At 63.2% G+C, this 56642-nt stretch carries 49 protein-coding genes, 1 tRNA gene and 1 riboswitch (2 of these 51 only partly in view); of the genes, 30 read left to right on the forward strand and 20 right to left on the reverse strand.

What is annotated here, in order from left to right:
* Together ilvN and AC0CMF_RS12255 are read right to left on the reverse strand one after the other, a co-directional pair.
* Positions 1-205 carry the 5' end (the start) of an acetolactate synthase small subunit gene (gene ilvN, locus AC0CMF_RS12250; protein ID WP_019964478.1) on the reverse strand. The gene continues 368 nt to the left of window position 1, outside the view, so the window shows 205 of its 573 coding nt (coding positions 1-205); its start codon is at positions 203-205; the stop codon falls past the left edge of the window.
* 14 nt (positions 206-219) lie between these two features.
* The gene (locus AC0CMF_RS12255) at positions 220-1995 is read right to left on the reverse strand and encodes an acetolactate synthase 3 large subunit (protein WP_374629013.1); all 1776 of its coding nucleotides are present in this window, start codon (positions 1993-1995) and stop codon (positions 220-222) included.
* A gap of 558 nt (positions 1996-2553) precedes the next feature.
* Here AC0CMF_RS12255 and AC0CMF_RS12260 point away from each other — a divergent pair.
* The 13 genes from AC0CMF_RS12260 to trhO all read left to right on the forward strand — a co-directional run bounded on the left by AC0CMF_RS12260 (position 2554) and on the right by trhO (position 11549).
* Positions 2554-2629: transfer RNA gene (locus tag AC0CMF_RS12260), tRNA-Lys, on the forward strand.
* 180 nt (positions 2630-2809) lie between these two features.
* Positions 2810-3793 (forward strand): hypothetical protein, encoded by a 984-nt coding sequence (locus tag AC0CMF_RS12265; protein ID WP_374629012.1) that lies wholly within the window; start codon positions 2810-2812, stop codon positions 3791-3793.
* Between the two features lie 137 nt (positions 3794-3930).
* A complete protein-coding gene (locus AC0CMF_RS12270) occupies positions 3931-4914 on the forward strand; it encodes a hypothetical protein (RefSeq protein WP_374629011.1) in 984 nt (327 codons plus the stop codon).
* A gap of 445 nt (positions 4915-5359) precedes the next feature.
* Positions 5360-5971 carry an RNA polymerase sigma factor gene (locus AC0CMF_RS12275; protein ID WP_208975481.1) on the forward strand — a complete coding sequence of 204 codons (612 nt, stop codon included), beginning with the start codon at positions 5360-5362 and terminating at the stop codon, positions 5969-5971.
* Positions 5972-6019: 48 nt separating this feature from the next.
* Positions 6020-6247, forward strand: a complete 228-nt coding sequence (locus tag AC0CMF_RS12280) for a RebB family R body protein (RefSeq protein WP_019964483.1) — start codon at positions 6020-6022, stop codon at positions 6245-6247.
* A gap of 631 nt (positions 6248-6878) precedes the next feature.
* Complete coding sequence (locus AC0CMF_RS12285; RefSeq protein WP_055453924.1) at positions 6879-7283, forward strand: hypothetical protein; 405 nt, start codon at positions 6879-6881, stop codon at positions 7281-7283.
* An 89-nt stretch (positions 7284-7372) separates the two neighbouring features.
* Positions 7373-7801 carry a hypothetical protein gene (locus AC0CMF_RS12290; RefSeq protein ID WP_058899389.1) on the forward strand — a complete coding sequence of 143 codons (429 nt, stop codon included), beginning with the start codon at positions 7373-7375 and terminating at the stop codon, positions 7799-7801.
* A complete protein-coding gene (locus tag AC0CMF_RS12295) occupies positions 7770-8615 on the forward strand; it encodes a hypothetical protein (RefSeq protein WP_058899390.1) in 846 nt (281 codons plus the stop codon). The genes AC0CMF_RS12290 and AC0CMF_RS12295 overlap by 32 nt, the downstream gene beginning before the upstream one ends.
* A 180-nt stretch (positions 8616-8795) precedes the next feature.
* Positions 8796-9116, forward strand: a complete 321-nt coding sequence (locus tag AC0CMF_RS12300) for a RebB family R body protein (protein WP_050474281.1) — start codon at positions 8796-8798, stop codon at positions 9114-9116.
* Positions 9117-9294: 178 nt separating this feature from the next.
* On the forward strand, positions 9295-9627 hold the full coding sequence (locus AC0CMF_RS12305) for a RebB family R body protein (protein WP_050474187.1): 333 nt from the start codon (positions 9295-9297) through the stop codon (positions 9625-9627).
* A 166-nt stretch (positions 9628-9793) separates the two neighbouring features.
* Positions 9794-10123, forward strand: a complete 330-nt coding sequence (locus AC0CMF_RS12310; protein WP_058899391.1) for a hypothetical protein — start codon at positions 9794-9796, stop codon at positions 10121-10123.
* Positions 10124-10267: 144 nt separating this feature from the next.
* Positions 10268-10597, forward strand: coding sequence for a RebB family R body protein (locus AC0CMF_RS12315; RefSeq protein WP_050474185.1), 330 nt, complete (start codon positions 10268-10270; stop codon positions 10595-10597).
* A 160-nt stretch (positions 10598-10757) separates the two neighbouring features.
* The gene (gene trhO, locus AC0CMF_RS12320) at positions 10758-11549 is read left to right on the forward strand and encodes an oxygen-dependent tRNA uridine(34) hydroxylase TrhO (protein WP_058899392.1); all 792 of its coding nucleotides are present in this window, start codon (positions 10758-10760) and stop codon (positions 11547-11549) included.
* 503 nt (positions 11550-12052) lie between these two features.
* On the opposite strand, the gene AC0CMF_RS12325 is transcribed toward trhO, so the two are convergent.
* Positions 12053-12934 (reverse strand): SMP-30/gluconolactonase/LRE family protein, encoded by an 882-nt coding sequence (locus tag AC0CMF_RS12325; RefSeq protein ID WP_058900739.1) that lies wholly within the window; start codon positions 12932-12934, stop codon positions 12053-12055.
* 78 nt (positions 12935-13012) lie between these two features.
* Positions 13013-13495: an Lrp/AsnC family transcriptional regulator gene (locus AC0CMF_RS12330; protein WP_058899393.1), complete on the reverse strand. Its 483-nt coding sequence runs from the start codon at positions 13493-13495 to the stop codon at positions 13013-13015.
* Between the two features lie 144 nt (positions 13496-13639).
* Here AC0CMF_RS12330 and ald point away from each other — a divergent pair, with 144 nt between their 5' ends.
* Positions 13640-14758, forward strand: a complete 1119-nt coding sequence (gene ald / locus AC0CMF_RS12335) for an alanine dehydrogenase (protein WP_058899394.1) — start codon at positions 13640-13642, stop codon at positions 14756-14758.
* A gap of 79 nt (positions 14759-14837) precedes the next feature.
* Here the strand turns inward: ald and AC0CMF_RS12340 are convergent, their stop codons facing one another.
* The 3 genes from AC0CMF_RS12340 to pgi all read right to left on the reverse strand — a co-directional run bounded on the left by AC0CMF_RS12340 (position 14838) and on the right by pgi (position 17266).
* A complete protein-coding gene (locus AC0CMF_RS12340; protein ID WP_050474181.1) occupies positions 14838-15122 on the reverse strand; it encodes a hypothetical protein in 285 nt (94 codons plus the stop codon).
* Between the two features lie 76 nt (positions 15123-15198).
* Positions 15199-15468, reverse strand: coding sequence for a glycine zipper domain-containing protein (locus AC0CMF_RS12345; protein ID WP_019964496.1), 270 nt, complete (start codon positions 15466-15468; stop codon positions 15199-15201).
* A 172-nt stretch (positions 15469-15640) separates the two neighbouring features.
* Positions 15641-17266 (reverse strand): glucose-6-phosphate isomerase, encoded by a 1626-nt coding sequence (pgi, locus tag AC0CMF_RS12350; RefSeq protein ID WP_099052106.1) that lies wholly within the window; start codon positions 17264-17266, stop codon positions 15641-15643.
* Positions 17267-17472: 206 nt separating this feature from the next.
* Here pgi and AC0CMF_RS12355 point away from each other — a divergent pair, with 206 nt between their 5' ends.
* Positions 17473-17880, forward strand: a complete 408-nt coding sequence (locus AC0CMF_RS12355) for a rhodanese-like domain-containing protein (RefSeq protein ID WP_050474278.1) — start codon at positions 17473-17475, stop codon at positions 17878-17880.
* Between the two features lie 33 nt (positions 17881-17913).
* Here the strand turns inward: AC0CMF_RS12355 and AC0CMF_RS12360 are convergent, their stop codons facing one another.
* The 8 genes from AC0CMF_RS12360 to AC0CMF_RS12395 form a co-directional block, all read right to left on the reverse strand.
* Positions 17914-18861 (reverse strand): calcium/sodium antiporter, encoded by a 948-nt coding sequence (locus AC0CMF_RS12360; RefSeq protein ID WP_050474180.1) that lies wholly within the window; start codon positions 18859-18861, stop codon positions 17914-17916.
* A 190-nt stretch (positions 18862-19051) separates the two neighbouring features.
* Positions 19052-19690 (reverse strand): 2-dehydro-3-deoxy-phosphogluconate aldolase, encoded by a 639-nt coding sequence (locus AC0CMF_RS12365; RefSeq protein ID WP_472481748.1) that lies wholly within the window; start codon positions 19688-19690, stop codon positions 19052-19054.
* Between the two features lie 27 nt (positions 19691-19717).
* Entirely contained in the window at positions 19718-21538 is a 1821-nt protein-coding gene (gene edd / locus AC0CMF_RS12370) for a phosphogluconate dehydratase (protein ID WP_058899395.1), read from the reverse strand.
* A 191-nt stretch (positions 21539-21729) separates the two neighbouring features.
* Positions 21730-23202: a glucose-6-phosphate dehydrogenase gene (gene zwf / locus AC0CMF_RS12375; protein ID WP_058899396.1), complete on the reverse strand. Its 1473-nt coding sequence runs from the start codon at positions 23200-23202 to the stop codon at positions 21730-21732.
* 163 nt (positions 23203-23365) lie between these two features.
* Positions 23366-24142: an ATP-binding cassette domain-containing protein gene (locus AC0CMF_RS12380; RefSeq protein ID WP_050474176.1), complete on the reverse strand. Its 777-nt coding sequence runs from the start codon at positions 24140-24142 to the stop codon at positions 23366-23368.
* Positions 24139-25209 (reverse strand): ABC transporter permease, encoded by a 1071-nt coding sequence (locus AC0CMF_RS12385; protein ID WP_050474277.1) that lies wholly within the window; start codon positions 25207-25209, stop codon positions 24139-24141. Before AC0CMF_RS12385 ends, AC0CMF_RS12380 begins: the two co-directional genes overlap by 4 nt.
* A 132-nt stretch (positions 25210-25341) precedes the next feature.
* Positions 25342-26361, reverse strand: coding sequence for a sugar ABC transporter substrate-binding protein (locus AC0CMF_RS12390; protein WP_050474175.1), 1020 nt, complete (start codon positions 26359-26361; stop codon positions 25342-25344).
* 73 nt (positions 26362-26434) lie between these two features.
* The gene (locus tag AC0CMF_RS12395; RefSeq protein ID WP_094463275.1) at positions 26435-27706 is read right to left on the reverse strand and encodes an ROK family transcriptional regulator; all 1272 of its coding nucleotides are present in this window, start codon (positions 27704-27706) and stop codon (positions 26435-26437) included.
* A gap of 486 nt (positions 27707-28192) precedes the next feature.
* Here AC0CMF_RS12395 and AC0CMF_RS12400 point away from each other — a divergent pair, with 486 nt between their 5' ends.
* From AC0CMF_RS12400 to AC0CMF_RS12410, 3 genes are all read left to right on the forward strand, one after another.
* Positions 28193-29866 carry a long-chain-fatty-acid--CoA ligase gene (locus AC0CMF_RS12400; protein ID WP_374629006.1) on the forward strand — a complete coding sequence of 558 codons (1674 nt, stop codon included), beginning with the start codon at positions 28193-28195 and terminating at the stop codon, positions 29864-29866.
* Between the two features lie 219 nt (positions 29867-30085).
* Positions 30086-32389: a xanthine dehydrogenase family protein molybdopterin-binding subunit gene (locus tag AC0CMF_RS12405; RefSeq protein ID WP_122520436.1), complete on the forward strand. Its 2304-nt coding sequence runs from the start codon at positions 30086-30088 to the stop codon at positions 32387-32389.
* A 270-nt stretch (positions 32390-32659) separates the two neighbouring features.
* Positions 32660-33706 (forward strand): DMT family transporter, encoded by a 1047-nt coding sequence (locus AC0CMF_RS12410; RefSeq protein WP_058899399.1) that lies wholly within the window; start codon positions 32660-32662, stop codon positions 33704-33706.
* Positions 33707-34037: 331 nt separating this feature from the next.
* On the opposite strand, the gene AC0CMF_RS12415 is transcribed toward AC0CMF_RS12410, so the two are convergent.
* On the reverse strand, positions 34038-34274 hold the full coding sequence (locus AC0CMF_RS12415; protein ID WP_019964510.1) for an Lrp/AsnC ligand binding domain-containing protein: 237 nt from the start codon (positions 34272-34274) through the stop codon (positions 34038-34040).
* Positions 34275-34398: 124 nt separating this feature from the next.
* Positions 34399-34508: riboswitch (TPP riboswitch) on the forward strand.
* Between AC0CMF_RS12415 and thiM the strand changes: the two genes are divergently transcribed.
* The 7 genes from thiM (at position 34500) to AC0CMF_RS12450 (ending at position 42183) form a co-directional block, all read left to right on the forward strand.
* Positions 34500-35303, forward strand: a complete 804-nt coding sequence (gene thiM, locus AC0CMF_RS12420; protein WP_122521412.1) for a hydroxyethylthiazole kinase — start codon at positions 34500-34502, stop codon at positions 35301-35303. Its footprint overlaps the riboswitch before it by 9 nt.
* A 30-nt stretch (positions 35304-35333) precedes the next feature.
* On the forward strand, positions 35334-36152 hold the full coding sequence (thiD, locus tag AC0CMF_RS12425; protein ID WP_122520435.1) for a bifunctional hydroxymethylpyrimidine kinase/phosphomethylpyrimidine kinase: 819 nt from the start codon (positions 35334-35336) through the stop codon (positions 36150-36152).
* Positions 36142-37251: a TRAP transporter substrate-binding protein gene (locus AC0CMF_RS12430; RefSeq protein ID WP_122520434.1), complete on the forward strand. Its 1110-nt coding sequence runs from the start codon at positions 36142-36144 to the stop codon at positions 37249-37251. The genes thiD and AC0CMF_RS12430 overlap by 11 nt, the downstream gene beginning before the upstream one ends.
* 514 nt (positions 37252-37765) lie before the next feature.
* Entirely contained in the window at positions 37766-39019 is a 1254-nt protein-coding gene (locus AC0CMF_RS12435; RefSeq protein ID WP_058899403.1) for an OmpP1/FadL family transporter, read from the forward strand.
* A 237-nt stretch (positions 39020-39256) separates the two neighbouring features.
* Positions 39257-40060: a UDP-2,3-diacylglucosamine diphosphatase gene (locus tag AC0CMF_RS12440; protein WP_058899404.1), complete on the forward strand. Its 804-nt coding sequence runs from the start codon at positions 39257-39259 to the stop codon at positions 40058-40060.
* Positions 40057-41106 (forward strand): glycosyltransferase family 4 protein, encoded by a 1050-nt coding sequence (locus tag AC0CMF_RS12445; protein ID WP_050474166.1) that lies wholly within the window; start codon positions 40057-40059, stop codon positions 41104-41106. The genes AC0CMF_RS12440 and AC0CMF_RS12445 overlap by 4 nt, the downstream gene beginning before the upstream one ends.
* Before the next feature lie 99 nt (positions 41107-41205).
* Positions 41206-42183 (forward strand): threonine ammonia-lyase, encoded by a 978-nt coding sequence (locus AC0CMF_RS12450; protein ID WP_374629003.1) that lies wholly within the window; start codon positions 41206-41208, stop codon positions 42181-42183.
* 79 nt (positions 42184-42262) lie between these two features.
* Here the strand turns inward: AC0CMF_RS12450 and AC0CMF_RS12455 are convergent, their stop codons facing one another.
* The gene (locus tag AC0CMF_RS12455; protein ID WP_050474164.1) at positions 42263-43390 is read right to left on the reverse strand and encodes a protein phosphatase CheZ; all 1128 of its coding nucleotides are present in this window, start codon (positions 43388-43390) and stop codon (positions 42263-42265) included.
* Between the two features lie 127 nt (positions 43391-43517).
* Here AC0CMF_RS12455 and AC0CMF_RS12460 point away from each other — a divergent pair, with 127 nt between their 5' ends.
* On the forward strand, positions 43518-44699 hold the full coding sequence (locus tag AC0CMF_RS12460) for an MFS transporter (protein ID WP_094463298.1): 1182 nt from the start codon (positions 43518-43520) through the stop codon (positions 44697-44699).
* Between the two features lie 124 nt (positions 44700-44823).
* Here the strand turns inward: AC0CMF_RS12460 and dgcA are convergent, their stop codons facing one another.
* Positions 44824-45813, reverse strand: coding sequence for an N-acetyl-D-Glu racemase DgcA (gene dgcA / locus AC0CMF_RS12465; RefSeq protein ID WP_374629002.1), 990 nt, complete (start codon positions 45811-45813; stop codon positions 44824-44826).
* Between the two features lie 3 nt (positions 45814-45816).
* Entirely contained in the window at positions 45817-46830 is a 1014-nt protein-coding gene (gene dgcN / locus AC0CMF_RS12470; RefSeq protein ID WP_374629001.1) for an N-acetyltransferase DgcN, read from the reverse strand.
* Positions 46831-46940: 110 nt separating this feature from the next.
* On the opposite strand from dgcN, the gene AC0CMF_RS12475 reads away from it, so the two are divergent.
* The 4 genes from AC0CMF_RS12475 to AC0CMF_RS12490 all read left to right on the forward strand — a co-directional run bounded on the left by AC0CMF_RS12475 (position 46941) and on the right by AC0CMF_RS12490 (position 51291).
* The gene (locus AC0CMF_RS12475; protein ID WP_058899409.1) at positions 46941-48089 is read left to right on the forward strand and encodes an ABC transporter permease; all 1149 of its coding nucleotides are present in this window, start codon (positions 46941-46943) and stop codon (positions 48087-48089) included.
* A gap of 8 nt (positions 48090-48097) precedes the next feature.
* Positions 48098-48898, forward strand: a complete 801-nt coding sequence (locus tag AC0CMF_RS12480; protein WP_208977185.1) for an ABC transporter ATP-binding protein — start codon at positions 48098-48100, stop codon at positions 48896-48898.
* Positions 48899-48908: 10 nt separating this feature from the next.
* Positions 48909-50561: an MCE family protein gene (locus AC0CMF_RS12485; protein ID WP_374629000.1), complete on the forward strand. Its 1653-nt coding sequence runs from the start codon at positions 48909-48911 to the stop codon at positions 50559-50561.
* Positions 50562-50676: 115 nt separating this feature from the next.
* Positions 50677-51291 (forward strand): ABC-type transport auxiliary lipoprotein family protein, encoded by a 615-nt coding sequence (locus AC0CMF_RS12490; protein WP_123194677.1) that lies wholly within the window; start codon positions 50677-50679, stop codon positions 51289-51291.
* 610 nt (positions 51292-51901) lie between these two features.
* Here the strand turns inward: AC0CMF_RS12490 and AC0CMF_RS12495 are convergent.
* On the reverse strand, positions 51902-56642 hold the 3' portion of the coding sequence (locus AC0CMF_RS12495; protein WP_472481757.1) for an apolipoprotein A-IV repeat region-like domain-containing protein. The gene runs 947 nt beyond the window's last position; 4741 of the gene's 5688 nt are visible here — the last part of the coding sequence; its start codon lies off the right edge, out of view; it ends in the stop codon at positions 51902-51904.

Consider the following 56642-nt stretch of genomic DNA (forward strand, 5'->3'; position numbering starts at 1 on the left):
TGATGCGCGACAGATGCGCCTCATGCTCGGTTTCCGAAACGGTGAGGCTGTCGATGTTGTATCCACGGCCCGAGAACAGGCCGATGACGCGGGCCAGCACACCCGGCTCGTTGTCCACCAGGATCGATAGGGTGTGGGATTCGATCTTGTCGCTGACTTCGGCCATGAAATAGGCGGAAGGGGCGTTGACGTTCTGTGCGTTCATGACGGTTCCTTGCCTCAGACCAGTGCCTTGCCTGCCGAACCGATGGCATTGGCCACCGCCTCGTCATTGGCTTCATCGGGAAGCAGCATTTCGTTGTGGGCCTTGCCCGAGGGAATCATCGGGAAGCAGTTGGCAAGGTTTGCCACACGGCAGTCGAAGAGCACCGGCCTGTCGACGGCGATCATCTCGCGGATGGCATCATCCAGCTCGCCCGGCTTCTCGACGCGGAAGCCAACGCCGCCATAGGCCTCGGCCAGCTTCACGAAGTCCGGCAGGCTTTCCATGTAGGAATGGGACATGCGGTTGCCATGCAGCAGCTGCTGCCACTGGCGCACCATGCCCATGTACTGGTTGTTGAGGATGAAGATCTTGACCGGCAGGTTGAACTGCACCGCCGTGGACATTTCCTGCATGTTCATCAGCACGGAGGCATCGCCCGCCACGCAGATGCTGAGCGCATCGCGGTGGGCAACCTGTGCGCCGATGCAGGCGGGAAGGCCATAGCCCATGGTGCCGAGGCCGCCGGAGGTGAGCCAGTGGTTGGGCGATTCAAAGCCGATGTACTGCGCCGCCCACATCTGGTGCTGGCCGACTTCGGTGGAGACATAGGTCTCGCGGCCCTTGGTCAGTTCGGCAAGGCGCTGCAGCGCATACTGCGGCATGATGATGTCGTTGTTGGGCGTGTAGGCAAGGCAGTTGCGCGCGCGCCACTGGTTGATCTGGGCCCACCAGGCCTTGAGCGCGGCCGGATCGGCCTTGGCCCCGGACGAACGCCACAGGCGGACCATGTCTTCCAGCACGTGGCCGACATCGCCGATGACCGGAACATCCACCTTGACGACCTTGTTGATGGAGGAGGGGTCGATGTCGATGTGGATTTTGCGGGCGTTGGGGGCGAAGGCGTCGATGCGGCCGGTGATGCGGTCATCGAAGCGCGCGCCGATGCAGACCATGACGTCGCAGTCATGCATCGTCATGTTGGCTTCGTAGGTGCCGTGCATGCCCAGCATGCCGAGCCAGTTCGCGCCGGACGCCGGATAGGCGCCAAGGCCCATGAGCGTCGAGGTGATCGGGAAGCCGGTGAGCTGGACCAGCTCGCGCAGAAGCTGGCTGGCATGCGGGCCGGAGTTGATGACGCCGCCGCCGGTATAGAAGACCGGCTTCTTCGCGCCGGCCATCAGCTCGATGGCCTGGCGCACGGCATTGAGGTCGCCCTTGATTTGCGGGCGGTAGCTCTTGTGCGCCGCTGCCGGGTTGGCCGTCGGGCCCTGATAGGTGCCGGTGGCGAACTGGACGTCCTTGGGAATGTCGATCACGACCGGGCCGGGGCGGCCGGAGGTGGCAACATAGAAGGCCTCATGGATGATGCGCGGCAGGTCGTTGACATCGCGGACCAGCCAGTTGTGCTTGGTGCAGTTGCGGGTGATGCCGACCGTGTCGCATTCCTGGAAGGCGTCCGTGCCGATGAGATGGGTCGGAACCTGGCCGGTGATGCAGACAAGCGGAATGGAATCGAGCATCGCATCCGTCAGCGCCGTGACCATGTTGGTCGCGCCGGGGCCGGAGGTGACCAGAACGACGCCGGGACGGCCGGTGGAACGGGCATAGCCCTCCGCCGCATGGCCCGCGCCCTGCTCGTGGCGCACGAGGATGTGCTCGATGTCGTCCTGCTGGATGATCTCGTCATAGATCGGCAGTACCGCGCCGCCGGGATAGCCGAAGATATGTTTCACACCCTGGTCTTTAAGCGCCTGGAGCACCATGCCGGCTCCGGTCATCTCCCGTGTCATCGTCTGCTTCCTTGCCTTGGCTTCTTGATCCGAAATCTCTTGATCTTGCCGTGTTTGAAGTGTGTCCGGAGGGCTGGAACGAAAAAGGGCTCCCGAGGAGCCCTTGCTGCGCGCCAGCCTGTTCCGAACGGGTCTACCGTTCAGGCCGCGCGCGTTCCTACTACCAGAAGCAGCTGAGAAGCTGCGAAAATCTGCTTCGCCATCGGGCGTCCCGCTTCCTGACTGCCGGTCTTGCTGTAAAGGCCGGTCATGACAAGTTCAAATCCCGCAGGCCACCTTCGGCAGCTGCTGCAGTTGCGCTGCACACTAGTATTGGTGCCGAGGGTTGGTCAAGCGGAAATTCTGATTATTTCGCAAAAGCCCGTTTGCGTTGCCGAAAGTTGCGGAAGGGCGCGCGTGGCTTCCCGGAGGGGCTGATTTCTGCGGATTTTCACGGCCTCTGAAAAGTTTTACACAGGCGCCACAAAAACTTCATCGAACCCTCTTGCATGTCCGGGAGGTGCTGGGTATAAGCCGCTCATCCGAAGCGGACAGGCGCTGACGCCGCCGCGACGAGATGGGTGTATAGCTCAGTTGGTAGAGCATCTGACTCTTAATCAGACGGTCCAAGGTTCGAATCCTTGTGCACCCACCATCTCCTTCCGTTGAAAATCTGAAGCAAGCTCCGCGCAAGCCCCGGCACTTATCAGGCCATGACTTAAGGGTTGCATGGCCTCTTTGATGCAGCCTTGAATGGATCGCCGGAGCGTGTGCTTGCATCTTCCTGCTTGTGACTATCGCGCTCGTTCCGGCCATGGTTTCGCGCGGAGTCCCTATGAAATCCTCTCTTGCAGCCGCTGCTCTGATTGTTCTGGGCAGCCTTTCTGCTGCCGCTGACACGCTGGCCGAAAAGCCGGATTGTGCGGCCGATCTCGCCTATGCTGTGACACTGCTCAACGGGCAGCAGTTCTGGCCCAGGGTTGAACTGCGTCCGGGCGCGGTTCCCGTTGAGGAAGACGGGCGTTGCGTGCTGCGTGGGGGTGTCTTTTCGTTTAAATCCGACAGCATGCCCTATCTGCAGTTAATGGAAGAAGTAAGCTGGACAGCGGTGTGGGGTGAGGATGGGCGTGAATCTATACCGCTGAAGGTCATGCTGGATGTACCTAAAGGCCAGCGCAGGCCGGATCTAGGAGGGTTCGGCATCAAAGGGTTCAAACCTCGTCAGGATCCGAAAAAAGGCTTCTGGAGCCTTTCTGTTGATTTTGAGTTTGATCAAGACCGGCTTGTACTTCTGATGAACCGCTATGATTTCACCAGTAGCAATGGCGCCCATATATTGTCATCATGGCGGCTGCAATTCGTCGAACCTGCTGATGAACAGTTGAATGCAGAGGACGTTGCCCCTCGGGACCTTTTGGGAATCAAGGAGTTCGAGCTGCGGCTTCAGGACGAAGGATATCTGCAACAGTGGATCGACGAAAATACTGCCATTCTGAAGTTGGCTTTCCAATCGAGTTCGGATGCAATGTTGGACTGGCTAAAAGGCGAATTAACTGCAGAGGTGAAGGAGCTGCCGGATAATGTGATCGATGAGGATAGCCTGTCGGCTTTGCTGTCGATGATTAGTATGATTCCGGCTCCCGAAGGTGTCATGCATCTGAAAATTGGTTTCAAAAAGGGTTTCTTTTTCAGCGATGCTTTGAACGAAAGCCGTGCGATCAATGCGTACACGGATGATGCGAAAGTTGAACCCTTAGCATCTATATTGCAGAGGTTTGGCGCGACGATCTCCGCAAGGCATGAACCCGTTCTTCCCTGACCAGTCGCCGGTCTTCGTCCTCGCCATCCGTAAAAATGCGATGCAGATCACGGATCTGCAGGGCGGGGATGTGCATTGTCAGGACAGGCCGGAGCTTTCCGGCATTCTGGTTCTGATGACACGCATGTGGAGCTCCCATGAAATCGCTGTTCGCCACTGGCGCCCTGATCCTTGCGGGCTGCGTTTCTGCTGCCGGCAGTGCGCAGGCTGCGGAAACTGACTGCGCTGCCGATGTGGCCTATGCCGCTTCCGTTCTCGAAAAGGCCGCGACTGAGCGCGCCGGTGCGGCGCTTTCGGCGATGACGCCGGTGGAGGAGAATGGCCGCTGCATTCTGCGGGATGTTTCCCTGCCTTTGACCGAAGGGATGGTCAGCTACACGATCGAGGCGGACGAGGTGGCCTGGACCGCGCAATGGGGCGAGGGCGGCCGGGAGAGCGCGCCGCAGAAGCTCGTGCTGAAGATGACCGGCGCGCGCAACATCCCGATGTTCGAGGGCATGCAGGAGTCGATCTATCAGATGCGGCTGATTGGGGAGAGGAACCCCGGCAGCGTTCATCTCGACTACGAGCTGGACCCGGAGCGCAAGCAGCTGGCGCTGAACCGGCTGGAAATCGACATGGGCGGCGGCACCCGGATGCGAACGGCGGCGCGGCTTGAGGCGTTTGATCTTCCGGCGCTGCTGGCCGAGCCGGCGCTGCTGGCCGAGCCGGCGCAGATCCGGCTGCATGAACTGGACTTCAAGATCGAGAACGGCGGCTTCTTTGAATCCATGTCGGCGGTCTGGATCGCATTCCTTTATCCCGCCTACGGCGATACGCCCGAAAGCGCGGTGGAGGCCGCAAAGCAGATGCTGACCAGACAGGCTGAGGGGCTGCCGGATCAGCTGGTGGATCAGGACAGCCGCAAGGCATTGGCCTCCATCATTGCATCCGTTCCCCATCCCGCCGGTCTGATGCATGTGAATGTCAGCTCGGCGAAGGGGATTTCGACGCTGGATTTCGCGCCTCTGGCCGCGCTGGGGCCAGTCACCCTTGAGGTCCTGCTGCCCCATCTGGACGGCGTGAAGATCACCGTGCGCCATGATGACGTGCCTTCCTGCGTCTGCGAGAGCCGCTGGTAAGCCTGCGCAGTGTGATCAATGACTTTTCTTGCGCCCGGTCAGGCCCGCCTGTCCGGGCGTAATTTTTGCCCGCAGCTGTGAATTAAATCCTCGGTTGTATCTGGTTGCAAAGATCTGGCGCATGCGGAGGGTGCCCATGCCCTCCGCAGCTTTGCGTATTCAAGGTTGCATGCGCGGTGTGCTCTGTCACTTCATCTTATGCGTGCAAGGCGTTCAGACTGATTCCGTTTTCCGGCCTGCCCGAAGACGTTTTTCTGAATTCAAGATTAAAGCCTTAATACGCAAAAATATCGTGGTTAATGAAGTATTAAATTATTAATTTGTGGCTATAAAAAATCCCGCTAAGGTTGTCACGAAGGAATTTCTTCTGCGTCTATCCAGACAAGCCCATGGGGTGAGAGGGTCTGCGTCGAAGACTTTCATGGTTGAAACCGGGAATCGCGCAATGACGAGTGTTTTGCCTGCAAACGGATTATGGACCAGCTGGATCGATGACGCGCCCGTGCTGCGGCGCCGGGCGCTGCGCCTGACGAAAGGGGACAGGGAGGAGGCGGAGGATCTGCTGTCATCCACCCTGATCAAGGCGATTTCACACGTGGAGCGTGCAGAGACGCATATCCGTGAACCGCGTGCCTTCCTGCTCTTTGCGCTCAAGAACGAGTACATCAGCAGGTTGCGCCGCAAGAACTCGGAACGTCAGGTGCGGGATTTCTCGGCTGACATCTATGAGGACAACGACACGGGTTTTGCGGATGTGCGCCCCTCGCAGGAGCACCTGCTCTGGCAGCAGGAAATCCTGCGCCGGGTGATGGCGGTCATGAATTCCCTGTCCGCAGAGCACCGGCGGATCTTCGAGCTGCGCTTCTGCGAGGAGCAGAGCTACCGGGACATCGCCGATGTGCTGGGCATTTCCGAGGCGCTGGCGCGCAAGCGCGTGCAGACCCTGCGCCAGACGCTGAGGGCGGCCCTGGGTGAAACCGGGCAGGAGCACTGGAACCAGCCGCAAGAGCGGGCCACAAAAACCGCCCCCTCGCGGCCCTCACGGACGAAAGCCTGACGCGTCCAGATTTATGTCGGGTCATCGCAAACCGAACAGGAACAGGAAATGGCCGATCAGCTTGTAAATTCCCAGATCACCGATGCGGTCACCCAGACCAATGTGAAGGTGGTGGCCGAAGCGCCGTCCCAGGCCATCGCGAGCCTCTATCAGGTCAGCAGCCATGCGACGGGCCTGTCGATCCAGAATGCGGTTCACAGCCAGCAGGCGCTCAACCAGGTCATGACGGCGGTCGTCTCCAAGGCGGTGCAGCTGATCATGGAAGTGGGCCAGTAACATCAGGGCGGCGGGTTTTCTTTCCAGTCCGTCCTGACGTGCTCAGGGACGCTCCGGTCCGGCCGGAGTGCGATGAGGGAGTGGTGCCATGGCCACGAAAACGTTTCTGGACCGCCTGCGCCAGTCTGCCACCGCTGCGGTGAGCGGGGCGGAGGGGACGGGTAAGCAAAGAGCCTGGCGGGATGGCTGGCTGTCCGACTGGATCCACGGCGGAAAGCCGGTGGCAGGCGGGAAGGGGCAGCCGGATACGCGGGAGGTCAGCCTGCAAGGCAGAGCGGCGCCCATTGAGGCGAAGCCTTCGGTGACCGGACATGCGCCAGCCACAGCTCCGGCCACGGCGAAACCGGCTTCCCGCCTGTCCGCAAGGACGTCTGAGCCGGCGCCTGAGCCGGGGGCTCCGGGTGTTTCACGGTCTGCTCCGGCAGGGGGCCGGGCGGCCGGAAATGCCGGTGAAGGTTCGCCGGGCTCCGTTAACGTTAACACGAGCCCGTCCGGGCGGGCAGGGGGCTTGCCTCAGTCCTCGCCCCAGACCTTGCGTCCGGTGAACGGGCCCCCCGTCAACGGCAGGCCGGTAAACCTTGAGGCGGCCTTTGCCCCGCAGCTTGAGAAAGACCTGTCAAAGGAGAAGAGAATGCCTGGAGATCCGACTGCCCCGGTGGGCGCGACACCGCCTGACACTTCGGCGCTGAACAAGCAGATCGTGCAGGCGGTGAACTTCACCAACTATCAGAATCTGGCGAATGCGCCCGCCATGGTCATCACGCCGCCGGAGATGAGCGTCGGCCAGACGACCGCCATCGCGGTGCAGGATGCCGAGAGCTACATGAACGCCATCATGCAGATCGCAGTGGCCGGGCAGGCGGTGGCCATCAAGAAGGCGGCGCAGGGGCCTGCGGGCGAGTTGATCGCCGTGCCGCTGATGGCGGAAATCCAGGCCATGGTGCAGGCCGCCGTCGCTGTCTATGGCAGTGTCAGCACCACCGCCGGAACCTCGGCCTCCACGGTGATCGGTGATCTGAAGACGGCCGTGTCCTGAGGGGCCGCGGGCTGATGAAATCCTGAAGAACAGGCACGGCAAGCGTGCCGCAGAGGCTGGATCAGCTCCGGCCGTTGGGAAGGTGTGTCATGGAACTGAGTACGGATGGCTTGTGCCGCGATCTGGATGTACTGATCCAGTGCTTTCTTGAAAACTGGGCCGAGGAAATCGGCCAGACCTGTGGCGCGCCGGGAGAGAGCAGGCTCTTCAACGTCTATCCTCAGGTCATCACGCAGCTGTCCTGGGCGCGCACCGCGCTGGGGCAGGCGGGTGAGTTGCTGCAGCTGTCCAGCACCGGAGAGGTGACAGCCGTCACCACCTGCGAGATGGCGGCCGTGTTCGAAGCGGATGGGGCAGGGGCAGCTTCATGCTGTCCTCCGGTCCCGGACAGCAGTTCCGACAGCCTGATGCGCGATGCGCTTGCCTTCATCAGCCAGTCCATGCGCAGCACCAGCCGTTCGGCCAAGACCCGTAAGGAGAGCGAAAATGACGGACGTAGAGACCGGTACCGGAGTTGAGCCCAAGGCTGAAACGGCGTCCGCGCAGGCCGCCGCCCAGCCCCCGGCGCAGAGTGCTGGAGAGATTCCGGCTGTTCCGGCGCCGCAGGTTGATGTGCCGAAGGTGCCTGTGCCCGAAGTGCCTGTGCCTGAAGTCGCGGTTCCGGTGATGACGGCACCGGCGGCTCAACCCTCTTCTGCCGCTGCTGCCAGCGCCGGGAGTGTTCGGGGGGAAGGGCGTGACGCCGGGCGGGGCGAAGGCCGTGGTGCGGGGCGCGGAGAGGATGAGGCCGGTGCGGCGGATCAGTCGTCCGCTGCCGCCACCGGCGAGTTCGTCCGCGATCTTGCCGGCAGCGGTGGAGGTGGCAAGGACGCCGGCGCCGGAGGGGCCGCCACAGGGGCGCAGCTGCTGCGCCAGCTGCTCATCGAGCATCTGAAGGTCGCAGCCCTGCAGTCGGGCTATGCCCAGGTGACCCAGGCCCTGCCGAAAGTGCTGGCGGCCGGCATTGAGGCGGGGCAGCGCAAGAAAGCCGCAGATCAGGCCTATGAAGAGGGGCTTGCTGTTGCCGTCAAGGTGCTGAGCAGTGCCCGCGACGCGGCGAAAAACCTTTCCAGTTCGATCCAGGGTGAGCAGGAGACGCTGGCCAAGCTGCTCGCCAACAACGAGGAACTGGTGAAGCTGCCGCAGGATGCGGTGAAGGCCCTGAGCGTCATGGAGCAGATCGGCCACAATCTGGCGACCCAGAAGGCCGGACTGTCGAACCCGACCGTGCGGCAGGGGCTTCAGTATCAGATCGAACAGATGAAGCAGCATCTCACCGGCTCATCGCGCTGATTGATGCTGAACATCATGAAGAACTTGCGCCTTCGCGATGAAATCGCGGAGGCTTTGCGCTTTATATTTCGCGTATGTTCTTTAATTTCATGAAATCTGTCACGCGGGGTGGTGGTTGGCGTCTTTTCTTGTGCAGGTGATTGGCTGATCCCGGCCACGCCGCAGATCAAGGAGATGAATATGGCCGCACCCACTACCGTGAGCCCGATGATCACTGATGCCGTGACCCAGTCCAACGTCAAGGTTGTTGCCGAGTCGCCGGCGATCGCGCTGAGCACGCTCTATCAGTCCATGTCCCACTCGACCGGCATCATGTTCCAGAATGCGGTCGCCGCCCAGCAGCAGCAGAACTCGCTGGCCCAGGCCGCAACCAACCAGGGGATCATGCAGATCTATTCCGTCGACACGACGGCCGCTGCCGGTGCTTCCGAGAAGGTGGCCCAGACGGGCGTGTCCGACAATCTGACCAGCCTTCTGACGGTGCTGCAGTCCTTCAGCTGACCGCAGACCGCAGGGACGCACAGACCAGACCAGATTGGGGCCGGCTTCATGCCGGCCCTTTTGTCATGTGCGGACCTGCGAAATGCCGGCACGCTCCCTCACGGGCGTCTGGGATTGACGTCCTATGAGATGTGAAGGGCCGCATGCGGTGCTGGCCCGCCTCAAGGAGTAAAAAGAGATGGCCGATCCCACCACCGTGAGCCCGATGATCACCGATGCGGTAACCCAGTCCAATGTGCAGGTCGTTGGCGATGCACCTGCCGTGGCGCTCAGCACGCTGTACCAGTCGCAGGCCCATTCGCTCGGCATCCTGTTCGAGAATGCGGTTGCCGCCCAGCAGCAGCAGTACACCCTGTCCCAGGCGGCAGCCAACCAGGGCATCATGCAGATCTATTCCGTTAACTCCACGGCTGCGGCAAGCGCGACGGAAAAGGTGGCGCAGACGGGCGTATCCGACAATCTCACCAGCCTCTTGACCATTCTCGGCGCGCTGGGCGGGACCGGCCGCTGATAGGGCAGCCTCCCGCTGGCGCTGTTGCCGGCGTCTGCCAAAACTGGGGCCGGCTTCATGCCGGCCCTTGCTTTGCATCCCGGCTGCACGCAGCCGTCGCTTGAAACGCGGTGGAGCGGGGATACTCTAAACCTCTGTTGGCCGTGAGGTTATCGGGGAGAGGCAGATGGAAGGTGCTGAAGCGGATGGGCCGGACATTTCCGCCTGGGAGGCAGTCAACACCGCCCAGCCCGTGCCCGAGCATCCTGCTTCCCTGCGCAATCTGCTCCATATATCCACCTATCACTCGACCGGCGTGCTTTTTGAGAACGCCCACAGCGCGCAAGAGAACTTGAGGGCTCTGGAACGGGCTGCCAGATCGGGAACAGACGCTTCCGGAAGCCTCTATCAGGTACCGATCGGCTTCAGCCCTGAACTGATCGCGCCGCAGAGCGGCGTGCCGGACCCGCTGCTCAACCTGCTGACAGTGCTCCAAAGCTTCAAAGGCGGATCTTGAGAGCGACGCCGGGAGAAAATGCTCACGGCATCCACAGTCTCTGATTGAAAAGAACCCGGTCTGCCTCACACTGGCGGCGGGATGGCGTCCTAAGGGGTGTAACGGGCCTGAAGCTTCGAAGGCCTGCTTGAAGGAGTGAATTACATGGCTGATCCTACCACCGTGAATCCGATGATCACCGATGCCGTCACGCAGTCGAACGTGAAGGTTGTCGGCGAAGCTCCGGCTGTCGCCATCAGCACCCTCTATCAGTCGATGGTGCATTCGACCGGCATCCTGTTCGAGAATGCCGTTGCCGCCCAGCAGCAGCAGAACTCGCTGGCGCAGGCCGCCGCGAACCAGGGCATCATGCAGATCTACACGCTGGACACGACGGCGGCGGCCGGTGCGACCGAAAAGGTGGCCCAGACCGGCGTTGCCGACAACCTGACCAGCCTGCTGACCGTGCTGAACGCTTTCAGCGGCGGCCGCTGAGCCCTTTCCCGGACCTGAGGAGCCGGGATCACTGGAGCGCTGTCCTTCTCTTGCGGGAAGGGCTGCGCTCCCTTTTGCGTTTTGGCGCCGGGCGGGTTTATAAGGCGGATCAGAAGACAGCACGGCGGCAGATGCGCGCCGGATCACTCAGGTTAATCGCATGTATCTCGTCGCCGCCCTTTACAAGTTCGTTCCTCTGGAAGATTTCCGCGATCTGCGCGGCCAACTGCTGGAGCTGTGCGAAAAAAATGAGATCTGCGGCAGCCTGCTGCTGGCGGCCGAAGGGATCAACGGCACCATTGCCGGGGCAGAGGAAAACCTGCGCCATGTGCTCGGTGTCATCCGTCAGGATCCGCGCCTTGCCGATCTGACCCACAAGGAATCCTGGGCCGAACGCAAACCCTTCCGGCGCATGAAGGTGCGGCTGAAGAAGGAGATCGTCACGCTGGGCGTCGAGACCGTCGATCCGCGCAAGCGTGTCGGCTCCTATGTGGCGCCGGAGGACTGGAACGGCCTCATTTCCAGCCCGGACGTGCTCGTGATCGACACCCGCAATGACTACGAATTCGCCTTCGGCACCTTCGAGGGGGCGCTCAATCCGAAGACCCGGTCTTTCCGCGAGTTTCCGCAGTGGCTGAAGGCGCAGCAGGCGCTGGAGGGCAAGCCGAAGGTCGCCATGTTCTGCACCGGCGGCATCCGCTGCGAAAAAGCCACTTCGCTGCTGCTGGACATGGGCTTCGAGGATGTCTTCCACCTCGATGGCGGCATCCTGAACTATCTGGAAAAGATGCCGGAAGAGAACAGCCTGTGGTCCGGCGAATGCTTCGTCTTTGACGAGCGCATCGCCGTTGATCACAATCTCAAGGCTACCTGGGGGCGTAACATCCCCGAAGAGGCCAGAGACTTCGTCCGCAAGCCGGACGTGGAGACGAAGGCCGAGACAGAGGCATAGCCGCGCCACACGCTCTGCGTCGCCCCGGACGAAGCGGAGCGGAGATCCGGGGACCACTCGTTTCCAGAGCGGTGAGGCATGTGCGCAGCGCAGAGGCTTGAAGCGTAGCTGATATCAAGGCTTTCGGTGCTGACGCATCACGCCTTGAAAATGCTCAAGCGCCGCGCGGACTTGACCAACTCTCGATGAAACAAGCTCATCAAGAGTTGGTATGAGCCTGCCGCCCGTCTTGAGGTCACGGTACTTCTCTGCGAACGAGTAGTCCCCGGCTCGCGCTGCGCTTGGCCGGGGCGACCCTGTACTTCTCATCGCAGGCTCGAGATAACATCCTACCGGTATGTAGCCCTTATACCAAGGCGCTGAGATGCTGATGCATCACGCCTTGAAAATGCTCAAGCGCCGCACGGGGCTTAACCAATGCTCATGAATAAATCACCCTCCCAAGAGGGCGTGGGAGCGCTCCCGCCGTAAAGGGGCATCTTCATTCGCCCAAGACTTTGGCCTCAGCCCTTCGCCCCAAACCTGTAAGCGGGCAGGCCTGTCAGGCCGGGGCGCAGGTGGAAGAGGCTGCCGGACTGGGGCGCGGCTTCGATGCTGGCGGCATCATCCGGGCGCAGGCTGGTGATGACGAGATCGGCCAGCTCCGGCCCGCAGAAGCAGGGCATGGTCGGGCGGGGCACGGGCAGGGTGAATTTCGCCAGAAGTGCGCCTGCCGGCGAGAAGCAGTTCAGCACCCCGGCCGACACGCCTGCACTCCAGTAATTCCCCGAAGAATCGACCGTGGCACCATCCGGGCGGCCCGTCTCGTTGGTGAGCTGGGCAAAGCGGGTGCGCTCCGACACGGCGCCGGTTGCCGGATCAAAGCGCCAGCGGTCCACCCAGCCGGGGGAACTGTCGGCGTGATACATGGCCGTGCCGTCCGGCGACCAGGCGAGGCCGTTGGAGACATGCACACCGTCGAGGATCTGAGTCACCTTGCCGTCGGGAGCCACCCTGTAGAGCCCCGCAACCGGCTGGCGCGGCGAACGGTTGTCCATGGTGCCGACCCAGAAGGCGCCGTCCGGCCCGGCCTTGCCATCGTTGAGGCGCGTGTGCGGATTGCCGGCCTCGATACTGGCGATGGTTTGCTGCGCGCCGGTTTGCGGATCGAACAGGATCACTTGATCCCAGACGGCCACGATCAGCCGCCCATCCTCGCACAGGGCGAAGGAGCCGACTTCATTGGCGAAGGTCCAGGTTTCCAGCTCACGGCTCTGCCAGTCGAGAGCGTGAACGGTCTTGCCCTTGATATTGGTGAAGAAAAGCTTCTGGCGGCGCTCATCCCACGTGGGACATTCGGCCAGCGCGAAGCGGCCATCGAGCAGGCAGGTGATTTCGGCAGTCAAGAAAGGCTCCAGATCCGTGGATGCGTCGTTTGCGCGCACTATAGGCGGAAGGAGCTGCAGGCGTCGACCTTGCTGTGGTCAGTCGGTGCTTCGGTGGGTACTGTCCAGTGGAAAGGCGGTTTTGCGGACGATGGGCCGGATGGCGAAGGAGGATTTCATCCGCGAAACGCCGGGCAGCCGTGCCAGGGTTTCGCGGTGCAGCCGCTCGAAGTCGTTGGGGTCCTCCGCCGCAAGCCGGAGCAGATAGTCCGCATCGCCGGCCATGAGGTAGCATTCCATGATCTCGGGGGACTGCCCCACGGCCTGCTCGAAGGCGAGAAGGACCTCGTTGGACTGGCCCGTCAGGGAGATTTCGACGAAAACATCCATGCGCCGCCCAAGCTTGCGCTGATCAAGCAGGGCGGCATAGCGGCTGATGATGCCGCAATCCTCAAGCGCCCGCACGCGGCGCAGGCAGGCAGATTGTGAGAGGCCGATTTTTTGTGCCAGATCGGCGTTTGGCATCCTCCCGTCCTGCTGGAGCAGGGTGAGAATACGCTTGTCGATCCGGTCTAATTTCATCGCGCCTCGCAGAATATGCGGATTATACCGCTGAAATTCGCATTGTAATGGAAAAATGCCGCTTACGCTGCAAAGAACGCAAGCCTATTCGATCACATCTCCTCTAGTGTCATCGCATAAATCCTTACCAGAGAGGAATAAACGATGCGCATTGGTGTGCCAAAAGAAATAAAGAACCATGAATACCGTGTTGGTCTGACGCCGGACAGCGTCATGGAAGTTGTGGCTCATGGCCATGAAGTTTATGTCGAGACGAATGCAGGCACAGGCATTGGCGCTGAAGATGCCGCCTACGTGGCGGCCGGTGCCAAGATCTGTGCAACGGCGAAGGAAGTCTTCGACATTGCCGAAATGATCGTCAAGGTGAAGGAGCCGCAGGCCGTTGAGCGCGCCATGCTGCGCCCCGATCATACGCTTTTCACCTATCTGCACCTGGCTCCGGATCCGGAGCAGACCGCAGACCTCGTCAAGTCCGGTGCGACCTGCATTGCCTATGAAACCGTGACCGATGGCCGTGGCGGCCTGCCGCTGCTGGCGCCGATGTCCCAGGTTGCCGGCCGTCTGTCGATCACCGCTGGCGCCAATGCCCTGCAGAAGGCCGCTGGCGGCTCGGGCATTCTCGTCGGCGGCGTGCCGGGCGTGGCGCCTGCCAAGGTCGTTGTCATCGGCGGCGGTGTCGTCGGTGCCCATGCCATCACCATGGCGCTGGGCCTCGGCGCCGATGTGACCGTGCTGGACCGCAACGTCGATGTGCTGGCCGGGCTGTCGCGCACCTTCGGATCGGGCCTGCGTACCGTCTATTCCACCAAGGCTGCGCTTGAGCAGTATGTGCTGGATGCGGATATCGTCGTGGGTGCCGTTCTGGTGGCCGGTGCTGCAGCGCCGAAGCTGGTGACCGCCGACATGATCCGCCGCATGAAGAATGGCTCTGTCGTCGTGGACGTTGCCATCGACCAGGGCGGCTGCTTCGAAACCTCCCGCGCCACCACCCATGCCGAGCCGACCTATATCGTCGACGGCGTGGTGCATTACTGCGTCGCCAACATGCCGGGCGCCGTGCCGCGCACCTCGACCTTCGCCCTCAACAACGTGACGCTGCCCTACACGCTGGCGCTGGCCGATCAGGGCGCCAAGGCTGCGCTGCTGGCCAATCCGGCCTTCCTGCCGGGCCTCAATGTCTACAAGGGCAAGGTGACCTGTCAGGCCGTTGCCGAGGCTCTGGGCTATGACTATGTCGCGCCGGAAGCAGCCCTGAAGGCCTAAGGCTTTCACGGACTGAATGACATGAACCCCGGTGCCGCAAGGCGCCGGGGTTTTGTCATGGGTCTTGTCATGGGTTTATTCATTCGGGGCAGGGGATGCGGTAATAGATGCCGTCCGGCCCGCGCTTGACGCATTTGCCGGGAGTGAGGGCGCCAATCAGGCCACCGCCCGCCGCGCCCACAACGCCTCCGGCAACGGCTGCGCCCGGATTGCCGCCCAGCAGCCAGCCTGCGCCTGTGCCTGCCGCTCCGCCAACAGCTGCCCCCGCGACGGCCCGCTCGGTCTGGCTTGCCGAATTGCAGGCGGCAAGTGCAAGCCCGGATGCAAGCAGCAGCGCTGCGGCGGGGAAGGGGAACTGTGGCACGGATCTCTCACAAAACAAGAAGGCCTCCCCCACCGATGGATGGGGAAGGCCTTGCCTGTCAAGTCAAGCCTGAAGCTTACGGGCAGACAACCCGGTACGGACGGCCGTAACGGTCATAGGCCACGCAGTTTTTCGGCGTGGTTGCCGAACCGACGATCGCACCACCGGCACCGCCGATGACGCCGCCCACGAGGGCACCGCCGACGTCGCCCGTCGCCGCAGCACCAATCACGGCGCCGGTTGCAGCACCAAGACCACCGCCGACCAGGGCGCGGTCACGCTGGCTGTCGGACTGGCAGGCTGCGAGCAGCAGACCGGCCGCAGCAAGAACAACGAATCTCTTCATCTGATTTCTCCCGAAATTGCGGATATGATTCCGCAACCAAGACCGCCACCGATATTAGTCCAAAGTGACGAGATTGCGGTGATCCATGTCACTTTTGTAACCCATCAGCGCTGATTTGGTTCCAATAAATCGCACCGTCCGCCTGACAAGGTGACTTCGCAGCCAAGTTCCGTCAAGCGCTACGTAATGCGGCCAGCAAACCGCGTGTGGACGCGTCCTTGCCATCGGCCGGAGCCTCGCCCTTGACCATCGGCAGCAGGGCCGTTGCCAGCTCCTTGCCAAGCTCCACGCCCCACTGGTCGAAGGAGTTGATGCCCCAGATGACGCCTTCGACAAACACCCGGTGCTCGTAGAGCGCGATCAGGCGGCCGAGCGCAAAGGGCGTCAGCTGGTCATGGACAATGGTGATGGACGGCCGGTTGCCGGGGAACACCTTGTGCGGAGCCAGCCGCTCCACTTCGTCTGCCGCCATGCCAGTGGCTTTCAGTTGCGCCTTGGCTTCATCCAGCGTTTTACCCAGCATCAGGGCTTCGGACTGGGCGAGGCAGTTGGCCACCAGCATCTCGTGATGATGCGCCAGCTCCGGTTCATGGCCTTTTGCAGCGACGATGAACTCGCAAGGGATCACCGTCGTGCCCTGATGCAGCAGCTGATAGAAGGCGTGCTGGCCATTGGTGCCGGGTTCGCCCCAGACCAGCGGGCCGGTCTCGGTTTCCACCGTGGTGCCATCCAGTGTCACGCGCTTGCCGTTTGATTCCATGTCGAGCTGCTGCAGATAGGCGGGCAGGCGCGACAGACGCTGGTCGTAAGGCAGCACGGCGCGGGCGGCGTAGCCCATGGCATTGCGGTTCCACACGCCGCTCAGGCCCAGCAGCACCGGCAGGTTCTGCTCCAGCGGTGCGGTGCGGAAATGCTCGTCCATGGCATGGGCGCCTTCGAGGAATTCGGCAAAGGCATCCGGGCCGATGGCGATCATCAGCGGCAGGCCGATGGCAGACCAGACGGAATAGCGCCCGCCAACCCAGTCCCAGAAGCCGAACACGCGGTCTTCCCCGATGCCGAAGGCAGCCACCTTGTCCAGCGCGGTGGAGACGGCGCAGAAATGCGCGCCAACGGCGGCCTCACCCAGCGCTTCGGCGATCCAGGCGCGGGCCGTGCGGGCGTTGGTCATGGTTTCGATGGTGGTGAAGGTCTTGGAGGCGACGATCACCAGCGTTGTTGCCGGGTCCAGGTCCTTCAGCGTGTCGGCGATATGGGCGCCGTCCACGTTGGACACGTAGTGCAGGCGCGGGCCGTCGTGATAGGGGGCGAGCGCCAGCGTCGTCATCACCGGGCCAAGGTCCGAGCCGCCGATGCCGATGTTGATCACATCGGTGAAAGGCGCGCCGGAGGCGCTGGCGATGTCGCCCGAGCGGATGCCTTCGGCAAACTCGCCCATGTCTGCGAGAACTTCGCGCACATCGGGCATCACATCGACGCCATCCACCAGCACAGGCTCGTCCGACTGGTTGCGCAGGGCGGTGTGCAGCACGGCGCGCTTTTCCGTGCGGTTGATCTTTTCGCCCGCAAACATGGCGGCACGCTGCGTCTCAAGCCCGGCTTCGCGGGCAAAGCGGCACAGCAGGAAAACAGTCTCGGCCGTCAGCAGCGACTTGGAGAAATCGATCAGCAGGTCACCGTCGCGCACGCTCAGCTTGTCGAACCGCTTGGGGTCTGCCGCGAACAGATTGCGCAGGCTGGTGGCCTTCAGGTCATTGGCGTGAGACTTCAGCGACTGCCAGTGGTCCGGAGTGAACATGAAAGCTCCTTAATCGATTTAAAATCCTGACTGCGCAGGCATACTGCAAATCATGGCAATGGTATAGCACGCGGGCATGACAGTGCCATGCCCCAGTTTCCGGGCAGCGGAATGACGGCGTGAAATCTTCTTGTGCCATTGATGGGTCGCCTTCTGCGGCGGACAGTGGCATGATTGGGCCGTCCGGTTTGTCGGGAGGCTTTGGCATGGCTCACAGAATATCGCGCGGTATCGATGTGCTTCTGGCAGAGGCGGCAGAGCTGGTCAGCGTGATTTCCGCCGAAGAGGCGAAGCTGCTGCTTGGCCGTGATGGCTATGTCTTTGTTGACTTGCGCGATGTGCGCGAGATCCAGAGGGAAGGGGCCATTCCCGGCGCCTTTTCCTGCCCGCGCGGCATGCTGGAATTCTGGATCGATCCGGCGAGCCCCTATCACAAGCCGGTTTTCGCCAGCGATGCAACCTTTGTGTTCTTCTGCGCGGCAGGCTGGCGCTCTGCGCTTGCGGCACGGACGGCCATCGAGATGGGTCTGGAAACGGTCGTGCACCTTGAGGGCGGGTTTGCGGCCTGGGCCACGGCAGGCGGTGCCGTTGAGCAAATGGCAAGACGCGCCTGAACCCGGCGCGTCTTGCTGCGATGTGCCCGAACCTCAGACGCCCGGCATCTGGGTGAAGAGATAGCCGCAGTAGCCCGTGTAAAACACCAGGAAGGCGGCGCCAGCCAGCCGGTTGATCGACTTCAGCCCCAGCAGCATCAGCGCCAGCAGTACGGTGACGCCCAGCATCAGCGGAATGTCGAAGCTGGCAATGCTGGGGGCGATTGCGACCGGATGGAACACGGCGGTCGCGCCCAGAATGCCGATGATGTTGAAGATGTTCGAGCCCAGCACGTTGCCGATGGCGATTTCCGAATGGCGGCGGAAGGCGGCGATGGCGGAGGTGGCAAGTTCCGGCAGGCTGGTGCCGACTGCAACAATGGTGAGGCCGATCACCGCTTCGGAGATGCCATAGCCGCGGGCGATGGATGTGGCGCCGCGCACCAGCAGATCCGCTCCGATGACAAGGCCCGCAAGGCCGCCGGCGATATAGGCAAGCTGCATCCAGAGCGGCATCGGCACAGGCGCGTGCTCGTCGTCCTCCTCTGCTTCCTCCTTCTTGCCGTAGACGGCGGCATAGAAAAGATAGGCGCAGAGGGTGACGAACATCGCCGCGCCCATCAGGCGGGAGACATGGCCGAGATAGCCCAGCACCAGCGTGAAGGCGGCGACAAGGGTAACCATGGCGAGGTCCCGGCGGATGCCAGGAATGGCGGTCGGGATCGGGCAGATCACGGCAGCAACGCCGAGGATGAGCAGGATATTGGCTGTGTTGGAGCCGACCACATTGCCGACGGCAATGTCGGGCGCGCCGTCAAAGGCCGCCTTCAGCGACACAAGCAGTTCCGGCATGGAGGTGCCGAAGCCGACAATCGTCAGGCCGATGATCAGAGGCGGCATGCCAAATCGCGCTGCGATGGAGACCGCGCCTCTCACGAGCGCTTCACCGCCCAAAAACAGAAGGATGAGACCGGCTGCAAGATACGTCAGATCCAATGCCATAAAACCACGTCCTTCTGTCAGGTGCCGGATCGGCCGGCCGTGTTCGCTCTGCCGTGAGAGACGAGCGGAACCAAAAATCACAACTGTCTGGAAAACAGTCCGGAAAATCCCGGCGCACTTAAGAAGATCCGGCGGGTTTTTCAAGCCCGCCGGTTCATTAGGTCCCGAAAATACAGAATATTTGTGTGCATCAGCCTTTGATGGCGGCCGCCTCGCGGGCGCGGGCCTCGATCCCGGCCCAGTCGCCCGAGGCAATGGCCTTGGCATCGGCGATCCAGGAGCCGCCGACGCACAGCACGTTCGGCAGAGAAAGGTAGCTAGGGGCCTTTTCCAGGGTGATGCCGCCGGTCGGGCAGAACTTCACCTGTGCCAGAGGCGAGGACAGGGACTTCAGATAGGAAGCACCGCCCGCCTGCTCTGCGGGAAAGAACTTGAGACGCAGATAGCCGCGCTCGATCAGGGCCATCACTTCCGAAGAGGTGGCAGCGCCCGGCAGCAGCGGCACGTCGAAGTTTTCCGCCGCATCCAGCAGCTTCGGCGTGGCGCCGGGGGAGACGATGAACTTGGCGCCCGCCTTGACGGCGGCTTCGTACTGGGCGGCATCCAGCACGGTGCCGGCACCCGGAATGGCGCCTTCCACGTTGTCGGCAACGGCCTTGATGGCCTCCAGAGCGCGCGGGGTGCGCAGGGTGATCTCGGTGGCCGGGAGGCCGCCGCGCACCAGGGCCTGAGCCATGGGAACGGCTGCCGCAGGGTCCTCGACGATGAGAACGGGGATGACCGGCGCAGCGGTCATGACAGCTTCAATGCGGGCGGTATCCTGCGGCATTCCTTGGTCCTTCCGGTCGTGGCAGCATCAGCTGCCGAAAACATGAGCGCCCGTGTCTGCCGTGCCGACGAGGGCACGGAAGGGGGCAAAGAGATCGCGGCCCGTGCCGGTCTGGTTGGCCGAGAGGTCATAGGTGGCGAGCGGGCGGGCGTTGAACTCCGCCGCATCCACCAGCACTTCCAGTGTTCCCTTGACGGCATCGACGCGGATCACGTCACCATCCTGAATACGGGCGATGGGGCCGCCGTCGCAAGCCTCTGGCGTGACGTGAATGGCGGCCGGCACCTTGCCGGAGGCGCCGGACATGCGGCCGTCGGTGACCAGCGCCACCTTCAGGCCCTTGTCCTGAAGAATGCCGAGGGCGGGCGTCAGCTTGTGCAGTTCCGGCATGCCGCAGGCTTTGGGGCCCTGAAAGCGCACCACGGCCACCACGTCGCCGGTCAGCTCGCCGCGCTTGAAGGCCGCCTGAAGGTCGTCCTGGGAATTGAAGACGCGGGCAGGGGCCTCGATGATGTGGCGCTCCGCGGCCACGGCGGAAATCTTGATGACGGCGCGGCCCATGTTGCCGTCCAGCACTTTCAGCCCGCCGTTGGCCTGGAAGGCCTTCGGCATCGGCGCCAGCACCTTTTCATCGCCCGACACGGCAGGCGCGGCATCACGGCGGACGGTGCCATCATCGTTCAGCTTGGCTTCGACGGTGTAGCCATCAAGGCCGGTGCCGTTGACGGTGCGCACATCCTTGTGCAGCAGTCCGGCGGACAGGAGCTCGCGGATGAGGAAGCCCATGCCGCCTGCAGCCTGGAAATGGTTCACGTCCGCCTTGCCGTTCGGATAGACGCGGGCGAGCAGCGGCACCACGTCGGACAGCTCGGAAATGTCATCCCAGGTCAGCTTGATGCCGGCCGCATTGGCCATGGCGACAAGGTGCATGGTGTGGTTGGTGGAGCCGCCCGTGGCATGCAGACCGACGACGCCGTTGACGATGGCGCGCTCGTCGATCACCTCGCCGACGGGGGTGTATTCGTTGCCGAGGGCGCTGATCGCCAGCGCCCGCTTGGCCGCTTCGCGGGTCAGAGCCTCACGCAGCGGCGTGCCCGGATTGATGAAGGAGGCGCCCGGCATATGCAGGCCCATGATCTCCATCAGCATCTGGTTGGAGTTGGCTGTACCGTAGAAGGTGCAGGTGCCGGGGCCGTGATAGGACTTCGATTCCGACTCCAGCAGTTCCGCCCGTCCCACCTTGCCTTCGGCATAGAGCTGGCGCGTCTTGGCCTTCTCGTCATTGGTGATGCCCGAGGTCATCGGCCCGGCCGGGATGAAGATCGCGGGCAGGTGGCCGAAGGAGAGGGCGCCGATGACGAGGCCCGGAACGATCTTGTCGCAGATGCCGAGATAGACGGCGGCATCGAACATGGCATGGGAGAGGCCGATGGCCGTGGACATGGCGATGATGTCGCGGGAGAACAGCGACAGTTCCATGCCCGACTGGCCTTGCGTCACGCCATCGCACATGGCCGGAACGCCGCCTGCCACCTGGGCAACGGCACCGGCATCCCGCGCGGCCTGCCGGATCAGTTCCGGATAGGTCTCGTAGGGCTGATGGGCCGACAGCATGTCGTTATAGGCGGTGATGATGCCGAGGTTCGGCACCACATCGCCTGCGAGGGCGGCCTTGTCGGAAACGGTGCAGGCGGCAAAGCCGTGGGCGAGGTTGCCGCAGGCCAGAGTGGAGCGGCGCGGCCCCTTCCCGCCATCGGCCCGGATGCGGTCCAGATAGCGGGAGCGGTTGTCGTGGCTGCGCTTGACGATGCGCTCGGTCACCTCTGCGATGCGGGCATGCACGGTCATGGAACTTTCTCTCCCTCAGTTCCGGGGCGGGAGGGGCGCATCAGGCGTCCAGAGCAGATCACAATCCCGCCGCCCTGCGGATTTAATCGATTTAAGCCGAAGCGGCAACTGCTTCCGGCATGTCATTTTCGATCCCGGTCAGCGTGCCGCCAGCAGGGGCGGGCGGCACGGTTGTCCAAGCTCGCCGTGGATCAGGCGTTTTCTTCCGACCAGGTCCGTCCGTCGCGCTCGATCAGAGCGATCGACGCAGAAGGGCCCCATGTGCCGGCGGTGTAGCCCTTGGGCTGGTCCTTGGTGGCCGACCAGGATTCGAGGATCGGATCGATCCACTGCCAGGCCGCGTCCACTTCATCGCGGCGCATGAACAGGGTCTGGTTGCCGCGGATCACGTCCATGATCAGCCGCTCATAGGCATCCGGATTGCGCACCTTGAAGGCGTTGGCAAAGCTCATGTCCAGCGGAACCCGGCGCAGGCGCATGCCGCCGGGGCCCGGGTCCTTGATCATGATTTCCATCTTCACGCCCTCATCCGGCTGCAGGCGGATGACGAGGCGGTTGTCGGTGATGACACCGGCTTCCGAGCCGAAGATGGAGTGGGGAATCGGACGGAACTGCACGACGATTTCCGACACGCGGGTGGCAAGGCGCTTGCCCGTGCGCAGGTAGAAGGGCACGCCGGACCAGCGCCAGTTGGCAATCTCTGCCTTGATGGCGACGAAGGTTTCCGTGAGGCTGTCGTCCCGGCCCAGCTCTTCCAGATAGCCCGGCACGGCACCGCCGGAGGAGGCGCCGGCCTTGTACTGGCCGCGCACGATGTGCTTTTCCACCAGTTCGGGCGTAAAGGGCGCCAGCGCCTTCAGCACTTTCAGCTTCTCGTCGCGCACGCTGTCCGCATCCATCGAGGCGGGCGGCTCCATGGCGACGAGGCACAGCAGCTGGAGAATATGGTTCTGCACCATGTCGCGCAGGGCACCGGCCGTGTCGTAGTAACCGGCGCGCCCGCCGACGCCGAGCGACTCGGCCACGGTGATCTGCACATGATCGATATGCGCGGCATTCCACAGCGGCTCGAACAGGGCGTTGGCAAAGCGCAGCGCCATCAGGTTCTGCACCGTCTCCTTGCCGAGATAATGGTCGATACGGAAGATCTGGTGTTCCTGGAACACCTTGCCGATGGTCTCGTTCAGCGCCTTGGCCGACTGCCCGTCCTTGCCGATCGGCTTTTCGATGACGACGCGGGTGTTGGCATTGACGAGGCCAGCCTTGCCGATCCCGGCGCAGATGGTGCCGAAGATATCCGGCGACACCGCGAGATAGAAGGCGCGGACCACATCCGGGCGCTCGTTCAGGATCTTGCCCAGTTCCGCCCAGCCGGCGTCGGCGGCCACATCGATGGCGACATACGTCAGGCGGCCAAGGAAGCGGGTGAGCGCGGCATCGTCGAGATCCTTGATGTGCTCGCGCAGGGCTTCTTCCGCCCAGGTGCGGTATTCACCGGAGGAAAATTCGCGCCGCGATGTGACCAGAATGCGGGCCGCATCTGGAATCTGGCCGTCGAGATCGCGGAAATAGAGGGCCGGGAGCAGCTTGCGGTGCGCGAGGTCACCGGTGCCGCCGAATACGACCAGATCGAAATCATCCACTGCGATCACGCGAACGGCCATGCTCCTCGTCTCCCTTTTGGAGTGCGGCCCCAACGGCCGTCTGATTTATTTCGATGAGTTAAATAAAGGAAAATGGGTTGGGCCGCAATGCTAACACGCATTCTCCGGAACGTCTCCGCCCGTTTCGGTCTTTTTGTGGGGCGGAGACGAAAGCCTTTTCAAATCAGGCGGCTAGGCCGACGGGAGGTTCCATGGCGCCGGTCATGATCGCCACCGCATCCGACATGGAAAAATCGGCGGGCTTGATGATCGCAGCGCGTTTTCCGAGCCGGTGGATATGGATCCGGTCCGCCACTTCAAACACATGCGGCATGTTGTGGCTGATCAGAATGATCGGCAGTCCGCGCGAGTTCACGTCCTTGATGAGATCCAGCACGCGGCGGCTTTCCTTCACGCCGAGGGCGGCTGTCGGCTCGTCCATGATGATCACCTTGGAGCCGAAGGCCGCGGCGCGGGCCACCGCGACACCCTGGCGCTGGCCGCCCGAAAGCGTCTCCACCGCCTGGTTGATGTTCTGGATGGTCATCAGGCCGAGTTCCGCCAGCTTCTTGCGGGCGAAGTCTTCCATGGCCTTGCGGTCGAGGGTGCGGAACAGCTTGCCCATGAGGCCAGGTTTGCGGATCTCCCGGCCCATGAACATGTTGTCGGTGATGGACAGGGCAGGGGACATGGCGAGCGTCTGGTAGACAGTCTCGATCCCGGCCATGCGCGCATCATTGGGGGAGGTGAAGCGGATTTCCTCCCCATCCAGATAGATGCTGCCGCTGTCCGGCGTCACGGCGCCGGACAGTGCCTTGATGAGGGTGGACTTGCCCGCGCCATTGTCGCCGATGACGGCGAGGATCTCGCCCGGCATCAGGTCGAAGTCGCAATGATCCATGGCGGTGACGCGGCCATAGCGTTTGACGAGGCCACGGGCCTTCAGAATTGCTTCGGTCATGCCGTTACCTTTCTGATCCACTGGTCGATGGTGACGGCGGCGATGATCAGCACGCCGATGAGAAGATAGGTCCACTGCGGATCGGCACCGGACATGCGCAGGCCCAGTTCGAACACGCCGACGATCAGCGCGCCGAAGAAGGCACCGACGATGGAGCCGCGCCCGCCGAAGAGCGAGATGCCGCCGATCACCACTGCCGTAATTGCCTGGATGTTGCCGATGACGCCGGTGGTGGCCGAGGGCGAGACGGAGCCGAACCGGCCGATCATGACCCAGGCGGCCAGGCCGCAGATGAAGCCGACGAGCATGTAGACCGACATGAGCGTGCGGTGCACGTTGACGCCCGCAAGCTTCGCCGCCTCCGGATCATCGCCGACCGCATAGACATGCCGTCCCCAGGCGGTGCTTCGCAGCGCATAGGCAAGCACTGCCACGACGAGGATCATCAGGAAGACGCCGTAAGTGAAACTGGCGCCGCCGAATTTCACCGTTGTGCCAAGGAACTGCAGGAAGGGCGCCTGGGTTTCGATGTCCTGCGCACGGATGGTTTCATTGGCAGAGTAAAGATAATTGGCAGCCAGAACGATCTGCCACATGCCGAGCGTGACGATGAAGGGCGGCAGCTTGACGCGCGAGACCAGCCAGCCGTTGACGGCGCCGATCATCGTGCCGCAGGCAAGGCCGATCATCACCGAAATGGCGGGCGGAATGCCATAGCGGAAGGTGAACTGGCCCATGATGACGGACGTCAGCACCGCGATGGCGCCGACGCTGAGGTCGATGCCGGCGGTGAGAATGATCAGGCTCTGGGCCGCCGCCAGCACGCCGACGATCTGCACCTGCTGCAGGATCAGCGTCATGGCGAAGGGCGAAAAGAACCTCTCTCCGAGATAGGCACCGAACAACAGGATGGCTGCGAGGAGAACGAGCAGCGGAACGAGCGCCGTGTTCGTGTGCAGCGCATGGTGAAACTGCTGCAGGACGCCTTTCTTCGGATCCTGAAACTCGGCGAAATTCTCTTCCCGGCGCGTTTTTACCGCATCCTCGAAGTTGTCGGTCTTGCTCACGGCCAAGCCTCCTCCCGCTGTGAGAGAGACACCGGGCGCCGCGGGGCGCCCGGATCTTCTCCGGCATGTTTTCTGGTTCTTGTGACGTCAGGGATCAGGCGGGCCTGCCGCCCGATCCGCATGCGCGGGGTCTCAGCCCCAGCAGAGCTTCTTGCCTTCCTCGACGGAGATGGACTCGACGCCATCCACCGGCTGGCCGGTGACGAGCGACACGCCCGTGTCGAAGAAGTCCTTGCCATCGGAGGCCTGCGGCTTGGTGCCGTCCTTGGCCCAGGCGGCAATCGCCTCGATGCCCTTGGCGGCCATCAGCAGCGGGTACTGCTGGGAGGTGGCGCCGATGACACCGGCTTCCACATTGGCAACGCCCGGGCAGCCGCCATCGACGGAAACGATCAGCACGTCCTTCTCGCGGCCGATGGACTTCAGGGCCTCATAGGCGCCAGCGGCTGCCGGCTCGTTGATGGTGTAGACCACATTGACCGAGGGGTCCTTGGCGAGCAGGCTTTCCATGGCCTTGCGGCCGCCTTCCTCGTTGCCCTGGGTCACGTCATTGCCGACGATGCGCGGATCGGTTTCATCGCCCCACTTGTTCGGGTCGCCCAGATCAATGCCGAAGCCCTTGAGGAAGCCCTGGTTGCGCAGCACGTCCACGGTCGGCTGGGACACATCGAGGTCCAGCATGGCGATCTTCGCGTCTGCCGCCTTGTCGCCCAGGGTCTTGACGGCCCACTGGCCGATCAGCTCACCGGCCAGGAAGTTGTCGGTGGCGAAGGTCATGTCGGCGGAATCGATCGGGTTGAGCGGGGTGTCCAGTGCGATGACGAGAATGCCGGCATCGCGGGCCTGCTTGACGGCCGGAACGATGGCGGAGGTGTCGGAGGCCGTCAGCAGGATGCCCTTGGCGCCGTTGGCGATACAGGTTTCGATGGCTGCGACCTGGGTGTCGTTGTCGCCGTCCACCTTGCCGGCATAGGCATTCAGCTGGATGCCCAGTTCCTTGGCTTTTGCGGCAGCACCCTCGCGCATCTTCACGAAGAAGGGGTTGGTGTCCGTCTTGGTGATGAGGCAGGCGTTGACCGTGTCGGCCTGTGCCGGGGCAACGGCGCCCATGGCTGCGAGTACGGAACCTGCGAGAAGCATCTTGCGGATCATTGTCGTCATCCTCCCTGGCCGTTTGTCTCCTCCCGTTCTGGCCCCGGCCGGTTCAGGCCAGAACGGCTGCCCCTCAAGCTGTCGAGGGGGCTTCCAGACGGAGGGCTCCCACCCCCGCCGATCCCTTCAGGCCGCCGGTCAGGATTTCTGCCCGCGGCGAGAAATTGAAGAACATGGGCAGGCTGGCAGCGCCGAGCGCGCCTGCGTCCTGCCCGAAGCTGCCGTGTTCCACACGCGGCGCTGTCCGTGCCTCGGGAGCCTCGTCAACGAGCGCCCGGTGCAGTTTCCCGATCAGACGGCTCAGCATGCCGCTGTCGATGTCGCAGTCGATCACGATCAGCGGCATGTCGAGCAGGGCGTGGCTGGCGCGGACCGAAGGCAGTAGCGCATCCACGCAATCCTCCAGCCATTCCCCCACTTCGGGCCGCCCGGCGATGACCGCCTGTTCCAATTCGGCGCGTGACGGGCGCAGGCCGGAGCCTTGCGTCAGGTGCCGTGCCAGCGCGCCGAGCGAGGCGCGGGTCAGAAGGATGTCCCAGCTGCCTTTCGGGCGCGGGGCGCCGGCCAGCTTGCTTGGCGTCACCGGCATCACAGCCACGTCGGCCGCATTGCCCGTGACGCCGCGCACCACATCGCCATTCATGATCAGCCCGCCGCCGATGGCCGGGCCGATGAACAGGTAGAGGAAATTGTCTTCCTGGCGGCCAAGCCCGTAGAACAGCTCGGCGACTGCCGCTGCCGTGCCGTCATTCTCGGCGAAAACCGGAAGACCGGTGGCCGCCTCAAGGCTTGCAGCGAAGTCCACCTCGTCCCACGGCTTGAAGTTCTCTGCAGGAAGACCAAGCTGCTGCAACCACGCGCCCAGATTGAACGGCTGGGCAAGGCCGATACCGGTCAGGCGGCGGCGCTCGGCCGGGGACAGAAGGTCCTGCAGCCTCTCGATGTCCTGCCGGATCATGTCCACCGCAACGGAGGGAAGCGGCAGGATCATGTCGTGGTAGCTGCGCCCGATGATGCGGCCGGCGAAATCAACCAGCACGGTCTCGATCCCGGCGCGGCCGAGGCGGACGCCGAAGCCGAAGGCGCCGCGTGTGGCAAGGCGCAGGATCGTGGCCGGCTGGCCGCGTCCGCCATCGTGCCGCTTGCCGACTTCCTCGATCAGGCCGTCCTGGGCCAGTTCCTGGATGATGGCGCCAATCGCCGCATTGGTCAGGTTGGCTGCGCGGGCGAGCTCTGCTTTGGAGGCTTCCCCGGCGCGGCGCAGGATCTGCAGCACGATACGTTCGTTGTAACGGCGCAGTTGCGCCGAATTGCTGCCTCTCCCGCTTGTGACGTTTCCTGCCATTCAGCGTCCTCCCTGGTGGCCGATATGAAGCCGCGCCAGCACCGAATAATTTTTGTTGATTTAATTATTTGATGCTTAAGGCGTGCAGTCAACCATTTTCGTTGCTGCACTGCGTCAAACTGCAGCTTCTGGGATATTAGATTCCCTTACACGTTTTGAGGAGACGGCAATTTCAACTAGGGGTAATGTGCTGAAGCAATCTTCCCCGGGTGCCGGAAATGCCATCCGAAATGTGAAATCCGAAATCGCGTTCAGGTAAGGTTGAAGGCCGCCTCTCCAGACATTTCAGAAAAAAAGTCGCAGGTGCCGTTACGTCGCAGGTTGACGTAAACGGAAGGAACGTCAAATCTGTAGGAGGACGCCCCAGGCAGGGGTATCAACCTGGAATGCCGCAGGCAGGGAGGTTGCGCTGGTGAGCGCAAGCCGGGAGTTGGGCTCCCGGGCCGGGGTTTTCCAGGTGGCGCAGAATCTCGATTGGAGACCGCCATGGCGAAAGTGGAGGAATGGGTCGCGGCTTTCAGGCCCCGCCCGCTGCATGAATATCTGGAGGAAACCGTCGCAGCCTATGGCAGGAGCCCGGCTGTCGACTTTCTCGGCAAGACCTGGACCTATGGTGAGCTCGGTGCCCTGGTGAACCGCGTTGCCGCAGGCCTGCAGGCACTGGGGGTCACCAAAGGCACGAAGGTTGGCCTGTGCCTGCCCAACACGCCTTACTACACAGTCTTCTACTTCGCGCTGATGAAGGCCGGGGCAACGGTCGTCAATTTCAACCCGCTTTATGTGGAGCGCGAGATCGCCTTTCAGGCGCGGGATGCGGAAGTGCGCATCATGGTCACGCTCGACCTCAAGGTCATCTATGACAAGGTCGAGGCGGTGCGCAAGGATGGCATCCTGGACAGGCTCATCGTTTGCCCGATGGCCGATATCCTGCCTGCAGTGAAGCGGGCGCTGTTCACCCTGTTCAAGGGCAAGGACCGGGCCGCCTGGAAGGCTGACGGTGGCCATGTGCCCTATGCGGCCCTGCTGAACCGTGGCGCCAGCCCGGTGCCCGTGGCCATTGATCCGGTCGAGGACGTTGCGGTGCTGCAATATACCGGCGGCACCACCGGCGTGCCGAAGGGCGCCATGCTGACGCACGCGAATCTGTCCGCCAACATCGAGCAGATGAAGGACATTTTCCATGCGGCGGAGAAGGGCAAGGAGCGGATGCTCTGCGTCATTCCCTTCTTCCACGTCTTTGCCATGACGGTGGCGCAGAACCTTGCCGTCGTGCTGGCCGCGCAGATGGTTCTGATGCCGCGCTTCGACATGAAACTGCTGCTCGACACCATCAAGCGCACGCGCCCGACACTGTTCCCCGGCGTGCCGACCATCTACACGGCGATCAACAACTCGCCGCTGACGCCTTCCTATGATCTGACCAGCGTGAAGCTGTGCATCTCCGGCGGCGCGCCGCTGCCGGTCGAAGTGAAGGAGAAGTTCGAGACGATCACCGGCTGTATCCTCGTGGAAGGCTACGGCCTGACGGAAACCTCGCCGGTTGCTTCGGTCAATCCGCTGGATGAGCGCCGCCGTGCCGGATCCATCGGCCAGCTGGCACCGGGCACGGAGGCGGAGTTCCGCGCTCTGGACGACCCGAGCCGCACCGTGCCTCTGGGGGAAAAGGGCGAGCTGGTGATCAAGGGGCCGCAGGTGATGAAGGGCTACTGGAAGCGGCCCGAGGAGACTGCGCGCACCATCGAGAACGGTTTCCTGCACACCGGCGACGTGGGCTATGCGGATAAGGACGGCTTCATCTATCTGGTGGACCGGATCAAGGACCTCATCCTCTGCTCGGGCTACAACGTCTATCCGCGCGTGATCGAGGAAGCGCTGTATCAGCACGCCGGTGTTGAAGAGGCCATCGTGATCGCGGTTCCCGATGAGTACCGGGGGCAGGCGCCCAAGGCCTTCGTCAAGCTGCGGGCCGGTGCCACGGTCACGCAGGAGGAAATGCGTGCTTTCCTCAAGGACCACCTCTCTGCCATTGAGCTGCCGCGCGAGATCGAGTTCCGCGATGCGCTGCCAAAGACCATGGTGGGCAAGCTGTCCAAGAAGGAACTGGTCGAGGAAGAAGCTGCCAAGCGCGCGGCTGCAGCGGCAAGCAAGCCTGCGGCCTGAAGCCTGCGCCTCTCTCTGCAGGGCCTGCCGGATGCCACCGGCAGGCCCTCGTCATTCCTGCGGATATGAGGATCGGATGCCCTGCCTCGAATTCGGGGTTGACGTTTCACGGTCCGGCACAACATTCTTGTCTGACAAGACAAGCTTCGCAGCCCCTTCAGGCCAATCCCCACGCGCCGCATGGCTGCATCAGCCCATAACAATCGAGGCCGTTTCCAGATGAACCAGATGACGCCGAAGAAATTCGGGATCGGTGCCCCGGTCCGCCGCAAGGAAGATCCTGCCCTGATCACCGGCACAGGCCGCTACACGGATGACTTTGCCCCCGAGGGCACGCTGCATGCCTATGTGCTGCGCTCCGCCATGGCGCATGCCCGGATTTCCGTCTCCGGTCTCGATGAGGCCCGCGCCCATCCGGGCGTGGCGATGGTGCTGACCGGGGCTGACCTGGGCGGCATGAAGCCGATGCCGGTGAAGGCGGTGATGAAGCAGCTGGACGGCACCATGCACTGGTGCCCCGTGCGGCCCGTGCTCTGCACCGATACCGTCCGCCACGTGGGCGATGCCATTGCCTTCGTCGTCGCTGACAGCGTCAATGCGGCCAAGTCGGCGGCGGAACTGATCGAGGTGGATTATGAGCCGCTCGATGTGATCGTCGATATCGAGGAGGCGGCTCAGGACGGGGCAACGCTTGTCTGGCCGGAGCATGGCACCAACAAGGCGTTCCGCCTCGGCCATGGCGATGAGGCGAAGACGGAAGAAGCCTTCCGCAACGCCTCGCATGTCACCTCTATCCGTCTCGTCAACAACCGGCTCGTGGCCAACTACATGGAGCCGCGCGCCTGCCTTGCCGAATATGATGCGGATACTGGCCGCTATACGCTGACGGCGGGCACGCAGGGCGGCCATGGCCAGCGGGACGTCATCGCCAAGGACATCCTCGGCATCGATCCGGCACGGCTGCGCATCATCACCCCGGAAGTGGGCGGCGGCTTCGGCACCAAGATGTTCGTCTACCGGGAATATCCGCTCTGCCTGTTTGCGGCGGAGAAGCTGCGCCGTCCGGTGAAATGGACCGGCGAACGCATGGACCACTTCGTCACCGACGCGCACGGCCGCGACAACATCACCACCGCCGACCTGGCGCTGGATGCCGATGGCCGCATCCTTGGCCTGCGCATCCAGGTACTGGCGGCCATGGGTGCCTATCTGCACCAGTATGGCCCGTTCATCCCCTTCGTCGGCACGTCCATGTCCACGGGGCTCTATGATATTCCGGCGCTTTTCGTCACGGCGACCGGCGTCTACACCCACACGGTGCCGACCGATGCCTACCGCGGTGCGGGCCGTCCGGAAGCGGCCTATCTGATCGAACGGCTGATCGAGAAGGCAGGACTTGAGACCGGCCTTGGCACGGCGGAAATCCGCCGCCGCAATTTCGTGCCTTCCAGCGCGCTGCCCTATACCACGGCGACGGGCCGCATGTATGACACCGGCGACTTCGCCGGGCACATGGACAAGGCGCTTGAGGTGTCGGACTGGAGCGGTTTTGCCGCCCGCCAGGCAGAGAGCGCGGCGCAGGGCAAGTACCGTGGCATCGGTCTTTGCAGCTACATCGAGGCCTGCGCCTTCCCCGGCGGGGAAGAGGCGACGGTGGAACTGAACGGCAATGGCACGGTGACGCTGCTGATCGGCACCCAGACCAACGGTCAGGGCCATGCCACCGCCTATTCGCAGGTGATCGCCGAACAGCTGGGGCTTGATATCGGCCAGATCGAGGTGATCCAGGGCGATACCGACCGGGTGCGTCAGGGCGGCGGCACGGGCGGCTCCCGCTCCATTCCGCTCGGCCTGCCGTCGGTGCTGGAAGCCTCGAAGAGCCTTGTCCGCAAGATCAAGGAAAAGGCCGCCGATCAGCTGGAAACCGGCATTGATGATCTGGAACTGGTGGACGGAGAGGTCCGTGTCGTCGGCACCGACCGTTCCGTTTCGCTGGCTGCGGTTGCCGCTGCAGCGGGTGAAAAGCTCGCCGGTCAGGAAGAGGTGAAGCAGGCCGAAGCCACCTATCCCAACGGCACGCATGTCTGCGAGCTGGAAGTGGACCCGGAGACGGGCGATGTCGAGCTGCTGAATTACACCATCGTTGATGACTTCGGCGTCACGGTGAACCCGGTTCTGCTCGCCGGGCAGGTCATCGGCGGCACGGTGCAGGCGATCAGTCAGGCTCTGTGCGAGGAAACGGTGTTCGATGCTGACGGTCAGCTGCTGACGGCCTCGCTGCTCGACTACCGCCTGATCCGGGCATCGGACCTGCCGGATATCCATTTCGAGACGAAGAACGTGCCGTCCACCACCAACGCGCTTGGCATCAAGGGCGCTGGCGAGGCGGGCACCATCGGCGGCTGCGCGGCTGTGATGAATGCCCTGCAGATGGCGCTGCGCGATGGGGCAGGGGTGGAGCATATCGACATGCCCGCCACCCCGCACCGGGTCTGGCAGGCCATTCAGGCCGCCCGCGTCTGACAACGCAATGCGAAACCGGGCAGCGCAGGTGACTGCGCTGTCCCCTCATTTGGACCATCGCCGGTTGCCTCTTCCGCCCGGCAGCGTAAAATTCTGTAAGCTGCGGCAATATGGTCTGGAATTTCGAGACCGGTTTGCTACCCTTGTATACAGTAGCATGCATGGTGCGCACGGCGAAGTTGCCACGGCACCCGCAGATTTGAGATGAGGCTTGGGACCGGCGCCCCGTCTCTTCATGCCCGCCCCGGCGCCGGACCTTTGGACGATCACATGGCCATGAGGGATTCGAACGCTCCTGACGAGGGCGAGGCGGAAAGCCGCGTATTGGCTTCCGGTGAGGGTGCTTCCGTTCCGCCGCAAGCCGCAGTGCTGACGTCACAAAGGCCCGTCCTGGGCATTGCGCTGAAGCTGTGCTCCACCTTCACCTTCGCCAGCATGGCGGTGGCCCTGAAGATCACCACAGAAAGCGTGCCGATCGGCGAGATCGTCTTTGCCCGCAACTTCTTCGGTTTGTTTCCGGTGCTGCTGCTCGTGGCGCTGCGCGGTGAGCTGACCGGCTCTCTTCATACCCGCCAGCCGCTTGGCCATGTGGGGCGTGCCATGGCGGGCATTGCGGCCATGCTGTTTGCCTTCACCTCGCTGAAATATCTGCCCATCGCCGACTCGACCGCCATCGGCTTTGCCGCGCCGCTGTTCACGGTGGTTCTGGCCTTCTTCTTCCTTGGCGAGACGGTGCGCATCTACCGCTGGACGGCGGTCATCATCGGGTTCCTCGGCATTGTCGTCATCCTGTCCCCGCATATGGGCGGCACGGAAATGAGCGGCGATGCCTGGTTCGGCGCGGCAGCTGCGGCCGCTGGCGCCTTCTGCACGGCCATGGCGATGATCTTCGTGCGCAAGCTCTGCGAGACCGAGCGCACCAGCACCATTGTCATCTGGTTTTCCGGCTGTGCCTCGCTGATCTCGCTGCTGACCATCCCGTTTGGCTGGATCTTCCCCGATTTCGCCTGGGTCATCCCGGATGCGAAAACGGCAGCCTTGCTCGTCTTCGTCGGGCTTGCGGGCGGCGTCGGCCAGATCGTCATGACCGAGAGCTACCGCTATGCGGATGCCTCCACCATCGCGCCCTTCGACTATGCCAACCTGCTGTGGGCGGTGCTGCTCAGCTGGGCGATCTTTGGCGACATTCCGGTGTGGCAGGTGGTGGCCGGTGCGCTGATCGTGGTCGCGGCGGGCCTCTTCGTCATCTACCGCGAACGGGCGCTGGGCAAGGACGACAGCCGGGCGCGCAAGGCCTCCTCGCCGCTGCGGCCCTGACCCTCAGTCTGCGCCCCGCTCATACGGCCTGCCGGATTTACATGTCTTGCAGGAAGACGCCACGGACGTTGCTTTGATGCTGGAAAAGTAAGCAGTTTCAGAGTTTTGTATCTCCGGATGAGGCCTCTCATTTCCCCTCCCCCTTGAGGGGAGGGGGTAGGGGTGGGGGTCTTCACGCAGGAGCGCTGCTTGACTGGCTCTCGTCTCTGCACAGAGAGATTTCAATAAAAATACCCCGTGTTTTCAGCCTGTTACCCCCACCCCCTCAAGGGGGAGGGGGACAGATAGGCCGTGCCGGGTAAACAACGGCTGCAACTTTGTGCGAGCCCCCTCAGAATGCCTTGAAGGTGATGATGGTGCGGGTGTCGCGGATGCCTTCGAGGCAATGCAGCTTCTCGTTGACGAAGTGGCCGATGTCCTCGCCATCCTCGATATAGACCTTCACCAGCAGGTCATAGTCGCCGCTCGTGGAGTAGATTTCCGAAGCGATCTCGGCATCCGCAATGGCATTGGCGACCTTGTAGGTCTCGCCGAGGTGGCATTTGATCATGATGAAGAAGGGCTTCATGGCGTGCTCCTGAGGGCTGTCCTGTCAAAGGACATGGCCGATCCGCCGCCGCCAGTCAATCGCTGCGCTCGCTTGCCGCCGGCAGAGCATGCTTGCCAAGCCGGACCGGGCTTGGTAGCTCTTTGCCGTCTCATGGGGGTGCCCGCCGGATGCGCCGGGCTGAGAGGCGATGGTGCCAACTCCTTGAACCTGATCCGGCTTGTACCGGCGGAGGGATTTGGGATGATGAGCGGTCAAACGGCACGCGGCGCAGCGGATGCTGCTGCCAGGTCTCACATCACTGCAGATCAGCTGGCTTTGCGCACGGCGGAGGTGCTGGAGAAGATCCGCGCGTCCGCGCCCCGTGTGCATTGCCTCACCAATGCCGTCGCGCAGGCCTTCACCGCCAATGTGCTGCTGGCGCTGGGCGCCATTCCGTCCATGACGATTTCGCCGGAAGAAGTGCCCTTCTTCACGGCTTCTGCGCAGGCGCTGCTGGTCAACCTCGGCACGCTGGACGAAGCGCGCAAGGAAGCCGCAAACCGCGCCATCAGCATTGCAGCTGGCGAGGGCAAGCCCTGGGTGCTGGATCCCGTCTTTGCCGACCGTTCGCCGCCGCGCCTGAGTGAGGCCCGGCGCCTGCTGGCTCTGAAGCCGTCCTTGCTGAAGATCAACGCCGGGGAGCTTGCAGCTCTTGGCGGCGGGGCGTCCGTTCTGGAACTTTCCCGCCAGCTGGGGCTTCCCGTTGCAATGACGGGTGCTGTGGATGACATCAGCAGCGGCACGCAAGGCCTGCGCCTTGCCAATGGCCATCCGCTGATGGGCAAGGTGACGGCGACCGGATGTGCTGCCGGGGCGGTGGCGGCTGCTGCGCTTGCCGTGGAGTCGGATCCGGTGATGGCTGCGGCTGCGGCGCTGTCCATCATGGCGATTGCCGGAGAAATGGCTGCCGTGACAGCCACCGGGCCGGGCAGTTTCGTCCCGGCATTCCTTGATGCCCTTTACGGGCTTGATGCGCCGCAGATTGGCGCGCACCTGCGGCTCGCCTGAGCTGCTGCCAGCCTGATTTCAGGAGGAACCATGACTGCCATTGCCCTGACCATCGCAGGCTCGGATTCCGGCGGCGGAGCCGGTATCCAGGCCGATCTCAAGACCTTCTCGGCGCTCGGTGTCTATGGCGCCAGCGTGCTGAGCGCACTGACGGCACAGAACACGCTCGGCGTCAGCGCCATTCATGACATTCCCCCTGCCTTCGTGCGGGCGCAGATGGATGCGGTGCTGTCCGATCTCAAGGTCAATGCCATCAAGATCGGCATGCTGTCGCGTCCGGACGTGATCCGTGCCGTGGCCGAAGGTCTGGATGCGCATGAAGCCTCCAATGTGGTGCTTGATCCGGTGATGGTCGCAGCCTCCGGCGACCCGCTGCTGGTGCCGGAAGCGGTCTCCGTGCTGATTGCGGAACTGCTGCCGCGCGCGCAGCTGATCACGCCGAACCTGCCGGAAGCTGCCCGCATGCTGAATACCGAGATCGCACAGGGCCGGGAGGGCATGCGCGCTCAGGCGCAGGCGCTGCTGGATCTGGGCGCCAGGGCCGTGCTGCTGAAGGGCGGCCACGGGGAGGGGCCGGAGAGCGAGGATCTGCTGCTGACCCGCGACGGGCGCGAACAGTGGTTCACCGCCCCCCGCCACGCCACGCGCAACAGCCACGGCACGGGCTGCACCCTGTCGTCCGCCATTGCAGCGGGTCTTGCCAAGGGGCTTTCGCTGCCGGATGCGGTTGCCGGGGCCAAACTCTATGTTACCCATGCGATACGTGCGGCCGATGACCTGCATGTCGGAGAAGGCCATGGACCCGTGCATCATTTCCACGCGCTCTGGGAGACAAGCCATGTCAACTGAGACCAGCCCGTCCGCCTCGCGCCGTCATGCCCTCAAGCTGGGCGCGGCCAGTGCCGCTTCTCTGCTGGCCGCGCCTGCGCTTGCCAGCACGGGCGCTGCGGTGATCGAGTGGAAGATGGTGACCTCCTGGCAGAAGAACCTGCCGGGGCCGGGCACGACCGCCCAGACGATCTGCGACCGGATCGAGAAAATGTCGGGCGGGCGCATGCGCGTGCGGCTCTTTGCGGCCGGCGAACTGGTGCCGCCGCTCGGTGTGTTCGATGCCGTGTCAGCCGGTACGGCACAGGTGGCGCACACGGCCTCCTTCTTCTGGCAGGGCAAGATGCCGGCCGCCGTCTGGTTTACGGCGATTCCCTTCGGTCTTCTGCCGCTCGAGCACATCACCTGGATCGAGCAGGGTGGCGGGCAGGCGCTGTGGGACGAGCTTTACGCCCCCTTCGGCATCAAGCCGGTGATGGCGGGCAACACCGGCGTGCAGATGGGCGGCTGGTTCCGCAAGGAAATCAATACGCTCGATGATCTTGCCGGCCTGAAGATCCGCATGCCCGGATTGGGCGGCGAGGTCATGCGCCGTCTGGGGGCAACGCCGGTCGCTCTGCCGCCGGGGGAAATCTTCCCGGCGCTGCAATCCGGCCTCATCGACGCAACCGAGTTTCTGGGGCCGTGGAGCGATCAGGCCATGGGCTTCCAGAAGGTGGCCAAGTTCTACTACGCCCCCGGCTTCCATGAGCCGAACGGCACTGGCGAGGCGCTGTTCAACAGGAATGCACTGGAAGGGCTCCCGGAAGATCTCAGAACCATCGTTCTGGAGGCCTGCAAGGCCGAGAACGGGCGCTCGCTGGCCGAAAGCGAATGGATGAATGCGGGCAGCCTTGAGAGCCTGCAGAAGGACGACGGGGTGCTGCTGCGCTTCTATCCCGAAGACGTGCTGGATGCGCTGCGCCGCGAAACAGAGCTGGTGCTGGGAGAGCTTGCGGCCAAGGACGAGCTTACAGCGCGCATCCACGCCAGCTACAGCAAGGCGCTGGCGCGGCTGGCGCCCTGGAGCCGGGTCTCCGTACAGCGGTTCCTTGCCGCGCGCGACGCTGACAAGGCCTGACAGGCTCCAGGCAGGCCCCGACTCACTGGAAGTGACTCACTGGAAGTGACTCACTGGAAGTGACTCACCGGGAGTGACTACCGGTTTAGGCCCGGGGTTTGCGCGTCTTGAGCATTTTCAGGGAGTGCGCCAGCCTCTCTGGGATCTGGTGTGAGCCATGCGGCATCTGCAACCTGCCGTCTAGCAGCTCAAATTGTTGCTATCCTGCAACATGGCATTGGAAAACGAAACGGCGTGAAATCATTGAAAATCTGACTAAAAAATGTGCAACTGAAATGCAGGCGGGGTTTGAAGCGCTCAATCCTGCTGAATATGACATATTTCCGTCATTCAGGGCTGAGCTTCCCAAAGGGAATGCAGGCTGGTTTTCCGGATTGATGCAATGCAGCATAAATCCCAAGTTCTCGGCCATGCATTCTTTTGCAATTGATCTATCCTGAATTTTGCCTGACCGTTGATCCTGAGGAACAAAGCTTGGCAGGGCTTTGAGAATGCTTGGGAGGGTTTGAGCAACATGGTTCGTATCAGCAAGACGCTGGCTCTGTGCACCACCGCCATCGGGATGATCTCTGTTGCGGGGCAGGCTTATGCAGGCGGTTTTGCGCTGCGTGAGCAGAGCGCTTATTATCAAGGTATGTCCTTCGCCGGTAACGCGACGACCGGTCCGTCGATCTCGTCGATGTTCTGGAACCCGGCGGCGATCACAGGTGCAGGCTTGGGCATCACCACCGAGTCCCATCACGCGCTGATTGCGCCCAAGGCCAATATCAATCTTGATTCGACCTCCACGTTGCGCGCCTATGGCAACGGCGGCGATATTGCGTCCGATGCCTGGATCGGCTCCAGCTACACGGCATACAACGTCAACGATCAGGTATTCTTTGGTCTTGCCGTGAATGCGCCCTTCGGTCTGTCCACCAAGCCGGATGGCGGCGTGCCTTGGGCTGGCCAGACCTACAATGCGGGCTCGAAGGCGTTCTCGATCAACGCCAACCCGATGGTCGGCTATAAGGTGAATGACCAGCTGGCTTTTGGCGCGGGTGTGCAGGTGCAGTATTTCAGCGTGCGGCTGAGAACAGGTACGAATGCTTCCACCACGCCGCCCGTCACGACGCTTGAAGGCGACAACATCGGCGTGGGTGTTACCGCAGGCGTGATCTACAAGCCCTTTGCCGGTACCGAGTTCGGTCTCGGCTACCGTTCGGGTGTGGCTCACGATCTTGACGGGACGATCACGTCGGCCGCTGCAGTTCCGATCTATGCCTCGCTGATTACGCCCGAAACCGTCACCTTGTCTGCCAAGCAGCGCATCACCGACAGCTTCCGCGTGCTTGGCACCGTGGAGTGGGCCAACTGGAGCCGGTTGAAGTCGCCCAAGGTCACGCTTCAGGCCAATGGCGCCACGCTGACCACGCTGAAGTTCAACTACAACGACGGCTGGTTCGCGGCTCTGGGTGCGGAATATGATGTCAACGAGCACCTGACTGTTCGGGCAGGTGCGGCCTATGAATGGTCGCCCATTGACGACAAGATCCGCTCCGCCCGCCTGCCGGACAGTGACCGGATCTGGCTGAGCGCGGGTGCCAGCTACAAGGTGCTGGACAATCTGGCCTTCGACCTGGGCTACACCCACATCATCGGCCGCGATGCGAATATTCGTATCGCGCCGGGGCACCAGGACTACAGCGCGGCTGCGCCCATCGTGTTCGCCGGCAAGGCGGATGCCTCGGTCAACATCGTCAGCGCTGCCATGCGCTACCGCTTCTGACCGCCTATCCAGCGGTATCAAAGACGGCCGGTACCTGCGGGTGCCGGCCGTTTGCATTTCCGGGACAAACGTCCGTTCCGGTCATTCATTGAACTGTCGCATTTTTCCGTAAATGTCTTTTGTTCAATAATAAATTTCGCCAGAAAACTGGGCGTCTGCTTGTGAAAAACTTTGCTGTCATAATCCTGATACCTGAATCGCGTCTAAGGGGGCAAAAGGTAATCGGGAGCGCCAGACATGACAGCTCTGCAGGAGGGCCAGCATTACCGGGCCCTGTTCATTTCGGATGTTCATCTTGGGACGCGCGGATGCCAGGCAGATCTTCTGCTCGACTTCCTGAAGTACAATGACGCCGAGACCGTGTATCTGGTCGGCGATATTGTCGACGGCTGGCGGCTGAAGCGCAGCTGGTACTGGCCGCAGGCGCATAATGACGTGATCCAGAAGATCCTGCGCAAGGCCCGCAAGGGTGCGCGCATCTTCTATATTCCCGGCAATCATGACGAATTCCTGCGGGACTTCCTCGGGACCCATTTCGGCGGCGTCGAGGTGGCGGACAGTGTCGTGCATACGGCAGCCGACGGGCGCGAGTATCTGGTCATCCACGGCGACCAGTTCGACGTGGTCATCCGTCATGCCAAGTGGCTCGCCTTCTTCGGCGACAAGGCCTATGTGACGGCGCTGGCGCTCAATACCGGCTTCAATCTTGTGCGCCGCCGTCTCGGCCTCACTTACTGGTCACTCTCGGCCTGGGCAAAGCTGAAGGTGAAAAATGCCGTGAACTTCATCGGCCGCTTCGAGGACGCCCTGTCCGATGAAGCCCGCCGCAAGGGCGTTCACGGGGTCATCTGCGGCCACATTCACCATGCCGCCAGTCATGATATCGACGGCATCCACTACATCAACACCGGTGACTGGGTCGAAAGCTGCACGGCGGTTGCCGAGCATCACGACGGAACGTTCGAGGTTATCAGATGGGTGCAGCGTCCGGCCGAACAGCAGGCGGAACAGGGGATGGGGGAGCGCTCCGTCGCGGCATGACATCTATTCTCATCGTCACAGACGCCTGGCATCCGCAGATCAATGGTGTGGTCCGTTCTCTGGAATTGACCGCGAACCAGTTGCTGCGCATGGGTCTGCGCGTTGAGTTTCTGACGCCGCAGCTCTTCCGCACCCTGCCGTGCCCCACCTATCCGGAAATCCGTCTGTCGCTGACCACCCGCGCACGCGTGGCAGCGATCATGGACCGGTTCGCCTGTGACCATCTGCACATTGCCACCGAAGGCCCGCTGGGTCTGATGGCCCGCTCTGTCGCGCTGAAGCAGGGCAAGGTCTTCACGACGAGCTATCACACGCGCTTTCCGGAATATCTGGCGGCGCGCCTGCCGGTGCCGGTGTCTGTCACCTACAGGTGGCTGCGGCGCTTCCACAATGCCGGCCAGGGCTGCATGGTGGCGACCGGCAGCCTGGAGAAGGATCTGGCCGAGCGTGGCTTCACCCATCTGATGCGCTGGTCGCGCGGGGTGGATGCGGAGCTGTTCCGTCCCTATGAGGGCTCTGTCCTGCCGCCGGATCTGCCGCGCCCCATCTTCATGAATGTGGGCCGGGTGGCGGTGGAAAAGAACATCGAGGCTTTCCTCAATCTGGATCTGCCCGGCAGCAAGGTGGTCGTCGGCAGTGGCCCGCAGCTGGAGACATTGCGCAAGGCCTATCCGGACGTGCTTTTCACAGGTCCCAAGACGGGCGAAGATCTGGCCCGTGCCTATGCTTCGGCCGATGTCTTCGTCTTCCCCTCGCTGACGGATACGTTCGGCAATGTGCTGCTGGAGGCGCTGGCCTGCGGCGTGCCGGTTGCGGCCTATCCTGTGATGGGGCCGCTGGATGTCATCGGCGACAGCGGCGCAGGGGTTCTCGATACGGACCTGCAGGCGGCAGCCCTTGCCGCTCTTGATATTCCCCGCAGCTATTGCCGCCAGGTGGCGCTTGGCTTCAGCTGGGAGGCAAGCTCCCGCCAGTTCCTGGACAATGCCATCGACGCCTATAGTTCGCGCCACGATGGCAAGCTGCCAGAGCCTGTCCCCGCCTGAACCTGTCCCGGCCTGCATTGCCACGGTGACAAGCCTTTCGTTGCCGCATGGCCAAGCTGTTGCTAGGTCTCGGAAATCGCATATTTCCGGAGACCGGCCATGACAGGTACCCTCTCGCTTGATGATGTGAAGGCCGCGGCCGCACGGCTGCAAGGCCATGCTTTTGAAACGCCGCTCCTGTCCTTCAAGGTGCTGGATGAAGCGGCGGGGCAGAAGGTCTGGCTGAAGCCTGAAAATCTCCAGCGTACGGGCTCCTTCAAGTTCCGCGGTGCCTTCAACCGTCTGTCGCAGATCCCGGAGGGGGAGCGTGCGGCCGGCGTTGTGGCCTGCTCTTCGGGCAATCATGCGCAAGGCGTGGCGGAGGCGGCGCGCATCCTCGGCATGCCTGCCGTCATCGTGATGCCGGAGGATGCGCCTGCCATCAAACTGAAGCGCACGGCGGAGATGGGTGCCCGGGTCGTCACCTACAAGCGCGGCGTCGAAGACCGGATCGCCATCGCCAAGGCCATCTGTGAGGAAAACGGCGCCACCTTTGTACACCCCTATGACGACAGGGGCGTCATTGCGGGGCAGGGGACGATTGGTCTTGAAATCGTCCGCCAGTCCGCAGCGCTCGGTCTTGATATCGAAGCCGTCGCAGCCTGCACGGGCGGCGGCGGGCTCACCAGCGGTGTGGCGCTGGGGCTGGAAGAGGGGCTGGCCGGTGCCGTGGTCTATACCTGCGAACCGGCAGGCTTTGACGACTATGCCCGCTCGCTCGCCAGCGGGCGGCGCGAGGTGAATGCCAGTGGCTCCGGCTCGGTCTGCGATGCGATCCTCACCGAAAGCCCGGGCGAACTCTCTTTCGAGGTCCTGACCCGCCGCAAGGCGCGCGGACTGGTGGTGAGCGATGACGAAGCCCTGGCCGCTGTTGCCTTTGCCTTCCGTGAACTGAAGCTGGTGGTGGAGCCGGGCGGAGCGGTGGCGCTTGCTTCGGTGCTCTTCCGCAAGATGCCCGCCGGGAACGGCCCTGTGGTTGCGATCCTGTCCGGCGGCAACATCGATCCGGAAACGCTTGCAAGGGCGCTGGCTGTCTGAGCAGGTTCATCAGGTCTCAAACATGCGAAAACCCCGGTGTGGCCGGGGTTTTCCTTGGATTGTGCTGTTTCTGGAGCGGTCAGCTGAACAGGGCCTGACGCTCGCTCTCGGTCAGCATGGCCAGCGGGTCTTCGTCCTCGGAAAATTCCTCGGCCGCTTCCCATTCGGCATCTGCCTGGGTTTCTTCCGCCGGGGTCTCATCACCGCCGCCCATGTCGAACAGCTTGGCGATGTCGTCCTCACCCATTTCCTGTTCCGGGTCATCGAAACCGGCTTCGCCAGCAAAGGCTTCGTCTGTCTGCTCGAAAATGGCGTCGATCGTGGCTGCATCCAGCTGATCGACATGCTGGTCTTCTTCGATCTTCGCGGGGGCAGGAGCTGCCTTGGCAGCGGGCTTTGCAGCCGGGGCCGCTGCAGCCTTGGCCGCCGGGGCAGGAGCCGGAGCGGCTGGCTCATTGCCGAATTCGACGCTGAAGAAACCGCTGCTCTGGTCTTCTGCTTCTCCGCCCATCACGTCGTCAACGAAAGACTGGCTGACGCCCTTGCCGGCAAGCTGCGGGCCGTTGAGGAGATGCGCATCCGGGCGGGAATCGACCGGGCCGGCGGTATCGTCGGCATTCACGTCCTCGATGCCCCAGATGCCGATCATCAGGTTGATGCGGCTTTCGAGGTAGCGCAGAACATGCACCACCTTCTGGGTGCGCTGGCCGGTGAGATCCTGGAAGGAGCAGGCCATGAAGATTTCGGTGGCCTTGGCATCGATATCGTCGCAGACCGATTCGTCGGCACCGTTCTCGCGCAGGGTCCAGGCATATTCCTGGATCTTTTCCGCAGCGTTCAGGATGTCCTGCGTCGCGCCTTCCGTCTGCGTGATGATCGCATCCAGTTCGTGCGAGGCATCCGTGAAACGGTTGCTCTCCTCATCTTCCTTCTTGATGTTGGAAATCTCACGCTTGGTGCGTTCGATCGCCTCATGCATGTCGGCAATGTCGAGGCGGATGCGGTTGAGATCGGGAACGCTGCGTTCCCGGCGCATCATCTTCTCAAGCCGGGCGATGGCATCAAGAATGGAATTTGTTTCGGAGCTGCGGTGGCGGCGCAGATATTCGGTCAGAAAGCGGCGGCCGCGATCCGATTCCGAAAGGGTCTGCTCCAGTGTGAGATACTCGTGCTCCGGTATCAGGACTGGCGGTTCGGTTTCTGCCATCGTATCGTCTCGGCGTCCTATTCGCTGCAGCGGACATTCGATTCGAATGTTCCTCCAACTCATGCGGTATAGTAGGCCCAAGAAGTTAACATCCCTTTAGGCCGTCAAGGTTCGATCCTTCATGAAGATGTTCCAAGTTGGGCTCGCCCCCCGGGTGAGTGCTCTCTATGGTGTCAATTTTGTCGGTACGGGATTATTCCTCCCATTTTTTCCGATCATTCTTGCAAATAGATCATACTCAGTTACGGAAGTCTCATTTGCTCTCGCAATTGGCACCTACGCAAAGATTGCAGCCTCTCCATTTCTGACGGGACTCTCCGACAAGACTGGCCTGCGCCGTCTTTCGATCTGCTTTTACTCTTTGATGGGTATGGCTTTTCTTGCGCTATTTGCCTTTACGTCAAGTTATGTTCTGGCGGTGGTTGCGGTGATGGGGCTGATGGTCTGCTGGGCACCGATTGTGCCGCTGGCCGATGGTTATGCGCTGGATGTCGTGCGCCAGACCGGCGCCCCCTATGGGCGCATGCGTCTCTGGGGTTCTGCGGCTTTCGTGGCAGGCACTGTGCTTGCCGGATGGCTGATGATGCCGCACACGGAAATGCCCTATCTTGCCGGTATCCTTGGCTCGATGGCGGCGACCGTGCTCGTGGCCGGGACGCTGCCCCCGATGCGCAATCCTGAACGTGAAGCCCGGGAGGCCTCCGCAGCGGCGCAGGCGGCAGACAAGAAGCCTGCCGTTTTCCGTGAGCCCTGGTTTCTGGCGCTGGTCACGCTCATCGGCCTCTCGCAGGCGGCGCATTCGGCTTATTATGCGTTTTCAACGATTTACTGGACCAAGACGGGCGTGCCGGAGCATCTGATGGGGCCGCTCTGGTCCGTCGGCGTGACGGCGGAGATCCTGCTCTTCCTGTTTGCGGCAAGGCTGCCGGCCTGGCTGACGCCCATGCGCCTGATCATCATCGGGACCGCAGGCTCGGTGCTTCGCTGGGCGCTTTTCACTCATGTGCAGGATCCGGCCTTCATCGTGCCGATGCAGACCCTGCACGGGCTGTCCTTTGGGGCCGTGCATCTGGGAGGCGTTGCGCTGATTGCGCAGGCCGTGCCCATGCGCTGGTCTGCGACAGGGCAGAGCCTGATGGCAACGTCCACCGGGTTTCTGACGGCGACGGCCACATGGTTCAGCGGGCCGCTTTATGCGGCAGCGCCTGCTTTTGCCTTTTACGCCATGTCGGTGATGGCGGCGGCGGCCCTGATCGGGCTTCTCTTCCTTGCCCGACACCCCGGCTGTCAGACACGGGCGGCGGACTGATATCAATGCTCGATGAGCTTTTCTCATCGAGCATTGGTTAAACCCTTGCGGCGCTTGAGCATTTTCAAGGCGTGATGCGTCAGCATCGAATGCCTTGGTATGAGACGCTTCGGTTCCCGGGGGCTCAGCCCCAGAGGCTGGCCTGTGGCGGATAGACGAGGCTGCCTTCATAGGTGAGGCCGCCGTCCCGGTCTGCGGTCAGCAGCAGCGGGCCGTCCAGATCGACAAAATCGGCCGTCTGGGCCACGAGCAGGGCAGGGGCCATGCCGAGGGAGGTGCCCAGCATGCAGCCGGTCATGATCTTGTAGCCCAGGGCTCTGGCGTCTGCAGCCAGCGCCAGGGCTTCGGTCAGGCCACCGGCCTTGTCGAGCTTGATGTTGACCGCATCATAGAGCTGGCGCAGGCTCGCCAGTTCATGCCGGGTGTGCAGGCTTTCATCGGCACAGACCGCAATCGGCCGCTCTGCGCTGGCCAGCAGCCCATCATCGCCGGCCGGCAAGGGCTGTTCGATCAGTTCAACGCCTGCGGCCACACAGGCCGCCATATTGACCGCGAAGCAGCTTTCGTCCCAGGCCTCGTTGGCATCGACGATCAGCCTTGCCTCCGGTGCTGCGGCGCGGACGGCGGCGATGCGCTCATCGTCTCCCGGTCCGGCCAGCTTCACCTTCAGCAGCGGGCGGGAGGCCGCTTTGGCTGCGGCTGCCCCCATGCTCTCCGGCGTGCCGACGCTGAGCGTATAGGCGGTCACCAGCGGCTTCAGGCCGGCAAGGCCGGCGAGCGCCGCGGCACTGGTGCCGGCCGTCTTGGCCTCAAGGTCCCACAGGGCGCAGTCGAGCGCGTTGCGCGCCGCGCCTGCCTCCATTTCCGCCTGCAATTGCGTGCGGCTGATGTCCTGACCGAAGCGCGCTGCCGCCTCCTCGATCTGCTGCATCACGCTGGCGATGCTTTCGCCATAGCGGGCGTAGGGCACGCATTCGCCGCGGCCGGTGAGGCCGCCGCGGCTGATGCTGACGGTGACCACATCCGCATGGGTGCGGCTGCCCCGCGAGATCGCGAAGCCGCCTTCGATGGCAAAGCGCTCATGCGCAGCCGTGATGGTGAGGGGCGATGTCATGGCTCAGGCTTCGCCGTAGATTTCAACCACCTTGTCCACCACCTTGGCCATGCCGTAGCGCACGGGGTCGGTCGCGGGCAGGCTGTACTTTGCGGAAAGCTCCACCAGATAGGCCTGTGCTTCCGCATCGCCAAGGGCAGCCGTATTCACCGCAATGCCGATGCAACGGATGTCCGAATTTGTCAGCTTGCCGCACTGGATCGTCAGGTCGATGACCTCCTGAATGGAGGGCAGGGGCGTCTGCACACCGCGCATGGTGCGGCGGGTTGGCTCGTGGCAGACGATGAAGGCATCGGGCTGCGCGCCATGCAGCAGGCCAAGCGTCACGCCCGAGAAGGACGGATGGAACAGGGAGCCCTGACCCTCGATCACATCCCAGTGGCTTTCGTCCGCTGCCGGGGAAATCCATTCCACGGCGCCGGAGATGAAATCGGCCACCACGGCGTCGATGGCAACGCCGCGGCCCGAAATGAACACGCCGGTCTGGCCGGTGGCGCGGAAGTCGCAGTCATAGCCGCGGGCGCGCATGTCGCGCTCCATGGCGAGGGCGGTGTACTTCTTGCCGACCGAGCAATCGGTGCCGACAGTGAGGATGCGCTTGCCGCTGCGCTTGGAGCCCTTGCCGGTGGCGAAGGTCATGTCGGAGTGGCGCACGTCGAACAACTGGCGGCCATTGCGCTCCGCCGCTTCCTTGATCGCGGGAATGGAGCCGAGGCGCACATGCAGCCCGCTGGCCACATCCAGCCCCGCGTCAAGCGCTTCCACGATGGAGGCAACCCAGTGATCCGGCAGGCGCCCGCCTGCATTCACGGCGCCGACGATCATGGTCCTGGCGCCGGCCTTCGCCGCGGCCGGGATCGTCATATCGGGCAGGCCGGCATCCGCCTGGCAGCCCGGCAGGCGATTCTGCCCGATGCACCAGTCCCGGCGCCAGTCGACCACGCCGAGCGCCGTCTTTGCCGCCAGCGCATCCGGCACGTCGCCAAGGAACATCAGGTAAGGGTTCGCAATATCCATTATGTGATCCGCCTCTATTGATTGTCACCGGCCGCGCGTCTGGACGGCCTGCCTTTCTCTCAGGTATAGGGGGTAGTCCTTCGAAGCGGCAAGGGGTTGCGTCAGCACGCATGACATTACAGGTTCAACTGCTCGCTCCCAGATGCACGGCCACCCATGACGGACAGGCCGTGACCGTTGCCCTGTCCGGTGACTGGGTGATCCGCACGGCCATGGAAGCCGAGGCGATCGTGGAGGGTCTTGTCAGCGAGCAGGGGCAGCTTGAGCTTGTGCTGGATCTTACGGATCTGCGCGCGCTGGATACGGCGGGCGCCTGGCTGATTCACAGGCTGCGCGGGCGTATCGAGTTTTCAGGCACGCGTGTGCGCGTCGAAGGGCTGCGGCCGGAGCAGCAGATCCTCTTGAACGAGGTGGATGCCCACCATCCGCCACCGCCCAGCCATGAGCCGCGGCAGGGCATGCTGATCAATCTGATGGAAGCGACCGGCAAGTCGGTGGTTGAGGCATGGCAGGATTTCATCGCCATGCTGCACATCCTGGGCTCGCTCAGCACGGTTGTCGCCACGGTTCTGTTTCAGCCCAAGCGCCTGCGCGGCATTGCCATTGCGGTGCAATTCGACAAGTCCTGCATTGGGGCCGTGCCGATTGTTGCGCTGATGAGCTTCCTGATCGGTGCCATCATCGCCCAGCAGGGCGGGTTCTATTTGCGGCAATTTGGCGCAGACCTCTTTGTCGTCGATCTGGCGGGCGTGCTGGTTCTGCGTGAGATCGGCGTTCTTTTGACCGCCATCATGGTGGCCGGCCGGTCCGGCTCCGCCTTTACGGCAGAGCTTGGCTCCATGAAGATGCAGGAGGAAATCGACGCCCTGCAGGTCATTGGCCTCAATGTGACGGAGGTGCTGATTCTGCCGCGCCTTCTGGCGCTGATGGCGGCCATGCCCGTGCTGACCTTCGTATCTGATCTTGCGGCGCTGACTGGCTCCGGGCTTGTAACCTGGTGGTATCTGGAGATCCCGCCAGCGGCCTATCTGAACCGTCTGGAAGAAGCCATCACCGTCCAGACCTTCATCGTTGGCATGGTCAAGGCACCGTTCATGGCGCTGATCATCGGCCTCATTGCCTGTGTGGAAGGCCTGAAGGTCGGCGGTTCGGCTGACTCCCTTGGCCGTCACACCACCATGTCTGTTGTGAAGGCGATCTTCCTTGTCATCGTCGTTGATGGTCTTTTTGCCATCTTCTTTGCAGCCATCAACGTATAAGGGCCATGATGAGCACTGCCGACGCCCTGGATGAGACGGTTCAGCCTGCGCGGGAGCGGGAGGTTCTCTTGTCTGCGCGCGGCGTCACGGTGGGCTTCGGCAAGAAGATCATCCTCGACAAGCTGGATCTTGATGTCTACCGGGGTGAGGTGCTGGGGTTCGTCGGCGGGTCGGGAACCGGCAAGTCGGTGCTGATGCGGGCCATCCTCGGCCTTACCCCGCGGCGTGCTGGCCGCATTTCCGTGTTCGGCCAGGACCTCGACAGCGCCACTCCGGACGAGCGCAACTGGATCGAGCGGCGCTGGGGCGTCCTGTTTCAGCAGGGCGCGCTGTTCTCCTCGCTGACGGTCAAGCAGAACATCCAGGTGCCGATGCGCGAATATCTAGGGCTTTCGCAGCGGCTGATGGATGAATTCGCCTTTCTGAAGCTGGAGCTGGTGGGCCTGCCGCGCGATGCGGCGGATAAATATCCATCCGAGCTGTCCGGCGGCATGGTCAAGCGTGCCAGCCTTGCCCGTGCGCTGTCGCTGGATCCGGATCTGGTGTTTCTCGACGAGCCGACCTCGGGCCTTGATCCGATTGGCGCTGCGGCCTTCGACGGTTTGATCGCCAAGTTGCGTGAAACCCTGGGTCTGACCGTTTATATGGTGACACATGACCTTGATAGCCTGCATTCGATCTGCGACCGTATTGCGGTTCTGGGCGAGAAGCGGGTTCTGCTGGCCGGCACAGTGGATGACATGATGAAGAGCGAGCACCCTTGGGTGAAATCCTACTTCCGGGGCGAACGCGCCCTGCGCAGGGTTTGAAAGGCAGCTGATGGAAACCCGTGCAAATTACGTGATGATCGGCGGCTTCGTTCTCGGCATTCTCGTCGCGGCATTCCTGTTCATTTACTGGCTGGCGGCTGCGGCCGATTCCGGCAAGAGCATCAATGTGAAGGTCGTCTTTCCGGGCGCCGTGACCGGCCTGCCCGTCGGCGGGCAGGTGCTGTTCAACGGCATCAAGGTGGGCGATGTGTCGGGTCTGGACTTTGACCCGCAGGATCCGCGTATCGTCATTGCAACCATTCGCGTTTCGCCCAATGCGCCCTTGCGCAAGGATGTGCGGGCCACTCTCGGCTTCCAGGGGCTGACCGGCGTTGCCTATGTGGATCTGAAGGGCGGCACGACGGACACCGGGCTGCTTCTGGATGCGCTGAACGAAGGCAAGGAGCCGGTGATCTATGCCGACCGCTCCTTCTTCGATGACGTGCTGGAGAATGGCCGCGATGTGTTGCGCAAGGCGGATACCACGCTGGAAGCCATCAACGATGTGCTGCGCGAAAACCAGCCGGTCATCGCCTCCACCATGCGCAATGTCGAGACATTCTCTGCAGCGCTGGCCCAGAACTCCGATGGCGTGAAGGACTTCATGGCCTCCATCGGCGAGGCCACGGTCGCCTTCAGCTCGCTGTCCGGCAAGCTGGAAGGGCTGGTGATGCAGGGGGAACGTATCCTGGCTGCAGTGCCGGATGACAAGGTTGAGGAACTGGTGGTCAATATCACCGAGTTCTCGGATTCACTGAAGGCCGCAGCGCCTGAAATCCGCCAGATCATGGGCGATGCCAGCTCCGCCGTGGCCAATGTTCAGCAATTCACCGAGCGCATGAACTCCTCCCTGACGCAGGTCGAGGCGGTGGTCAATGCGGTGAAGCCGGAAGAGGTGCAGCGTGTGGTGGCAGGTGCCGCGAGCCTTGGCGATGTGCTGTCCAACCGCTCGTCCGACATTGACGAACTGATCCGCAGCACGACCAGCACGATGGCCCATGTGGACCAGGTGGCGCAGACGATCCGCAGCCGCGAGGACGATATCGTCACGCTGATCGGGGATGCGCAAAAGCTGCTCGCCGGCCTGATCAAGACCGTGGATGACACCGGTGAGGTGGTCGCCGCGATCGATCCGGCGCGCATATCCTCGATTGTCGATGCGGTGGACCGTACGGTCAGCGCCATTGCCGGGCAGGGCAACGCCATTGCCGAGACGATCGCCTCGGCGCGCAACGCAGCCACCAATGTGGAGCGCATGTCGGCTGACCTTTCCGCTCGCACAGACGATGTGAACCAGATCATCACGGACGCAAAGACGGTTGCCGCCAACCTGAACACTTCGTCCGAAAAGCTGAATGGCCTGATGGACAAGGTGAACACCATGGTGGATGGCGACGGCGAAGGCCTGATCACCGAGGCGACGAAGGCGATGACGGCCATCCGCAAGGTGGCGGAGGCCTTTGAAAGCCGTGCGGGCGGTATCGCCGACGGCCTGTCGAAGTTTGCTTCGCAGGGTTCGGCTGATCTGGCGGCGACGCTGGGACAGGTCAACCGTACCTTCATCACCCTGCAGCGGGCGATCGAGAACTTTGACCGCGCGCCGAACCGGGTGATCTTTGGCGGGGACGATGTGCCGCGGTTCAACGGCGGGCAGCGGCGCTGAGGCCGGGGGCTGCCCTGCCGGGCAGTCCGGCTGATGAAGCACTGACGAAACAGGGCCATGGCGTTGAGGCGCTGCGGCTTGGCAAGGAACGGCAGAGGCCGGGAAGACGAAGGGCATGACCGACGCTGTAACGCTGATCAACCGCCGCCGCGCATTGACGCTTCTGGGGCTTGGAACCCTGGCGGCCGGCCTGTCTGCCTGTGCCTCCACAGCTCCCAATGCGCTTTATGGCATTGAGGCTCCGGCGGCAGCCGCTGCAGAAGGGGCACGCAAGCCCGTGCAGGTGCTGGTCGCCGTGCCGAAGGCGCTGCAGGCGCTCGACAGCAGCAACATTGCGGTGGTGCAGCAGGGGCCGGTCTACACCTATTTCCCGCAGGCCGCCTGGGCCGATCAGCTTGGCAATGTGGTGCAGACCGGAATCGTCCGGACACTGGAGAACACCCGCCGCCTGCGCGGCGTCGGCATGCCGGGGGATGGCCTGCTGATCGACTATCAGCTCCAGACCGAGATCCGCTCCTTTGAACTGAATATCGCCGGCAGTGCGCGCGGCGTCGTCGAGATTGCAGCCCGGCTCGTGAACGACCGCAACGGCCGGACGGTGGACAGCATGGTCTTCCGCGCCGAGGTGGCCTCCGGCGGCCAGTCTGTCGATCAGGCCGTGCGCGCCATGAACACCGCCGCAGGGCAGGTCTTCGCCGAACTTGCGGCCTGGGTCATTTCCAAGGTCTGACCTGAGGCAGGGCTCGAGGCAGGGCAGGGGACTGGTAACCGGCACTGATACCAACTCCAGCTGAGCTTGCCTCATCGGGAGTTGGTCAAGCCCGTGCGGCGTTTGAGCCTTTGCAAGGCGTGATGCGTAAGCAGCTCTGAGCCTTGGTGTGAATTCACCCCGGCCAAGCGCAGCGCGAGCCGGGGCCCGCTCGTTTGAAGAGAAAATGAAATTGTCTGTTGCCGGGCGGCAAGCTCCCCTCGGCAGCAAGCCTCTGCGCCGGACCTCAACCTCACCGCTCTGCGAACGAGCGGACCTTGGCTCAAAGGTTGTGGCAAGAGCAGGAAGCAGTGCCCACCTCACAGGTCCCGGCACAAGGCCGGGACGGCGGAGAGAGCTTATCTCCTATCGCAGGAAATTCCGGCCACTCTACCCGAAGTGACCGGGCACTGCCTGAACATCCCCACCGCGCCGTCCCGGCCTTGTGCCGGGACCTGTCAGGGATTTCCTGCCTGTTGGTTCTGCAACCTTCGGCCGGATCCCGCTCTGCTGCGTCTGGGTGCTCATCGGCCCTAAACAAAAAGCCCGCCGGATCGCTCCGGCGGGCTTTGTTGTTTCAGGTCAGACTGGTTCAGTCCAGACGGCCGCTTGCGTGGGCCAGCATGGTGTAGACCTTGCCCGTGTCCGAGGTCAGGTAGGTCTGACCCAGCATGTTGTCACGGTCATTGCGCGAGACCTGGGTGAGGAGTTGCTCGAAATCGGCGATGTACCGGTCAACCGCCGTGCGGAATTCCGGATCGCGGCCGTATTTCTGGCGGATCTCATCAAAGGTCTGCTGACCCTGCAGGGTGTAGAGACGGCGGGTGAAGACATGCCGCTCACCGCGCTTGTAGCGGTCCCACAGGTCGATGAAGGTCTCATGGTCGATGGCCCGGGCGATGTCCATGGACAGCGAGTTCAGGCTTTCGACCATGTGCAGCGGCGTGCGGGTTGCCTTGCCGCCATCCTCGTCACGCGAGGCGCGGCGCAGCAGATCGCTCACCCAGCCCTTGCCGCTGTCAGCTTCCGGCGCCTGCTCGGGAGCAGGGGCTGCGGCCGGGCGGCGGGTTGCGGCAGGCCGCGGTTCCGGCTCGCTGCGCGGGGCAGGGGCGGCCGGACGGCTCGGGGCGCTGTAGCTGGCAGCCGGGGCTGCGCTGGCTGCAACGGCACGCTCCTGCGGGCGGGAGATATCCAGCGCGTTGGACTGGCGGGCAACGATGTCCGACAGCTCGCTGAGTGCGCGGATCTGCTCGTTGACGACCTTGCGCAGGGCGGCAGACGACTCTTCCGCCTCTTCCGGCAGGTTGAGAACGCCCTGCTTCAACTCCTGACGGGTTGCTTCCAACTCGCGGTGCACTTCGCGGGCGACGTCCCGCATGCGGGTTGCCGCTTCGCCGAACCGCTCCTGTGCTTCCGTCACGGTGCGGCTCATTTCCTTCATGATCTCGTCCTGCACGGCGCGGATGGCATCGCGGGCGCGCTGGCCTTCCATGCCTGCGGTGAGGCGCATGGATTCGAACTGCTCGGCCACCTGACGCGAGGCGGCTTCGGCAGAGGCCGAGAGCATGGTGGCGGCTTCGCGGGCCCGGTCATCGGCCGTGTCCAGCGTTTCCGTCAGCGTGCTGGTGAAGGTGCGCATCAGCGTGTCGACCGTTTCGGTCTTGGCCAGCAGCGTGTCGGCCACCTGTTCAATGGCGGTCTTGCGCTCGGCCACGCGGCCCTCGACCAGACGGTTCGTCTCCTCGAGGTGACGGGCCGCGCTGATGAGATCCTGGCTCTGCTGGTCGAAGCGGGTCGACAGGGCCTTGATGTCGGCCAGAACCGTGGTCGAGATATCCCGCAGCGCGCCGACCTGACCATCGATGAGGCCGGTGGAGGAGCTGGTTTCTGCGACGGCACGGTCCACGGCGGAGCGGAACTCGCTGGCCCGGCGGGCCAGGTTCGTTTCCACGTCCGACAGGTTCTGCCCGGCATCGGCCATCACCTGATGCAGCGTGCTGTTCGACTGGTCGAGGCGGTCCAGGATGGCCGAAACGTCGGCTTCCAGGCGCAGCTTGGTCTCTTCCAGCACATTGACGGCACGGTTGCTGCGCTCGTCGAGGCCGTTGATGATGCGGTCGCCCGCTTCCACCAGCGAACGGGTCGCCTCGAGGCCGCGCTGCGCGAAGCTCTCGGTGACGTCGCGGCCCTTGACGGAGATGGCGTCAAGGATGGCACGGTGGATCTCGGACACACGGCCGGTGAGTTCGTTGGCGCGGGTTTCGATGGCGGCGACCAGATGGTTGCCGTCCTCACCCACCAGCTTGCTGAACTCGGCGCTCTGCGAGGAGAAGGCCTCGTTGAGGGCTGCTGCCTTTTCGAGCATTTCCTGTGCAACGGCATGGCCGCGCTGCGACAGCAGCTCGGCGGCCTGCTGCACGGCACCGCTGACGCGGCTGCGCACCGAATCCGCCTCGCCGGAGATGAGATTGCGCATCTCTTCCACGGTGCGGGTGAGAGTGACGCGGGCGTGCTCGCTCTCGGCGTTGAGGTTGCCGGAGATTTCCGCAATCGTGCGGGCGAGGTCGCCGCGCACCTTGTCGCTTTCGCCGGTGAGCGAACCGGAGAATTCGGCCAGCGTGCTGACGTAGAGCGTGCGGGCCTTTTCGCTTTCCACGGCCATGGAACGGGCCGCTTCTGCAACGGCGCCGAGCACCATGTTGCGGATGCGCTCGCCTTCGCCGGAGAGAGAGCCGGTGGCAACGGTCATGGCGCCGGTGACGCTCTCGGCCGCCTTCTGGCTCTCGCCTTCCAGCACGCCGCGCACTTCGCCAACTGCAGTCAGAACCATGTCGCGGATGCGCTCGCCTTCGCCCGACAGCGAACCGGTGGCCAGTGCCATGGCGCTGGTAACGGTTTCTGCGGCCCGCTGGCTTTCGCCCACCAGCACGCCGCGTGCTTCGCCCACGGCGCCCAGCACCAGCTGGCGCAGGCGGTCGCCTTCGCCGGACAGCTTGCCGGTGACGTCGGAGAAGGTCGTGCTGACCGTCTCGACGGTGCGGCTGCGCTCTTCGGAGAGGGCGGAAGCGGCCTGCGTGACGGCGTCAAGCACCATCTCGCGGACACGGGTGCTCTCGCCGCTCAGCGTCGAGGTGGCATCCTGCATGGCTTCGGTCAGAACCAGACGGGCGCGCTCGGTCTCCGACGACAGGGTGCCGGTGATGGAGGACAGTCGGTCGGTCAGCACCGTTTCCAGCTGGCTGGCGCGGCTGTCGAGGGTTTCGGCCACTTCGAAGACCTTGGCGCCCAGCGACACGTTGATTTCCGCAATCCGCTCGGAGAGGGACTCGGTCAGTTCCGCGCTCTGGCGGGCCAGAACGGAGCCTGCCTCGTCCAGACGGCTGTCGAGTGCCTGCGCCATCTCGGTCTGGCCATCGACGAAGGCCTTGGCGATCTCGCGGGTGCGGGCAATCAGGGTTTCGCTGATCTGGCGGGCGCGGCTGTCAAGGGTCTGGTCGATCCGCTCGGTGCCGGCAATCATGCTCTGAGCAAGATGATCGGCCTTCTCGGAGATGGCTTCGGCGGCCTGATCCACGCGCTCGCCGATGAGGCGGCCCACGGTGTCGGCCTTGTCGGCGAGGGATTCGCCAGCCGTTTCCACGCGCCGTGCCAGCTCGAAGGTGATTGCGTCGGAGCGGTCGGCCAGAACGTCGGCAATGGTGCGCGACTTCTGTTCCAGCGTCTCGCTGAGCAGTTCCGTGCGGGTGCTGATCGCGTCGGACAGCATGACCGTGCGGGTTTCCAGCGCCGCCTCGAAGGCAGCCGTGCGCTGCTCCAGCGTCAGATCCAAGCTGTTGATGCGGCTGTCGAGCGAGGCATCAAGGCCGCTGGCGCGGATTTCGAAGGTCTGGTCCAGACGGTGGATGCTGTCACCCAGCGCCGTGTCCAGCGTGGTGATGCGGCTGTCGAAGGTCTGGTCCAGACGGCCAAGGCGGCTGTCGAGGGCAGCGTCAAGGCTGCTGGCCCGGGCTTCGAAGGTCTGGTCAAAGCGGTTGATGTTGTCGCTGAGGGTCGTCTCCAGCCCGCCGATGCGTGCATCGAAGGTCTGGTCGATGCGGCTGATGCGGCTGTCGAGCGCCAGGTCGAGCCCGCCAACGCGGTGCTCGAAGGTCTGGTCGAGGGTTTCCAGACGGCTGTCGAGCGTCTGCGCCAGCACGGTGGAGCGGCTGTCGAAGCTTTCGACCAGCTGCGAGCCGCGCTCGGTGACGATCTTTTCCAGCTCGGTGAGGTGGGTCGCAAGACCTTCCTGCAGGGCCTGGCCGCGCAGTTCCATGGTCTCGGCGATGCGGTCGCCCACGGAGCCGATGTCGGCGCTGACGCGCTCGCCGCGGGTGCCGATGAGGCGGGCGAGTTCGGTGCCGGTTTCGGCCAGCTTCTGGGCAAGTTCGGTGGTGCGCTGGCCGAGCGAGCTGGAGATTTCCGAGGAAGCTGCCTGCAGCGTCTCGCGGAAGCCGATGGTCTGGCTCTCGATGAGCAGGGCCATTTCGGTGCCGCGGGCGCCAAGGCGGGTGTCGAGTTCGGCGCCATGCACGGTGATGGCCGTTTCGATGCGCTCGCTGATGGAGCCAAGGCGGTCCGCCAGATCGCCGCCGCGGCCGGTGATGGTCTCGGCGAGGCTGGAGGAGGTTGCATCGAGCTTGGAGGCGATTTCGCCGCCGCGCAGGGACAGGTCCACAACGATGGATTCGCCGGTGCCGCGCAGGATCTCGGCGACCTCGGAGCTGCGCTCTGCGAGGGTTTCGACGATCTCGGCGCCCTTGAAGGAGATCGCGTCGGTAACGGCCTGGCCACGCTCGGTGATGCTGCTGACCACGCGCTCGCCGGTGTCGCTGAGCGAAGCATCCAGCTGCGACACGCGGGTGTCGACGGTGGTGATCAGCTCGTCGGTGCGGGCGGAGATGGTGTCGATCAGGCGGCCCGAGGTGAGGGACAGGGTTGCGTTGATCTCATCACCACGCAGGGCAATGGTTTCGCCGACGGAATTGCCGGTACGCTCCAGCGCCTCGGTGAATTCCTGCGTGCGCAGGGTGAGGGTGGTGGTGATTTCGCCGCCGCGCACATCCAGCGTCTCGACGAAGCTGCTGGCCGTTTCGGCAAAGCGGTCGTTGACCTCCTTGCCGCGGGTGGTCAGCGTCTCCCACATGTCATTGCCGGTGCGCGACAGGTTGTCGACCAGTTCGCTGCCCGAAGAGGTGAGGCGGGCCACATAGTCGCCGGCGCGGTCGGTGAGGGCGTCGACCAGTTCGGAACCAGAGGCATTGAGCGAGGAGCTGAGCGCGTCGATGCGGCTGTCG

This window comes from Pannonibacter sp. CBAS1226 (assembly GCF_055685825.1).

What these genes read in the sequence shown, in the direction of transcription:
- AC0CMF_RS12255 (WP_374629013.1), bottom strand. Translation starts at nt 1,995, where the DNA reads ATGACACGGGAGATGACCGGAGCCGGCATGGTGCTCCAGGCGCTTAAA.
- AC0CMF_RS12265 (WP_374629012.1), top strand. Translation starts at nt 2,810, where the DNA reads ATGAAATCCTCTCTTGCAGCCGCTGCTCTGATTGTTCTGGGCAGCCTT.
- AC0CMF_RS12270 (WP_374629011.1), top strand. Translation starts at nt 3,931, where the DNA reads ATGAAATCGCTGTTCGCCACTGGCGCCCTGATCCTTGCGGGCTGCGTT.
- AC0CMF_RS12275 (WP_208975481.1), top strand. Translation starts at nt 5,360, where the DNA reads ATGACGAGTGTTTTGCCTGCAAACGGATTATGGACCAGCTGGATCGAT.
- AC0CMF_RS12280 (WP_019964483.1), top strand. Translation starts at nt 6,020, where the DNA reads ATGGCCGATCAGCTTGTAAATTCCCAGATCACCGATGCGGTCACCCAG.
- AC0CMF_RS12285 (WP_055453924.1), top strand. Translation starts at nt 6,879, where the DNA reads ATGCCTGGAGATCCGACTGCCCCGGTGGGCGCGACACCGCCTGACACT.
- AC0CMF_RS12290 (WP_058899389.1), top strand. Translation starts at nt 7,373, where the DNA reads ATGGAACTGAGTACGGATGGCTTGTGCCGCGATCTGGATGTACTGATC.
- AC0CMF_RS12295 (WP_058899390.1), top strand. Translation starts at nt 7,770, where the DNA reads ATGACGGACGTAGAGACCGGTACCGGAGTTGAGCCCAAGGCTGAAACG.
- AC0CMF_RS12300 (WP_050474281.1), top strand. Translation starts at nt 8,796, where the DNA reads ATGGCCGCACCCACTACCGTGAGCCCGATGATCACTGATGCCGTGACC.
- AC0CMF_RS12305 (WP_050474187.1), top strand. Translation starts at nt 9,295, where the DNA reads ATGGCCGATCCCACCACCGTGAGCCCGATGATCACCGATGCGGTAACC.
- AC0CMF_RS12310 (WP_058899391.1), top strand. Translation starts at nt 9,794, where the DNA reads ATGGAAGGTGCTGAAGCGGATGGGCCGGACATTTCCGCCTGGGAGGCA.
- AC0CMF_RS12315 (WP_050474185.1), top strand. Translation starts at nt 10,268, where the DNA reads ATGGCTGATCCTACCACCGTGAATCCGATGATCACCGATGCCGTCACG.
- trhO (WP_058899392.1), top strand. Translation starts at nt 10,758, where the DNA reads ATGTATCTCGTCGCCGCCCTTTACAAGTTCGTTCCTCTGGAAGATTTC.
- AC0CMF_RS12330 (WP_058899393.1), bottom strand. Translation starts at nt 13,495, where the DNA reads ATGAAATTAGACCGGATCGACAAGCGTATTCTCACCCTGCTCCAGCAG.
- ald (WP_058899394.1), top strand. Translation starts at nt 13,640, where the DNA reads ATGCGCATTGGTGTGCCAAAAGAAATAAAGAACCATGAATACCGTGTT.
- AC0CMF_RS12345 (WP_019964496.1), bottom strand. Translation starts at nt 15,468, where the DNA reads ATGAAGAGATTCGTTGTTCTTGCTGCGGCCGGTCTGCTGCTCGCAGCC.
- pgi (WP_099052106.1), bottom strand. Translation starts at nt 17,266, where the DNA reads ATGTTCACTCCGGACCACTGGCAGTCGCTGAAGTCTCACGCCAATGAC.
- AC0CMF_RS12355 (WP_050474278.1), top strand. Translation starts at nt 17,473, where the DNA reads ATGGCTCACAGAATATCGCGCGGTATCGATGTGCTTCTGGCAGAGGCG.
- AC0CMF_RS12360 (WP_050474180.1), bottom strand. Translation starts at nt 18,861, where the DNA reads ATGGCATTGGATCTGACGTATCTTGCAGCCGGTCTCATCCTTCTGTTT.
- AC0CMF_RS12365 (WP_472481748.1), bottom strand. Translation starts at nt 19,690, where the DNA reads ATGCCGCAGGATACCGCCCGCATTGAAGCTGTCATGACCGCTGCGCCG.
- edd (WP_058899395.1), bottom strand. Translation starts at nt 21,538, where the DNA reads ATGACCGTGCATGCCCGCATCGCAGAGGTGACCGAGCGCATCGTCAAG.
- zwf (WP_058899396.1), bottom strand. Translation starts at nt 23,202, where the DNA reads ATGGCCGTTCGCGTGATCGCAGTGGATGATTTCGATCTGGTCGTATTC.
- AC0CMF_RS12380 (WP_050474176.1), bottom strand. Translation starts at nt 24,142, where the DNA reads ATGACCGAAGCAATTCTGAAGGCCCGTGGCCTCGTCAAACGCTATGGC.
- AC0CMF_RS12390 (WP_050474175.1), bottom strand. Translation starts at nt 26,361, where the DNA reads ATGATCCGCAAGATGCTTCTCGCAGGTTCCGTACTCGCAGCCATGGGC.
- AC0CMF_RS12395 (WP_094463275.1), bottom strand. Translation starts at nt 27,706, where the DNA reads ATGGCAGGAAACGTCACAAGCGGGAGAGGCAGCAATTCGGCGCAACTG.
- AC0CMF_RS12400 (WP_374629006.1), top strand. Translation starts at nt 28,193, where the DNA reads ATGGCGAAAGTGGAGGAATGGGTCGCGGCTTTCAGGCCCCGCCCGCTG.
- AC0CMF_RS12405 (WP_122520436.1), top strand. Translation starts at nt 30,086, where the DNA reads ATGAACCAGATGACGCCGAAGAAATTCGGGATCGGTGCCCCGGTCCGC.
- AC0CMF_RS12410 (WP_058899399.1), top strand. Translation starts at nt 32,660, where the DNA reads ATGGCCATGAGGGATTCGAACGCTCCTGACGAGGGCGAGGCGGAAAGC.
- AC0CMF_RS12415 (WP_019964510.1), bottom strand. Translation starts at nt 34,274, where the DNA reads ATGAAGCCCTTCTTCATCATGATCAAATGCCACCTCGGCGAGACCTAC.
- thiM (WP_122521412.1), top strand. Translation starts at nt 34,500, where the DNA reads ATGAGCGGTCAAACGGCACGCGGCGCAGCGGATGCTGCTGCCAGGTCT.
- thiD (WP_122520435.1), top strand. Translation starts at nt 35,334, where the DNA reads ATGACTGCCATTGCCCTGACCATCGCAGGCTCGGATTCCGGCGGCGGA.
- AC0CMF_RS12430 (WP_122520434.1), top strand. Translation starts at nt 36,142, where the DNA reads ATGTCAACTGAGACCAGCCCGTCCGCCTCGCGCCGTCATGCCCTCAAG.
- AC0CMF_RS12435 (WP_058899403.1), top strand. Translation starts at nt 37,766, where the DNA reads ATGGTTCGTATCAGCAAGACGCTGGCTCTGTGCACCACCGCCATCGGG.
- AC0CMF_RS12440 (WP_058899404.1), top strand. Translation starts at nt 39,257, where the DNA reads ATGACAGCTCTGCAGGAGGGCCAGCATTACCGGGCCCTGTTCATTTCG.
- AC0CMF_RS12445 (WP_050474166.1), top strand. Translation starts at nt 40,057, where the DNA reads ATGACATCTATTCTCATCGTCACAGACGCCTGGCATCCGCAGATCAAT.
- AC0CMF_RS12450 (WP_374629003.1), top strand. Translation starts at nt 41,206, where the DNA reads ATGACAGGTACCCTCTCGCTTGATGATGTGAAGGCCGCGGCCGCACGG.
- AC0CMF_RS12455 (WP_050474164.1), bottom strand. Translation starts at nt 43,390, where the DNA reads ATGGCAGAAACCGAACCGCCAGTCCTGATACCGGAGCACGAGTATCTC.
- AC0CMF_RS12460 (WP_094463298.1), top strand. Translation starts at nt 43,518, where the DNA reads ATGTTCCAAGTTGGGCTCGCCCCCCGGGTGAGTGCTCTCTATGGTGTC.
- dgcA (WP_374629002.1), bottom strand. Translation starts at nt 45,813, where the DNA reads ATGACATCGCCCCTCACCATCACGGCTGCGCATGAGCGCTTTGCCATC.
- dgcN (WP_374629001.1), bottom strand. Translation starts at nt 46,830, where the DNA reads ATGGATATTGCGAACCCTTACCTGATGTTCCTTGGCGACGTGCCGGAT.
- AC0CMF_RS12475 (WP_058899409.1), top strand. Translation starts at nt 46,941, where the DNA reads ATGACATTACAGGTTCAACTGCTCGCTCCCAGATGCACGGCCACCCAT.
- AC0CMF_RS12480 (WP_208977185.1), top strand. Translation starts at nt 48,098, where the DNA reads ATGAGCACTGCCGACGCCCTGGATGAGACGGTTCAGCCTGCGCGGGAG.
- AC0CMF_RS12485 (WP_374629000.1), top strand. Translation starts at nt 48,909, where the DNA reads ATGGAAACCCGTGCAAATTACGTGATGATCGGCGGCTTCGTTCTCGGC.
- AC0CMF_RS12490 (WP_123194677.1), top strand. Translation starts at nt 50,677, where the DNA reads ATGACCGACGCTGTAACGCTGATCAACCGCCGCCGCGCATTGACGCTT.